At 44.2% G+C, this 56,342-nt stretch carries 66 protein-coding genes (2 of these 66 only partly in view); 50 read left to right on the top strand and 16 right to left on the bottom strand.

The window, feature by feature from the left end; translation table 11 throughout:
* The 3 genes from rpsG to rpsJ form a co-directional block, all read left to right on the top strand.
* On the top strand, positions 1–236 hold the 3' portion of the coding sequence (rpsG, locus tag IM792_RS10005) for a 30S ribosomal protein S7 (RefSeq protein ID WP_194101706.1). 232 nt of this gene lie to the left of the window's left edge; 236 of the gene's 468 nt are visible here — the last part of the coding sequence; its start codon lies off the left edge, out of view; it ends in the stop codon at positions 234–236.
* 95 nt (positions 237–331) lie between these two features.
* A complete protein-coding gene (gene fusA / locus IM792_RS10000; protein WP_194101705.1) occupies positions 332–2,443 on the top strand; it encodes an elongation factor G in 2,112 nt (703 codons plus the stop codon).
* 161 nt (positions 2,444–2,604) lie between these two features.
* Positions 2,605–2,910 (top strand): 30S ribosomal protein S10, encoded by a 306-nt coding sequence (rpsJ, locus tag IM792_RS09995; protein ID WP_022830652.1) that lies wholly within the window; start codon positions 2,605–2,607, stop codon positions 2,908–2,910.
* 78 nt (positions 2,911–2,988) lie between these two features.
* Here the strand turns inward: rpsJ and IM792_RS09990 are convergent, their stop codons facing one another.
* Positions 2,989–3,186 carry a hypothetical protein gene (locus tag IM792_RS09990; RefSeq protein WP_194101704.1) on the bottom strand — a complete coding sequence of 66 codons (198 nt, stop codon included), beginning with the start codon at positions 3,184–3,186 and terminating at the stop codon, positions 2,989–2,991.
* A gap of 164 nt (positions 3,187–3,350) precedes the next feature.
* Between IM792_RS09990 and IM792_RS09985 the strand changes: the two genes are divergently transcribed.
* Positions 3,351–3,527 carry a hypothetical protein gene (locus IM792_RS09985; RefSeq protein ID WP_194101703.1) on the top strand — a complete coding sequence of 59 codons (177 nt, stop codon included), beginning with the start codon at positions 3,351–3,353 and terminating at the stop codon, positions 3,525–3,527.
* 6 nt (positions 3,528–3,533) lie between these two features.
* Here the strand turns inward: IM792_RS09985 and IM792_RS09980 are convergent, their stop codons facing one another.
* Complete coding sequence (locus IM792_RS09980) at positions 3,534–3,794, bottom strand: hypothetical protein (RefSeq protein ID WP_194101702.1); 261 nt, start codon at positions 3,792–3,794, stop codon at positions 3,534–3,536.
* A gap of 148 nt (positions 3,795–3,942) precedes the next feature.
* On the opposite strand from IM792_RS09980, the gene IM792_RS09975 reads away from it, so the two are divergent.
* Positions 3,943–4,821 (top strand): glycoside hydrolase family 43 protein, encoded by an 879-nt coding sequence (locus tag IM792_RS09975; protein WP_194101701.1) that lies wholly within the window; start codon positions 3,943–3,945, stop codon positions 4,819–4,821.
* Here the strand turns inward: IM792_RS09975 and IM792_RS09970 are convergent.
* Both IM792_RS09970 and IM792_RS09965 read right to left on the bottom strand, forming a co-directional pair.
* Positions 4,818–5,972 carry a family 20 glycosylhydrolase gene (locus tag IM792_RS09970; RefSeq protein ID WP_228085012.1) on the bottom strand — a complete coding sequence of 385 codons (1,155 nt, stop codon included), beginning with the start codon at positions 5,970–5,972 and terminating at the stop codon, positions 4,818–4,820. The two genes, IM792_RS09975 and IM792_RS09970, sit on opposite strands and share 4 nt — an antisense overlap.
* Before the next feature lie 92 nt (positions 5,973–6,064).
* Positions 6,065–6,703 (bottom strand): hypothetical protein, encoded by a 639-nt coding sequence (locus IM792_RS09965; protein WP_194101700.1) that lies wholly within the window; start codon positions 6,701–6,703, stop codon positions 6,065–6,067.
* Between the two features lie 135 nt (positions 6,704–6,838).
* Between IM792_RS09965 and IM792_RS09960 the strand changes: the two genes are divergently transcribed.
* Positions 6,839–8,098: a prephenate dehydrogenase gene (locus IM792_RS09960; protein ID WP_194101699.1), complete on the top strand. Its 1,260-nt coding sequence runs from the start codon at positions 6,839–6,841 to the stop codon at positions 8,096–8,098.
* A 31-nt stretch (positions 8,099–8,129) separates the two neighbouring features.
* Positions 8,130–9,989 carry a rhomboid family intramembrane serine protease gene (locus IM792_RS09955; protein ID WP_194101698.1) on the top strand — a complete coding sequence of 620 codons (1,860 nt, stop codon included), beginning with the start codon at positions 8,130–8,132 and terminating at the stop codon, positions 9,987–9,989.
* Positions 9,990–10,108: 119 nt separating this feature from the next.
* On the opposite strand, the gene IM792_RS09950 is transcribed toward IM792_RS09955, so the two are convergent.
* Complete coding sequence (locus tag IM792_RS09950) at positions 10,109–10,654, bottom strand: energy transducer TonB (protein ID WP_194101697.1); 546 nt, start codon at positions 10,652–10,654, stop codon at positions 10,109–10,111.
* 236 nt (positions 10,655–10,890) lie between these two features.
* Between IM792_RS09950 and rplC the strand changes: the two genes are divergently transcribed.
* From rplC to IM792_RS09775, 35 genes are all read left to right on the top strand, one after another.
* Positions 10,891–11,508 (top strand): 50S ribosomal protein L3, encoded by a 618-nt coding sequence (gene rplC, locus IM792_RS09945; protein ID WP_194101696.1) that lies wholly within the window; start codon positions 10,891–10,893, stop codon positions 11,506–11,508.
* Position 11,509: 1 nt separating this feature from the next.
* Positions 11,510–12,139 carry a 50S ribosomal protein L4 gene (gene rplD / locus IM792_RS09940; protein ID WP_194101695.1) on the top strand — a complete coding sequence of 210 codons (630 nt, stop codon included), beginning with the start codon at positions 11,510–11,512 and terminating at the stop codon, positions 12,137–12,139.
* Between the two features lie 2 nt (positions 12,140–12,141).
* Complete coding sequence (gene rplW, locus IM792_RS09935; RefSeq protein ID WP_194101694.1) at positions 12,142–12,432, top strand: 50S ribosomal protein L23; 291 nt, start codon at positions 12,142–12,144, stop codon at positions 12,430–12,432.
* A gap of 8 nt (positions 12,433–12,440) precedes the next feature.
* Positions 12,441–13,265, top strand: coding sequence for a 50S ribosomal protein L2 (gene rplB / locus IM792_RS09930; protein ID WP_194101693.1), 825 nt, complete (start codon positions 12,441–12,443; stop codon positions 13,263–13,265).
* Entirely contained in the window at positions 13,265–13,531 is a 267-nt protein-coding gene (gene rpsS, locus IM792_RS09925; RefSeq protein ID WP_166586580.1) for a 30S ribosomal protein S19, read from the top strand. Before rplB ends, rpsS begins: the two co-directional genes overlap by 1 nt.
* Before the next feature lie 6 nt (positions 13,532–13,537).
* Positions 13,538–13,966, top strand: coding sequence for a 50S ribosomal protein L22 (gene rplV / locus IM792_RS09920; RefSeq protein WP_194101692.1), 429 nt, complete (start codon positions 13,538–13,540; stop codon positions 13,964–13,966).
* 6 nt (positions 13,967–13,972) lie between these two features.
* Positions 13,973–14,851: a 30S ribosomal protein S3 gene (rpsC, locus tag IM792_RS09915; protein ID WP_194101691.1), complete on the top strand. Its 879-nt coding sequence runs from the start codon at positions 13,973–13,975 to the stop codon at positions 14,849–14,851.
* A gap of 50 nt (positions 14,852–14,901) precedes the next feature.
* Entirely contained in the window at positions 14,902–15,324 is a 423-nt protein-coding gene (gene rplP / locus IM792_RS09910; protein WP_127704048.1) for a 50S ribosomal protein L16, read from the top strand.
* 130 nt (positions 15,325–15,454) lie between these two features.
* Complete coding sequence (gene rpmC, locus IM792_RS09905; RefSeq protein ID WP_194101690.1) at positions 15,455–15,667, top strand: 50S ribosomal protein L29; 213 nt, start codon at positions 15,455–15,457, stop codon at positions 15,665–15,667.
* 19 nt (positions 15,668–15,686) lie between these two features.
* Positions 15,687–15,941 carry a 30S ribosomal protein S17 gene (gene rpsQ, locus IM792_RS09900; protein WP_127704050.1) on the top strand — a complete coding sequence of 85 codons (255 nt, stop codon included), beginning with the start codon at positions 15,687–15,689 and terminating at the stop codon, positions 15,939–15,941.
* A 1-nt stretch (position 15,942) separates the two neighbouring features.
* Positions 15,943–16,311, top strand: coding sequence for a 50S ribosomal protein L14 (gene rplN, locus IM792_RS09895; RefSeq protein WP_067059744.1), 369 nt, complete (start codon positions 15,943–15,945; stop codon positions 16,309–16,311).
* Position 16,312: 1 nt separating this feature from the next.
* The gene (gene rplX / locus IM792_RS09890) at positions 16,313–16,660 is read left to right on the top strand and encodes a 50S ribosomal protein L24 (protein ID WP_228085011.1); all 348 of its coding nucleotides are present in this window, start codon (positions 16,313–16,315) and stop codon (positions 16,658–16,660) included.
* A complete protein-coding gene (rplE, locus tag IM792_RS09885) occupies positions 16,660–17,220 on the top strand; it encodes a 50S ribosomal protein L5 (RefSeq protein WP_194101689.1) in 561 nt (186 codons plus the stop codon). The genes rplX and rplE overlap by 1 nt, the downstream gene beginning before the upstream one ends.
* Positions 17,213–17,482 carry a 30S ribosomal protein S14 gene (gene rpsN / locus IM792_RS09880; RefSeq protein ID WP_127704053.1) on the top strand — a complete coding sequence of 90 codons (270 nt, stop codon included), beginning with the start codon at positions 17,213–17,215 and terminating at the stop codon, positions 17,480–17,482. The genes rplE and rpsN overlap by 8 nt, the downstream gene beginning before the upstream one ends.
* A 146-nt stretch (positions 17,483–17,628) precedes the next feature.
* Positions 17,629–18,027 carry a 30S ribosomal protein S8 gene (gene rpsH / locus IM792_RS09875; RefSeq protein ID WP_194101688.1) on the top strand — a complete coding sequence of 133 codons (399 nt, stop codon included), beginning with the start codon at positions 17,629–17,631 and terminating at the stop codon, positions 18,025–18,027.
* 17 nt (positions 18,028–18,044) lie between these two features.
* Complete coding sequence (rplF, locus tag IM792_RS09870; RefSeq protein ID WP_194101687.1) at positions 18,045–18,602, top strand: 50S ribosomal protein L6; 558 nt, start codon at positions 18,045–18,047, stop codon at positions 18,600–18,602.
* A gap of 5 nt (positions 18,603–18,607) precedes the next feature.
* Positions 18,608–18,958, top strand: a complete 351-nt coding sequence (rplR, locus tag IM792_RS09865; RefSeq protein ID WP_194101686.1) for a 50S ribosomal protein L18 — start codon at positions 18,608–18,610, stop codon at positions 18,956–18,958.
* 12 nt (positions 18,959–18,970) lie between these two features.
* Complete coding sequence (gene rpsE / locus IM792_RS09860; RefSeq protein ID WP_194101685.1) at positions 18,971–19,489, top strand: 30S ribosomal protein S5; 519 nt, start codon at positions 18,971–18,973, stop codon at positions 19,487–19,489.
* Positions 19,490–19,494: 5 nt separating this feature from the next.
* Positions 19,495–19,674: a 50S ribosomal protein L30 gene (rpmD, locus tag IM792_RS09855; protein ID WP_194101684.1), complete on the top strand. Its 180-nt coding sequence runs from the start codon at positions 19,495–19,497 to the stop codon at positions 19,672–19,674.
* Positions 19,675–19,678: 4 nt separating this feature from the next.
* Positions 19,679–20,125 carry a 50S ribosomal protein L15 gene (gene rplO / locus IM792_RS09850; RefSeq protein ID WP_194101683.1) on the top strand — a complete coding sequence of 149 codons (447 nt, stop codon included), beginning with the start codon at positions 19,679–19,681 and terminating at the stop codon, positions 20,123–20,125.
* Positions 20,126–20,131: 6 nt separating this feature from the next.
* Entirely contained in the window at positions 20,132–21,475 is a 1,344-nt protein-coding gene (gene secY / locus IM792_RS09845; protein WP_194101682.1) for a preprotein translocase subunit SecY, read from the top strand.
* Positions 21,476–21,481: 6 nt separating this feature from the next.
* Positions 21,482–22,273, top strand: coding sequence for a type I methionyl aminopeptidase (gene map, locus IM792_RS09840; RefSeq protein WP_194101681.1), 792 nt, complete (start codon positions 21,482–21,484; stop codon positions 22,271–22,273).
* 63 nt (positions 22,274–22,336) lie between these two features.
* A complete protein-coding gene (gene infA, locus IM792_RS09835) occupies positions 22,337–22,555 on the top strand; it encodes a translation initiation factor IF-1 (RefSeq protein ID WP_074487406.1) in 219 nt (72 codons plus the stop codon).
* A gap of 7 nt (positions 22,556–22,562) precedes the next feature.
* Positions 22,563–22,679: a type B 50S ribosomal protein L36 gene (gene ykgO, locus IM792_RS09830; RefSeq protein ID WP_022833269.1), complete on the top strand. Its 117-nt coding sequence runs from the start codon at positions 22,563–22,565 to the stop codon at positions 22,677–22,679.
* Between the two features lie 75 nt (positions 22,680–22,754).
* A complete protein-coding gene (rpsM, locus tag IM792_RS09825; RefSeq protein WP_194101680.1) occupies positions 22,755–23,132 on the top strand; it encodes a 30S ribosomal protein S13 in 378 nt (125 codons plus the stop codon).
* A 145-nt stretch (positions 23,133–23,277) separates the two neighbouring features.
* On the top strand, positions 23,278–23,667 hold the full coding sequence (gene rpsK / locus IM792_RS09820; protein ID WP_194101679.1) for a 30S ribosomal protein S11: 390 nt from the start codon (positions 23,278–23,280) through the stop codon (positions 23,665–23,667).
* A 66-nt stretch (positions 23,668–23,733) separates the two neighbouring features.
* On the top strand, positions 23,734–24,342 hold the full coding sequence (rpsD, locus tag IM792_RS09815; RefSeq protein WP_194101678.1) for a 30S ribosomal protein S4: 609 nt from the start codon (positions 23,734–23,736) through the stop codon (positions 24,340–24,342).
* Positions 24,343–24,458: 116 nt separating this feature from the next.
* Positions 24,459–25,451 carry a DNA-directed RNA polymerase subunit alpha gene (locus tag IM792_RS09810; protein ID WP_194101677.1) on the top strand — a complete coding sequence of 331 codons (993 nt, stop codon included), beginning with the start codon at positions 24,459–24,461 and terminating at the stop codon, positions 25,449–25,451.
* Between the two features lie 213 nt (positions 25,452–25,664).
* A complete protein-coding gene (gene rplQ / locus IM792_RS09805; RefSeq protein WP_194101676.1) occupies positions 25,665–26,228 on the top strand; it encodes a 50S ribosomal protein L17 in 564 nt (187 codons plus the stop codon).
* A 252-nt stretch (positions 26,229–26,480) separates the two neighbouring features.
* Positions 26,481–28,391, top strand: a complete 1,911-nt coding sequence (gene dnaK, locus IM792_RS09800; RefSeq protein WP_194101675.1) for a molecular chaperone DnaK — start codon at positions 26,481–26,483, stop codon at positions 28,389–28,391.
* Positions 28,392–28,529: 138 nt separating this feature from the next.
* Entirely contained in the window at positions 28,530–29,360 is an 831-nt protein-coding gene (gene purU, locus IM792_RS09795; protein ID WP_194101674.1) for a formyltetrahydrofolate deformylase, read from the top strand.
* A gap of 502 nt (positions 29,361–29,862) precedes the next feature.
* A complete protein-coding gene (locus IM792_RS09790; RefSeq protein WP_194101673.1) occupies positions 29,863–31,176 on the top strand; it encodes an amino acid permease in 1,314 nt (437 codons plus the stop codon).
* 130 nt (positions 31,177–31,306) lie between these two features.
* Positions 31,307–32,182, top strand: coding sequence for a cupin-like domain-containing protein (locus tag IM792_RS09785; RefSeq protein ID WP_194101672.1), 876 nt, complete (start codon positions 31,307–31,309; stop codon positions 32,180–32,182).
* Positions 32,183–32,241: 59 nt separating this feature from the next.
* Entirely contained in the window at positions 32,242–33,354 is a 1,113-nt protein-coding gene (locus IM792_RS09780) for an SPFH domain-containing protein (protein WP_194101671.1), read from the top strand.
* 12 nt (positions 33,355–33,366) lie between these two features.
* Complete coding sequence (locus IM792_RS09775) at positions 33,367–34,473, top strand: hypothetical protein (protein ID WP_194101670.1); 1,107 nt, start codon at positions 33,367–33,369, stop codon at positions 34,471–34,473.
* Between the two features lie 199 nt (positions 34,474–34,672).
* Here IM792_RS09775 and IM792_RS09770 read toward each other — a convergent pair whose 3' ends face one another.
* The 5 genes from IM792_RS09770 to IM792_RS09750 form a co-directional block, all read right to left on the bottom strand.
* Positions 34,673–35,248 carry a Crp/Fnr family transcriptional regulator gene (locus IM792_RS09770; protein WP_194101669.1) on the bottom strand — a complete coding sequence of 192 codons (576 nt, stop codon included), beginning with the start codon at positions 35,246–35,248 and terminating at the stop codon, positions 34,673–34,675.
* 113 nt (positions 35,249–35,361) lie between these two features.
* Positions 35,362–37,449 carry an LruC domain-containing protein gene (locus IM792_RS09765; protein WP_194101668.1) on the bottom strand — a complete coding sequence of 696 codons (2,088 nt, stop codon included), beginning with the start codon at positions 37,447–37,449 and terminating at the stop codon, positions 35,362–35,364.
* A 262-nt stretch (positions 37,450–37,711) separates the two neighbouring features.
* Positions 37,712–39,805 (bottom strand): LruC domain-containing protein, encoded by a 2,094-nt coding sequence (locus tag IM792_RS09760; RefSeq protein ID WP_194101667.1) that lies wholly within the window; start codon positions 39,803–39,805, stop codon positions 37,712–37,714.
* Positions 39,806–40,366: 561 nt separating this feature from the next.
* Positions 40,367–42,010 (bottom strand): ATP-dependent DNA ligase, encoded by a 1,644-nt coding sequence (locus IM792_RS09755; protein WP_194101666.1) that lies wholly within the window; start codon positions 42,008–42,010, stop codon positions 40,367–40,369.
* A complete protein-coding gene (locus tag IM792_RS09750) occupies positions 42,007–43,134 on the bottom strand; it encodes a ligase-associated DNA damage response exonuclease (RefSeq protein WP_194101665.1) in 1,128 nt (375 codons plus the stop codon). Before IM792_RS09750 ends, IM792_RS09755 begins: the two co-directional genes overlap by 4 nt.
* 152 nt (positions 43,135–43,286) lie before the next feature.
* Between IM792_RS09750 and IM792_RS09745 the strand changes: the two genes are divergently transcribed.
* The 4 genes from IM792_RS09745 to trpC all read left to right on the top strand — a co-directional run bounded on the left by IM792_RS09745 (position 43,287) and on the right by trpC (position 46,917).
* Complete coding sequence (locus IM792_RS09745; protein WP_194101664.1) at positions 43,287–43,733, top strand: cytochrome B; 447 nt, start codon at positions 43,287–43,289, stop codon at positions 43,731–43,733.
* Positions 43,734–43,941: 208 nt separating this feature from the next.
* Positions 43,942–45,351 (top strand): anthranilate synthase component I family protein, encoded by a 1,410-nt coding sequence (locus IM792_RS09740; protein WP_194101663.1) that lies wholly within the window; start codon positions 43,942–43,944, stop codon positions 45,349–45,351.
* Between the two features lie 62 nt (positions 45,352–45,413).
* A complete protein-coding gene (locus IM792_RS09735) occupies positions 45,414–46,091 on the top strand; it encodes an aminodeoxychorismate/anthranilate synthase component II (RefSeq protein WP_194101662.1) in 678 nt (225 codons plus the stop codon).
* Positions 46,092–46,134: 43 nt separating this feature from the next.
* The gene (gene trpC, locus IM792_RS09730) at positions 46,135–46,917 is read left to right on the top strand and encodes an indole-3-glycerol phosphate synthase TrpC (RefSeq protein ID WP_194101661.1); all 783 of its coding nucleotides are present in this window, start codon (positions 46,135–46,137) and stop codon (positions 46,915–46,917) included.
* Positions 46,918–47,285: 368 nt separating this feature from the next.
* On the opposite strand, the gene nhaA is transcribed toward trpC, so the two are convergent.
* Together nhaA and IM792_RS09720 are read right to left on the bottom strand one after the other, a co-directional pair.
* Positions 47,286–48,446, bottom strand: a complete 1,161-nt coding sequence (nhaA, locus tag IM792_RS09725; protein WP_194101660.1) for a Na+/H+ antiporter NhaA — start codon at positions 48,444–48,446, stop codon at positions 47,286–47,288.
* Between the two features lie 33 nt (positions 48,447–48,479).
* The gene (locus IM792_RS09720; RefSeq protein ID WP_194101659.1) at positions 48,480–48,860 is read right to left on the bottom strand and encodes a VOC family protein; all 381 of its coding nucleotides are present in this window, start codon (positions 48,858–48,860) and stop codon (positions 48,480–48,482) included.
* A gap of 200 nt (positions 48,861–49,060) precedes the next feature.
* Between IM792_RS09720 and IM792_RS09715 the strand changes: the two genes are divergently transcribed.
* The gene (locus IM792_RS09715) at positions 49,061–51,325 is read left to right on the top strand and encodes a glycoside hydrolase family 31 protein (protein WP_194101658.1); all 2,265 of its coding nucleotides are present in this window, start codon (positions 49,061–49,063) and stop codon (positions 51,323–51,325) included.
* A 5-nt stretch (positions 51,326–51,330) separates the two neighbouring features.
* Here IM792_RS09715 and crtD read toward each other — a convergent pair whose 3' ends face one another.
* A complete protein-coding gene (crtD, locus tag IM792_RS09710) occupies positions 51,331–52,809 on the bottom strand; it encodes a 1-hydroxycarotenoid 3,4-desaturase CrtD (protein ID WP_194101657.1) in 1,479 nt (492 codons plus the stop codon).
* Positions 52,810–52,884: 75 nt separating this feature from the next.
* Here crtD and IM792_RS09705 point away from each other — a divergent pair, with 75 nt between their 5' ends.
* Positions 52,885–53,502, top strand: a complete 618-nt coding sequence (locus tag IM792_RS09705; RefSeq protein ID WP_194101656.1) for a rhomboid family intramembrane serine protease — start codon at positions 52,885–52,887, stop codon at positions 53,500–53,502.
* On the opposite strand, the gene IM792_RS09700 is transcribed toward IM792_RS09705, so the two are convergent.
* Positions 53,499–54,488 carry a hypothetical protein gene (locus tag IM792_RS09700; protein ID WP_194101655.1) on the bottom strand — a complete coding sequence of 330 codons (990 nt, stop codon included), beginning with the start codon at positions 54,486–54,488 and terminating at the stop codon, positions 53,499–53,501. The two genes, IM792_RS09705 and IM792_RS09700, sit on opposite strands and share 4 nt — an antisense overlap.
* 54 nt (positions 54,489–54,542) lie before the next feature.
* Here IM792_RS09700 and IM792_RS09695 point away from each other — a divergent pair, with 54 nt between their 5' ends.
* Complete coding sequence (locus IM792_RS09695; RefSeq protein WP_194101654.1) at positions 54,543–55,550, top strand: dipeptide epimerase; 1,008 nt, start codon at positions 54,543–54,545, stop codon at positions 55,548–55,550.
* Between the two features lie 2 nt (positions 55,551–55,552).
* Here the strand turns inward: IM792_RS09695 and IM792_RS09690 are convergent, their stop codons facing one another.
* Positions 55,553–55,741 (bottom strand): DUF6358 family protein, encoded by a 189-nt coding sequence (locus tag IM792_RS09690; protein ID WP_194101653.1) that lies wholly within the window; start codon positions 55,739–55,741, stop codon positions 55,553–55,555.
* A 2-nt stretch (positions 55,742–55,743) separates the two neighbouring features.
* Positions 55,744–56,058, bottom strand: a complete 315-nt coding sequence (locus IM792_RS09685) for a rhodanese-like domain-containing protein (protein ID WP_194101652.1) — start codon at positions 56,056–56,058, stop codon at positions 55,744–55,746.
* A 257-nt stretch (positions 56,059–56,315) separates the two neighbouring features.
* Between IM792_RS09685 and IM792_RS09680 the strand changes: the two genes are divergently transcribed.
* Positions 56,316–56,342 carry the 5' portion of a DUF4407 domain-containing protein gene (locus tag IM792_RS09680; RefSeq protein ID WP_194101651.1) on the top strand. It continues 1,092 nt past the right edge of the window, so only the first 27 of its 1,119 coding nucleotides appear in the window; it begins with the start codon at positions 56,316–56,318; its stop codon lies beyond the right edge, outside the window.

Genomic DNA, 56,342 nt, shown 5'->3' with positions numbered 1-56,342 from the left:
GTGTAGGTGGTGCTAACTTCCAGGTTCCAACTGAGGTTCGTCCGGAGCGTAAAATCGCTTTAGGTATGAAATGGCTTATCAGCTATGCTCGTAAACGTGGTGAAAAAACCATGATGGAGAAATTAGCCGGTGAGATCATCTCAGCTTCAAAAGGTGAAGGTGCCGCGGTTAAAAAGAAGGAAGATACGCACAAAATGGCTGAAGCCAACAAAGCGTTCTCACACTTCAGGTTCTAAAATATTACTGATGGATTGAATTACTGAATTGTTGATTAAGTAACATACTATTAATCATTAAATCAGTAATTCAACAAATCAATAAATAACAAAAGATGTCAAGAGATCTTAAATATACAAGAAACATAGGTATTGCCGCTCACATTGATGCCGGTAAAACCACCACTACCGAGCGTATTCTTTATTATGCCGGTGTGAGCCACAAAATTGGTGAGGTGCACGAAGGTGCAGCTACGATGGACTGGATGGCGCAAGAGCAGGAGCGTGGTATCACCATCACTTCGGCAGCTACTACCGTGTTCTGGAACTACCGCAGCAACAAATACCAGGTAAACGTTATTGATACCCCGGGTCACGTGGATTTTACCGTAGAGGTAAACCGTTCATTACGTGTACTTGATGGTCTGGTATTCCTTTTCTCAGCAGTTGATGGTGTTGAGCCACAGTCAGAAACTAACTGGCGTTTGGCTAACAACTACAACGTACCACGTATCGGTTTCGTTAACAAAATGGACCGTTCAGGTGCTGACTTTTTGAAAGTTGTTAAGCAAGTAAGAGAGATGCTGGGCAGCCACGCTGTACCACTGCAAATCCCTATCGGTGCTGAAGATGGCTTTAAAGGTGTGGTTGATTTGATCAACTTCCGTGGTGTGGTTTGGAATGAGCACGATAAAGGTATGACTTTTACCGAAGTGCCGATTCCTGACGATCTGATTGACGAAGCTAACGAGTGGAGAGAAAAATTACTTGAAGCTGTTGCCGAGTTTGACGATACGCTGATGGAGAAATTCTTTGACGATCCTACCACTATCACTGAGCGTGAAGTTCTTGACGCTTTACGTCAGGCTACATTAGCCGGTAAGATCGTTCCGATGACTTGCGGTTCATCATTCAAAAACAAAGGTGTACAAACCATGCTTGATTATGTAATGGAGTTGTTGCCTTCGCCACTTGATGTTGACGCTATCACCGGTACTAACCCTGAAACAGGTGAGGAGATCACCCGTCAGCCGGATGTTAAAGAGCCATTCTCAGCCCTTGCATTTAAGATCGCTACCGACCCATTCGTAGGTCGTTTGTGCTTCATCCGTGTTTATTCAGGTAACCTGGATGCCGGTTCATATGTATACAACATGCGTTCAGAGAACAAAGAGCGTATCTCTCGTATATTCCAAATGCATGCTAACAAGCAAAACCCTATCCCTAACGTAGGTGCAGGTGATATTGCCGCGGTAGTAGGCTTTAAGGATATTAAAACAGGTGATACCCTTTGCGACGAAAAACACCCTATCGTGTTAGAGTCAATGCAGTTCCCTGAGCCGGTTATCGGTTTGGCTATTGAGCCTAAAACTCAGGCCGACGTTGATAAATTAGGTATCGCTCTTGGTAAATTAGCTGAGGAAGATCCAACCTTCCGCGTACAAACAGATCAGGATACAGGTCAAACTGTAATCTCAGGTATGGGTGAGCTTCACCTTGATATCATCATGGATCGTTTGAAACGTGAGTTTAAGGTTGAGGTTAACCAGGGTGCGCCACAGGTAGCTTACAAAGAGGCTATCACCGGTACTACCCAACACCGCGAAACTTACAAGAAACAAACCGGTGGTCGTGGTAAATTCGCTGATATTCAAGTTATCATCTCTCCTGCTGATGACGAGAAAGAAGGCTTACAATTTATTAACGAGATAGTGGGTGGTTCAATCCCTCGCGAGTTTATCCCATCTGTTGAAAAAGGCTTCAAATCAGCAATGGATAACGGTGTACTTGCAGGCTTCCCGCTTACAAGCTTAAAAGTTCGTTTGATAGATGGTTCATTCCACGCTGTCGATTCGGATGCGTTATCTTTCGAGATCGCCGGTCGTTCAGCTTACCGTGAGGCATTGCCAAAATGTAAACCGGTATTGCTTGAACCGATCATGAAGATCGAGATCTTAACCCCTGAAGAAAACATGGGTGACGTTATCGGTGACATGAACCGTCGTCGTGGCCAGCTGCAAGGTATGGATACCCGTAACGGTTCACAAGTGATCAAGGCTATGGTGCCACTTTCTGAGATGTTCGGTTACGTAACTCAATTACGTACCATCACTTCAGGTCGTGCAACTTCAACCATGGAGTTTGACCACTATGAAGAAGCTCCTCGTAACGTACAGGAAGAGGTTGTGGCTAAAAACAAAGGCCGCAAAAAAGGCGAAGAAGATTAATATCTTACATGATTGCACTGATTCGTTTGTGTTTTCACGAATGAATTAGTGCAATTATCAATAAACAGATCATTGCCTAATAAATAGCTCTTAGGTGCTGATCAATCAATAAATCAGTGAGATCACAAATCAATCGGTGAAATCACAAAAAGTAAATTAAAATGAGCCAAAGAATCAGGATCAAATTGAAATCGTACGATTACAACTTGGTTGACAAGTCAGCCGAGAAGATCGTAAAAACAGTAAAGCCAACTGGCGCTGTAGTTAGCGGACCACTTCCGTTACCAACTGAAAAGAAAATTTTCACTGTATTACGTTCACCACACGTAAACAAAAAAGCTCGTGAGCAATTCCAACTTTGCTCATACAAGCGTTTGTTGGATATCTACAGTTCAAATTCAAAAACTGTTGATGCTTTAATGAAGCTTGAATTGCCAAGCGGTGTTGAAGTAGAGATCAAAGTGTGATAGTACTGGAAGATCCGAAAATAGAAACAGCCATTTGCCCAAAAGCAAATGGCTGTTTTGTTTTAAGGCTGTTCTTACCTATCTGATGCAATGATCATGATCCTGCCAGTAGATCAAGTCGAGGTATAGCTGATTGTTTATCGCCAGTTCCGTTTTCTTTTTAGCGAGCTGTTGCTCCAGTTTAAAACCTGTGATTGACGCGGGTAGCGATATGTACGAAATTACATTACCTGTTTGCAGGTTAATGAATTCATAATGCTTTAGTTCCTGTTCCATAACATTATAATTTAAGTTTAACCAGGAAGTTTAGGCCGGGTACCAATAATGGTACGGGGATATAAATATAACTAATTTATATCTCAGATAGTTTCTTTTTGATTAATTTATTTTCTTTTAAACAATCGGCCGAAAGGAGAGGTTAGTTATATAAATACCACACCATGGCAAAGCAACATCAAACCGATAGTGATAAAAAAGAGGAACTCCATACAGAGCATCCCATCAGTGAAAAAGACGAGGTTAAGGAAGCGGAAGAACGCACCGCCAAGCAACAACCCAAAACCAAAAAAACGGATAACAGCGTCGCTGCCGACCTGAAGAACAGAGAACACGAGTAACCCGCGCTACTGATCGGTATTGCTATCTGTAGAGTCGATCTGTTCGCTAAGCTCATTACCCTCAAGCGCGAGGCCAATGTTCACCAGAAACTCCGGCTCAATATGATGGCTGTCGCCTGATCGCCATGTGCCCGCGCTGTGGCTGATAAAAAAGCTCGAGCCATTTTCATGCTGTATGCGATAGCCTTGCGCGCCGTTAAGCTTTTCGGGCTTGGCATCTAAATTCAATAACGCCCCTGTTGAGGGTTCTTTCACGGTGATTTTCATAAGCCTGATAGTTTAATGGTTCAAAATACTGATGCGATGCTTAAAATCATCAATAATGATACCATAAACGCATAATTGTGTCAACCTTTTTGGCGTTGGGCAGTTTACTAAACAGTTGATGTTATAATTGTTATTAGATGCCGATGCCATGAGTAACCCAATCATTAAACATAAATTTACTGCCGATCCGACGGTGCTGGTGCACCAACAAAGTGTTTACCTCTATACCGGTCATGATGACCCGCCCGAAGGTATTGACGATTATGTGATGAATGATTGGTGCTGCTTTTCATCAACCGATATGGTTAACTGGCACGAACACCCCACGCCATTACGCGCCACTGATTTTACCTGGGCAAGCGGCGATGCTTATGCCTCAAAGGTGATTGAACGTAATGGTAAATTCTATTGGTATGCCGCCGTAACCCATGCTGCCATTACAGGCAAAGCCATAGCGGTGGCCGTGTCTGATAATCCGGAAGGGCCGTTTACTGATGCGCGGGGTTCGGCATTGATAGATCTGGATATGCTGCCGGGTGTTAATGATGAAATGACTAACCTTGATCCATCGGTACTAATTGATGATGACGGGCAGGCCTATATTTTTTGGGGTAAGGGCACCTGCTATTTCGCGCGACTTAGCCATGATATGATCAGCATTGATAGCGACATTTATAAACTCAACCTGCCATACTTTAGCGAGGGAGCGCACATACATAAGCGCAATGGCACCTATTACCTGTGCTACGGCTTTGGCGAGCCCGAAAAGGTGGCGTACGCCATCAGCAGAAATATTAACGGCCTGTGGCAATTTAAAGGCATACTGAATGAGGTTGCCGGTAATTGCGAAACCAATCGCCCGGCTATAGTTACCTTTAAGGAAGCAGACTACTTTTTTTACCATAATGGTGCATTGCCCGGCGGAGGCAGCCATCGCCGGGCGGTATGTGTTGACAGGTTATTTTACAATGATGATGGCACTATCAGGCGTATCATCATGACGAGCGAAGGTGTTTCCGCCGTTTAAAGGCTGTTTACCTTAGTAAATAACTGCCTGAAGGTTTCCGCTTGCGATAACCCCTCACTTTTGCCCTGTTTAAACTCATCCAAAAACTGATCATTGCGCGACCATATCGTCAATATCATTCCCTTAAAATGATCCTTCATCTCAGGGGTAGAGTTTTTACGGAAACGCATCATGTCCTCCGTTTGTTGTACCGCTATCTGCGGACTGCGCCAGGTGCAGGTGGCTACATCCAAGCCTTTAAGGGCGAATAGCACGGCAGTTTGGTCGGGGCGGTCATAATGCCAGTCGCAGATGAATACATCCTTAGGTATCATATCAATAGCGCGGTCGGTATTGTTCATGCTGGCTTCCCAAATACCCAGCCCGGTTAGGCGGGCATCCAGCAGGCGATCGCCCCATATCCATAACGAGCGGCCTTTTTCGGCCAGGTGATCGCGGATCTTTTTCACCTCACCCGCATACAAGGCGGCCTTGTCCTTACCTCCACAACGCGGGCATTGCTGATGGCCTATGTAAAACACCTCATCCATTCCGGCGTGAAAGGCTTTGGTTTCAAAGGCGTCGCATATCTCATCAACCACATCAAACACCACCTTGTGTACATCTGGGTGCAACGGGCAGTAGCTTTTGCAGTACAGGCTATCGGCATTAGGCCATTTATAATTTGCCGGGGGGATGATGTTGGGCGTTTCATCAAACTGCGGGTAGGCTTTTAACAGCTTACCCACCTTGTTAGCCCATGATTGATGACCAAGCAGGTTGATCTGGCAAACTATTGCTATCTTATTATCTCGGCAAGCCTTAACAATGCGTTTAACCTCGTTTTTTGATAGGGCGAAGCTATCCACCAATTCCGGGTGCGATTTAAATTGATAGGCATAATCTATCCGTAATATCAGCGTATTTACATGGCGGGGGCCAAGCTCCTGATTGATGAATTTGATAAAATCATCCAGTCCCTTTGGGCGTGGCGCGCCGATGGCAAAGCCGCGTACAGACATTACCGTATCTAACCTTTGCACCTTGCGGGTGGTATCAGTAAATGATGTTGCTGCATAGGCACTGTTAAAGCACAGCCCCGAAACTATCAGTACTAACAGCAATAAATAACAAAGGTGATTCCTTTTGGATGACGGCATGGCATTGATCATTAGGTTGATAAAGCCTAAATATATCTGTTCGTTTATAATTAAGCAAGCTGCCGCCTGTCTTTTTAAAAAATTATAAAAGTGGATAGTACGTATTATCTGCCCATCAGCTCATCAAGCTTATTGCGCTCTGTTTGCAGTTCGCGGGCAAGCTTCTTCTCTTTCTCGTTAGCCTTGGTTTTATAGGCCTGAAATTCCTCCGACAGTTCATTAAAAAGCTTAATGCGGTATTTAGCCTCGTGCCTAAAGCGGGTGGTGGTAATAATAACAATAGCCAACGCAATGCCAAAGCCCAACACCAATCCCCACATCAAGGTATTGTAAGCCGCTTTGGTAAAGCCAATGCCCAACAAATTTATCTGATCCATTTTAGCGTTTGATGCCGATATCATTTCATCCTTAACGGTAACATCAACATTCAACTTTTTAATGGTTGCAGCCTGGCTGTTAACCGTAGCCTGCGCCTTGCGTAATGCCGAGCGCTCGGTTTTAATGGTATCCATTACGTTGCGGTAAAACGCGCCGATAACGGGTTGCTGGTAATTGTATGTTTTGGTAAGCAGGTAACGGTATTGGCCGTTAAGGCTGCGATCGGTATTTTGCGGTGCAGGGGCAGCAGCCTGGGTTTGGGCGCGTGTTTGCGGGCCAGCTACCTTCTTAGTAGTGTCCTGCGACTGTGCGGTTGTAAAAAACGCTATAAAAATAATTATCGGGGTAAAAAATAATTTCTTCATAGGTGTAGTTTTAGATAGTTTCAGAATAAAAATAGCTTGCACAGCGGCTATATTAACATAAACCGCATCAGCATGCGCAATAAACGAAAATAATGTTTCATTCCAAAATATGCCAACCGTAGTTATATTAGCAGCATGTTAATAGGCATTATTGGTTTGGGCGATATGGGGCGTTTATACGCCAAGGCATTTGCAAAGGCAGGTTACGAGGTGTACGGATGCGATATGCCCGATAACCGCGAGAAGCTGGAAGCCGATCTTGCTCCGCATAACGTAAAAATATTAGACAGCGGTAAGGATATAGCTCACCGTTGCGACCTCATTATATACTCGGTAGAGGCCGAAAAGATAGATCAGGTAGTAGCCGAGTACGGCCCTATCACCAAATATGGCGCCATAGTAGCCGGGCAAACCTCGGTAAAACATCCCGAGATAACAGCCTTTGAAAAACATTTGCCTGCCGATACCAACATCATTACCTTCCATGCCATGCACGGCCCCGGCTTTGCACCCGAAGGGCAAAAGCTGATACTGATTAACCATCGTGCTAATGCCGATGCTTACAAGCGCATGCTCGATCTGTTCACGGCCATAGGTTCGGATGTGGTGGAGTTAAAGGACTACCACGAGCACGACCGCATTGTGGCCGATACACAGGCCGTAACCCACGTGGGTTTTGAAAGCATGGGCACCGCCTGGAGCAATGCCGGTTTCTTCCCCTGGGATAATGGATCGTACCATGGCGGTATTGATAATGTTAAGATACTTACTACCCTGCGCATATTCAGCTACAAGGCGCACGTATATGCCGGTTTGGCTATCATGAACCCGTATGCGCGGCAGCAGGTAAAACGCTATGCACAATCGGAGTCAGAACTGTTTAAGCTGATGATCATGGAGGAGGGCCAAAAGTTTCGCGACAGGCTGTACCGCGCCCGCGATTTTGTATTTCACGAAAGCCGCAAACCCATCATGTTTAATGATGCCGTAATGAAGGAGTTCTCGTTAGCCGATGGCCCCGCCCAGCGTAAGCCCAACTCGCACTTAAGTATATTGAGTATGGTTGATGCCTGGTACCATTTGGGCGTTAGCCCGTACGATAACCTGATAGCGCAAACCCCGCCGTTCCGTTTACGGTTGGGTATTGCCGAATACCTGTTCAAGAACGAAGAACTGCTGGAAGAATCAATAGAAACCGCCCTGTACGACAAAACCATCCGTGGCGACGATCTGGAATTTCACTCAGCCGTGCGCGAGTGGTCGTCAATTATAGGCTACGGCGATATGGAGGGCTATAAGAACCACTTTAACCACGTACAAGCCTTTTTTAAGGACAGGCTGGACGAAGGCAACAAGCAAAGCGCAGAACTAATCAGGCGGTTAACAATGGAGTAATAAACAAATAATCAAACCTTATCACAATACAATGAATCAATTTTTAGCAAAGCTGAGGCACGTGTTTCTGCCTTACTTATTTATCTCTGTAACTACTATACTCGCTTACTCCTTACTGCATTGGCTAATATTTGTCAGGTTTGAGTTGATCGAACTTGATGATATGTGGCAAAATTTTATCATTCCGGGGGCGGTGGTAGTGCTGGTTTCTTTAATATTTACCCGCTTAATAATAAAGCGTTTAAATTTTAACTCAAGTAAAAGCCGTGATCCGTTAGGTGGTATTATAGTTGTTATAATCCTTTCGTCAGGAGCCGCTTTATGTATAGCCCTAAATTATATCGAAACATCAACAGGTAAACTTACCCGGCTTGAATACATCAGTGCGATAAAAAAGCAGCCCCTAACCAAATACTATGAGCTGAAACAGTATTATCTCGATAAACAGGCTGTTCGTTCACATTCCGCATTTAAAACTTCTGGTAAGTACGATCAGAATTTTGATATGACAATTTATTGTGCTGTGCCGATACACAATGCAAAGGTAGACGATACAGTTGCCGATCGCTCTGTGGATAGCCTATTATTATCACTGCAAAACAAGGACAATTTGAACCTTAAAAAAGCTTTATTGATAGTGAATGGGCGCGAAGCTTCTAAGGCAGAGATAAGCAGAATACCTCGCAACAGAATTGCATCTATGGAAACCATAGATATTCAAAGGTCAACTTTAATGTATGGCGAAAAAGGTAAATATGGTGTTATACATTTTGAGGTAAAAACAGGTAGTGATAATCAAGGGCGATCATTAATTATTGAACAGCCCGATGCCTGGCTTGCTGTTACATACAAGAAAACCATCTCGAATGATCTGTCGCCCGAAGATAAGGAGAAAGAGTATAACAGGTTTGCTGAGGCATCACAAACGGAGTTTGACCAGGTAGACCAGGGTACATTTATTTATCTTGAAAAGGTACCTAAAAGCGACAATCTAAGTAATTTCCGTACAGCAATTATTCAAACAGATACAACCCAATCGGCTGATGACGCGATATTATTGAAACCGGTTTACGAGCCCTTTGAGGCGCGCGCAGGTGCAAGCTTTGGCTGGATATTTGGCTCGTTTGGTATAGGTGCATTCATCTTTTTGATAGTCATTCAGTTTTTCCCGCTTCGCAATGATCATCAGCGCAAGCTAAACTCCAAAAAATCCAATTCTGGATGGCTTAATGATGTCAAAGGTATTTTATGGCCAAGGCCGGGTTATAGTATATCACCGGTTGTTATGTTGCTGAACATATCGATATTTTTTGCCATGGTAATAGCCGGTTTGGGTTTTCTGTCATTCCGCTCATCTGACCTGCTTACTTGGGGTGCCGATTACCGACCTGCCGTTATTGATGGCGATTACTGGCGCTTGTTTACTGCCATGTTTTTGCATGGGGGTATTATGCACCTGGTGTTAAATATGTATGGCTTAATGTTAATCGGCTTACTGCTTGAGCCGGTTATTGGCTCGAAAAAATTCGCTATAGCTTATACAGTTGCAGGCCTTGCAGGTAGCGCGGCAAGCTTGTGGTGGCACCCGGCAACGGTTGGCGTCGGCGCTTCGGGTGCTATATTTGGTATGTACGGTGTTTATGTAGCTTTGTTAACCACCAAAATGTACACAGCAGCTCAACGCAAGGCTCTGCTTACAAACATGGCCTTTTTTATTGGCATTAACCTGCTGATGGGTATCAAAGGCTCGGTTGATAATGCCGCGCACATTGGAGGACTGGTAGCCGGTATAATTAGCGGTTATGCTATATATCCGTTTGTAAAAAGGAATACCGATGCTAATGAGCAGGAAACAGAGATAATGCAAGCCACAGAAGATAGTGCTGTTTGATGGATTAACCATCTATCTTCAATAAATAAGTAGCTTTTTTTACCGGCAATTTTGCGCTGTTCGTTATGCTGTTCTTCGGCAATAATTATACTGTTTGATAGGAATGATTTGCCAAGCACCTATTCGGCCTGATCCATGTTGTATACCTTGTCTTTTATCAGGAACAGAAAACCGTAGTTGGATCTACGGAGTTCCTTCATCGTGAGCATTGTCTTGTGTGTAGTAAAATCAATCGGTATGATGTATTGCACTATTACAGGCTTTAGTCTTTGAGTACCCGGAATCCACTTAGGCGAATTAGTTAAAACCCTTACGGCCTCTGCCTCGCAACCGGCACCTATGCAGGTTAAGGGTGTTGCATCAACAATGCTTCCGTCTTTATCAATTACAAATTGCACTTTCAACTTGCCGTTAATGCCTATAAGTTGCGCTACTTCAGGGTATTTTAAATTGTTTACGATGTATTTGCCAAATGCTTTAATGCCGCCTTTAAATTGAGGTCGTGTTTCGTTATCATCAGGTATTAGCAGCTCAGTTGTATCAGAAATTTGAAGACTTTTTGAGTCAATTATTCTTAATGTTGAATCTGTCGTGCCCGAATTTTGCTGTCCGTATGCGGCAATAGAACTTATTGTAATAAGAATTAAGGTGAAAATTGGTTTCATGCAGCTTAGGTTAGGTAAACTAATTTATTCAATTATCAACTTGTGGCCAAGCACAATAATGAGATTTATTGAGGCTGATGACGTAACTGCGTGACACCTAAATAAATATTTTAAAAATAACTTCGTAACTATTTGACAATTAAAGTAAAATTTCTAACTTTGCCGTCCCTTAAAAGGGAATAATATGCCTTGAACGAAGCCCTACTGCTTCGATGGGCACAAACAAATTAAAAGAAATGTCAGGAATTATTGGTAAAAAAGTAGGAATGACCAGCATTTTCGACGAGTCAGGGAAAAATATCCCATGCACTGTGATCGAGGCTGGCCCTTGCGTGGTTACGCAAGTGAAGTCTGTTGAAACAGACGGGTATGCTGCTGTACAGTTGGCATACGGCGAAAAAAAGGAAAAAAACACTACTGCTCCTTTAAAAGGCCATTTCCAAAAAGCCGGTACTGCTCCAAGGAGCAAACTGGTTGAGTTCAAATCATTCGAAGATCAAAAAACATTAGGCGACACCGTTACTGTCGGCATTTTTGAGATCGGCGATTTTGTGGACGTGGTTGGTACTTCAAAAGGTAAAGGTTTTCAGGGTGTTGTAAAACGTCATGGTTTTGGCGGTGTGGGTATGCAAACTCACGGCCAGCACAACCGTTTACGTGCTCCTGGTTCATTAGGTGCCTCATCATGGCCTTCACGCGTATTTAAAGGTATGCGCATGGCTGGTCAAATGGGTAACGTTCGCGTTAAGGTACAGAACCTTGAAGTAGTAAAGGTATTTGCTGAGCAAAACCTATTAGTTGTTAAAGGTTCCGTTCCGGGAGCTAAGGGTTCATTCGTAATAGTGGATAAATAAGATGGAAGTTAATGTATTGAACATCTCAGGTAAAGAAACAGGTGCCAAGGTGCAGCTTCCTGAGTCCGTATTCGGAATTGAGCCAAACGACCATGCTATCTATCTTGACGTTAAGCTTTATTTAGCTAACCAACGCCAAGGTACACACAAAGCAAAACAGCGTAATGAAATTGCAGGTTCAACCCGCAAGCTATACAAACAAAAAGGTACAGGTGGTGCCCGTGCGGGTAGCATCAAATCGCCATTGTTTAACGGTGGTGGCCGTGTATTCGGTCCGCAACCGCGCGATTACAGCTTTAAGCTGAACAAAAAGCTTAAATCATTAGCTCGTAAATCAGCACTGTCATACAAAGCTAAAGATAACAACATCGTTGTGTTGGAAGACTTTACTTTTGACAGCATCAAAACCAAGAACTACATTAAATTGGTTGCCGATCTTAACGTTACTGACGTTAAAACATTGCTGGTATTGCCTGCTGCAAATAACAATGTATACTTATCAAGCAGAAACCTGAAGAAAACAAAGGTGATCACTGCCGACCAGTTAAACACTTATGATGTGCTTAACGCAGGCAAACTTTTGTTAACTGCCGGTACTGTTAAAACTTTGGAGGAAGCGTTAGCTAAGTAATTATGGAAATTTTAAAGAAGCCTTTACTTACTGAAAAAGTAGCTCAATTAACTGAGAAGCTTAACCGTTATGCTTTCAAAGTTGATCACAGAGCTAATAAGATTCAGATCAAGGCAGCAATTGAGCAAATGTATGGTGTTAACGTTACAGCAGTAAACACCATGAAATACGTTGGAAAACTGAAAACCCGCAACACTAAGGCTGGTGCCGTACAAGGCCGCTCAGCTACTTACAAAAAAGCGGTTATCACGTTGAAAGACGGTGAAGTAATAGATTTTTATAGCACAATATAAAAACAGAGATGGCAGTAAAAAGATTTAAACCGGTTACTCCGGGTACCCGCTTCAGAGTAGGTGCCGATTACTCTGACGTTACTACTAACGTGCCTGAAAAGTCACTTGTAGTATCACACAAGAAATCAGGTGGACGTAACAGTTCCGGTAAAATGACCATGCGTTATATCGGTGGGGGACATAAGAAATCATACCGATTGATCGACTTTAAACGTAACAAATTTGACATCCCTGCAAAAGTTGCGACTATTGAGTACGATCCAAACCGTTCAGCACGTATCGCTTTATTAGTATACGCTGATGGTGAAAAGAGATACATTATCGCGCCGGAAGGCTTAACAGTTGGTTTAACTGTACTTTCAGGCGAGAGCGTAGCTCCTGAAGTTGGTAACACGTTACCATTAAAAAGCATCCCACTGGGTTCAATCATTCATAACATTGAATTAAACCCGGGTCAGGGTGGTACCATAGCTCGTTCAGCAGGTACTTATGCTCAGCTTTCAGCACGTGATGGTAAATATGCTATCATTAAATTACCTTCAGGCGAAACCCGTATGATCCTGGCTACCTGCCTTGCTACTATCGGTACCGTTTCAAACTCTGAAAAGGCTAACGAAGTGTTAGGTAAAGCCGGCCGCAAGCGCTGGTTAGGTCGCAGGCCACGCGTTCGTGGTGTTGCCATGAACCCTGTCGATCACCCTATGGGTGGTGGTGAAGGCCGTTCATCAGGTGGTCACCCACGTTCACGCAAAGGTTTGTTAGCTAAAGGCTACAAAACTCGCGACAAAAAGAAAACATCGGATCGCTACATCATTGAAAGAAGGAAGAAATAATGGCACGTTCAATTAAAAAAGGACCTTATATTGATTTTAACCTGGAAAGAAAAGTTCTTGTCCTGAATGAATCAAATAAAAAATCAGTGGTTAAAACATGGTCACGCCGTTCCATGATCTCTCCTGATTTCGTTGGTCACACATTTGCAGTACACAACGGCAACAAGTTTATACCGGTGTACGTAACAGAAAACATGGTTGGTCACAAGCTGGGAGAGTTTGCTCCAACACGCACATTCCGTGGTCACGCAGAAAAGAAAAAATAACAGGCAATGGAAGCAACAACAAAAATTAAAAGGTCTGTACTAATCAGGCAACAAAAAGAAGCTGCGAAAGCTCAACAAGGAGGTGCTTCTGTTGCTAAGTTACAAGACTGCCCAACTTCACCTCGCAAAATGCGTTTGGTAGTTGACTTAGTACGCGGTAAAAACGTATTCGAAGCTTTAAACATCTTAAAGTTCACTAATAAAGAAGCGGCTATTCGTGTTGAGAAATTACTGGTATCAGCAATTACCAACTGGGAAGCTAAAAACGAAGGCAAAAAGGCTGAGGAAGCCGGCTTGTTTGTTAAAGAGATCTCAGTAGGTGGCGGTCGCCAGCTTAAAAGATTGCGCCCTGCACCGCAAGGTAGAGGTTACCGCATCCGCAAGCGCTCAAACCACGTAACCCTTATTGTGGATAGTAAAAACGAAAACAATTAATTTGAAATGGGACAGAAAGCACATCCAATAGGTAACAGATTAGGAATCATCAGAGGCTGGGATTCTAACTGGTTCGGTGGCAACAACTACTCCGACAAATTAGTTGAGGACGAAAAAATCCGCAAGTATCTTTCAGCACGTATCAACAAAGGTGGCGTATCAAAAGTAGTTATTGAACGTACTTTAAAACGCATCACCGTTACTATACACACTGCCCGTCCGGGTATCGTTATCGGTAAAGGTGGTCAGGAAGTTGACAAGATCAAAGAAGAGTTGAAAAAACTTACTAAAAAAGAAGTTCAGATCAACATTTTCGAGATCAAACGTCCTGAGCTTGACGCGCAATTAGTAGCTGAAGGCATAGCAAAACAATTAGAAGCACGTATATCTTTCCGTCGTGCCATGAAAACCACCATCGCGTCAACCATGAGAATGGGTGCCGAAGGTATCAAGGTAATGACGTCAGGCCGTTTAGGCGGTGCTGAGATGGCACGTTCTGAGCAATACAAAGAGGGAAGAATTCCTCTGCACACATTCCGTGCTGATATTGACTACGCTTTAGGCGAAGCTTTAACTACTTATGGTAAAATAGGTGTTAAAGTATGGATCTGCAAAGGCGAAGTTTACGGTAAACGCGATCTATCTCCAAACATTGGCAGCAACAGCGGCCCAAGTGGTAAAGGTGGTCGTCCGGAAGGTGGCTCACAATTTGGTGACCGTAACCAAAGAGGCGGCGAGCGCGGTGGCGAACGTCGTGACAATCGTGGTGGCGGTAACCGTGGTCCGGGTGGTAACAATCGTGGTGGTAACAACCGCGGTGGCCAAGGCGGTAACAACCGCGGCGGCGGTAATCGCCCGGGCGGACAAGGTCAAGGTAGAAGATAATTATTAACAAAGTCGAGACAGACATCGTTTAGATATAAAAGCTTAAAAAAATGCTACAGCCAAAAAGAACGAAGTTCAGAAAGATGCAAAAAGGCAGGATGAAAGGTTTAGCCACCCGTGGTGCTGAGCTTTCATTCGGATCTTTCGGTATAAAATCACTCGAGCCGGCCTGGATAACCAGCCGCCAGATCGAGGCAGCCCGTATCGCTGTAACACGTTTCATGAAACGTGAAGGCCAGGTATGGATCAGGATTTTCCCTGACAAGCCTGTAACTAAAAAGCCAGCAGAGGTACGTATGGGTAAAGGTAAAGGTGCCCCTGAATACTGGGTAGCGGTAGTACGCCCCGGCAGGATCATCTTTGAAGCAGAAGGTGTGCCTTTAGAAGTTGCTAAAGAAGCATTACGCCTTGCTGCACAGAAATTACCTGTACAAACAAAATTCATAGTGCGTAGAGATTACGCCGAAGCATAAACGTGGTAGCTACAGGTGGTAAACAACATTTATTGAATACCTGTAGTGTGGGATAAACATTGTAAGTTGAAAAGTTGTGAGTTACATATTGCTTGCAACTCACAACTTACAGCATACAACAAAATATAAAATGAAGAACTCAGAAATTTTAGAGCTTTCGACCGAGGATTTGGTTGCGAAGATCGGTGAGGAAAAAAACAACCTTACCAAACTGAAATTTGCGCACGCGGTATCGGCTATTGAAAATCCAAGCCGTATAACAAAGGTACGTAAGGACATCGCTCGTTTGAATACCGAATTAACAAAACGTAAAGCAGCGGCGTCAGCTTCTGAAACGAATTAATTTTTAACGTCGGGAAAAAATGGAAAGAAATTTAAGAAAAACACGTACCGGTTTGGTAGTTAGCAATAAAATGGAGAAATCTATTGTAGTTGCCGTGGAGCGTAAAGTAAAGCACCCAATCTATGGTAAGTTCGTGAAAAAAACTACCAAGTTTATGGCTCATGATGAAACGAATACCTGTGGTATTGGCGATACCGTATTAATTATGGAAACCCGCCCCCTGAGCAAAAATAAGAACTGGAGATTAGTTGAAATTTTAGAAAGGGCTAAATAACATGGTACAACAGGAATCAAGATTAAACGTAGCCGATAATAGCGGCGCTAAAGAAGTTTTAGTGATCCGCGTATTAGGTGGTACCGGTAAAAGATATGCCTCAATTGGTGACAAGATCGTTGTTACCGTTAAAAGCGCAATTCCTTCAGGAAACGTAAAAAAAGGCACCGTATCAAAAGCCGTAGTAGTAAGAACTAAAAAAGAGATCCGTCGTAAAGATGGTTCATATATCCGTTTCGACGATAACGCAGCTGTTTTGTTAAATAACCAGGACGAGCCAAGAGGTACCCGTATCTTTGGCCCGGTTGCAAGAGAACTGCGTGAGAAACAATTTATGAAAATTGTATCATTAGCACCGGAGGTATTGTAACATGGCATATAATAAAGTAAAAGCACAAACCGGCAAAATAAAGCTCCGCAAGGGCGACCTGGTAAAGGTTATAGCCGGTGATTCAAAAGGATCACAAGGTAAAATTGTTGAAGTGATTACAGCAAAAAACAGGGCTGTGGTTGAAGGTGCCAATATGGTGTCAAAACACACAAAACCTAACGCTGCAAATCCAAACGGCGGTATCGTTAAACAAGAAGCTGCAATTCATATCTCAAACCTGGCGCTGGTTGACCCTAAAACAGGTAACACCACCCGCGTAGGCCGTAAGCTTAATGACGCAGGTAAACTGGTTAGAGTAGCAAAAAAATCAGGGGAGGAAATTAAGTAATGACTTACACACCGAGATTAAAATCGAAATATAAAGAGGAGATCCGTACCGCGCTGAAAGATAAATTTCAGTACAAAAGCGTTATGCAGGTTCCGAAGCTGCAAAAAATTGCTATTAACCAGGGTGTTGGTGGTGCTACTACCGATAAAAAACTTATCGAGAACACTATCACTGAGTTAACTACCATTACCGGCCAGCAGGCAGTATCTTCAAAATCAAAAAAGGATATCTCAAACTTTAAGTTACGTAAAGGTATGCCTGTAGGTGTACGTGTTACTTTACGTGATAACACCATGTACGAATTCCTTGATCGTTTAATTGCTGTTGCTTTACCGCGTATCCGCGATTTCAAAGGCATCAACGATAAAGGTTTTGACGGTAAAGGCAACTATACTTTAGGTATTACTGAGCAAATTATCTTCCCTGAGATCAATATTGACAAAATCAATAAAATCCAAGGTATGGATATTACCTTTGTAACCTCAGCTACCAACGATGTTGAAGCTCTGGAGTTGCTGAAACAATTTGGATTACCATTTAAAAATCAAAATAATGGCTAAAGAAGGTGTAAAAGCGCGTGAAGTTAAACGTGCTAAATTAGTAGCTAAATACGCTGAAAAAAGGGCTGCTTTGAAAGAAGCAGGTGATTGGATCGCTTTAGATAAATTACCTAAAGCATCATCACCGGTAAAACTGCACAACCGTTGCAAGTTAACCGGCCGTCCTCGTGGTTATATGCGCCAGTTTGGCATTTCGCGTGTTACATTCCGCGAAATGGCATTAGCAGGCCAGATACCGGGTGTTAAAAAAGCAAGCTGGTAATATTTGTGAGCAGTAAATGGTGAGTTGTGAGTGATATACTTTGCAACTCACCATTTACTGCTCACTACTCATAATGAATAAAGACTAACCGATGGAAGGTCGGCAGCCGCGGTGGCTGTAGGAAACCACCATCATAACAAACAAAAATGAATACAGATCCAATCGCAGATTATCTTACAAGAGTAAGGAATGCTATTAAAGCCAACCATAGGGTTGTTGAAATTCCTGCATCAAATCTGAAAAAGGAAATCACGAAAGTGCTTTTCGACAAAGGTTACATCGCTAATTACAAGTTTGAGGAAGTAGGTCCTCAAGGCACTATCAAAGTGGCTTTGAAATACCACCCGATAACTAAAATTTCTGCTATCCGCAGCATTCAGCGTATCAGTAAACCAGGTTTGAGAAAATACGCAGGTACTTCAAGTATGCCACGTGTATTAAATGGTTTAGGTATCGCTATCCTGTCAACATCAAAAGGTGTGATGACGGATAAGGAAGCCCGTCAGCACAATGTTGGTGGCGAAGTTTTATGCTACGTTTATTAATAGGAGGAAATTAAGCAATGTCAAGAGTAGGAAAAGCACCTATAGCAATAGCCTCAGGCGTAACTGTAACCGTATCGGCAGATAACGTTGTTACTGTAAAAGGCCCTAAAGGTGAATTGCAGCAGGCAGTTGATAAAGATATCACTGTTGAGCAGGAAGACGGACAGTTACTGGTTAAACGCCCGTCTGACCAAAAACGTCACAAAGCGTTACACGGTTTATACCGCGCGCTTTTAAATAACATGGTTGTTGGTGTAACCACTGGTTACAAAGTTGAGCAGGAATTAGTGGGTGTGGGTTACCGTGCCACCAACACAGGTAATACTTTAGATTTAGTTTTGGGTTATTCTCACCACTACATTTTTGAGTTACCACAAGAAATTAAGGTTACAACCACCGCTGAAAAGGGTAAAAACCCTACCATCATCCTTGAATCGATCGATAAACAATTGATCGGCCAGGTTGCGGCTAAAATACGTTCGTTACGTGCACCAGAGCCATACAAAGGTAAAGGTATCAAGTTTGTAGGCGAAGTATTACGCAGAAAAGCAGGTAAATCAGCATCTAAAAAATAATCGTCATGGCAGGTAAATTATCAAGAAGAGACAGAATAAAAAGAGGAATCAGAAAACGCATTTCAGGTTCTTCAGCGCGTCCGCGCTTGTCAGTGTACAGAAGCAATAAAGGTATTTACGCTCAGATCATTGACGATGTAACCGGTAAAACACTTGTATCAGCATCATCTTTATCAAAAGATTTTTCAGCTAACGGTACAAAATCAGATCAATCAGCCGCTGTAGGTAAATTAGTTGCCGAGAAAGCAGTTGCCGCTGGTATTAAAGATGTGGTGTTTGACAGGAATGGTTATTTGTACCACGGCCGTGTTAAATCACTGGCTGACGGTGCACGTGAAGGTGGTTTAAACTTTTAATACAAACGAGAGATGTCAACAATCAACATAAAAAGAGTAAAAACCAGCGAGATCGAATTAAAAGATCGCCTGGTAAGCATACAACGTGTGGCTAAAGTAACCAAAGGTGGCCGTACTTTCAGCTTCAGTGCCATTGTGGTAGTGGGCGATGAGAACGGTGTTGTAGGTTACGGCTTAGGTAAAGCAAAAGAGGTTACCGAAGCTATCGCTAAAGGCATTGATGATGCGAAAAAGAACCTGGTAAAAGTGCCTATCATTAACGGTACTGTACCTCACGAGCAAATAGGTAAATTCTCTGGCGGTTTTGTTTTCATAAAACCTGCTGCTAACGGTACCGGTGTTATTGCCGGTGGTGCGATGCGTGCGGTATTAGAAAGCGCTGGCGTACATAACGTATTGGCAAAATCAAAAGGTTCATCAAACCCGCACAACGTGGTTAAAGCAACCGTATCAGCATTAGCGCAACTGCGTGATGCTTATACCGTGGCTCAGCACCGTGGTGTTAATTTAGGCAAAGTATTTAACGGATAATCATCATGGCAAAAATCAAAATAACTCAGATTAAGAGCGTGATCGATAGAAGTGAGCGCCAAAAAAGGACCATTGAAGCATTGGGCTTAAAGAAAATTAACCATAGCGTTGAGGTTGAAGCTACTCCGGCTATTATCGGTATGGTTCGAAAAGTTAATCATTTGGTAGCAATAGAAAGCATTTAATATCATGAATTTAAGTAATCTTAAACCTGCTGCTGGTTCTACCAAAAGCAGAAAGAGAATAGGCAGGGGTACTGGTTCAGGCCGTGGTGGTACCTCAACTCGCGGGCACAAAGGTGCCGGCTCACGTTCAGGAACCAGCACTAAAATTGGTTTTGAAGGTGGCCAGATGCCATTACAGCGCCGTGTACCAAAGGTAGGTTTTAAAAACCCTAACCGTGTTGAGTACGTAAGCGTTAACCTTGATGCATTACAAGGTTTAGTTGATCAATATTCAATTGCAACAATTGATTTTGATACACTGAAAGAGCATGGTTTAGTTTCAAAAAATGACCTGGTTAAGATCCTTGGTCGTGGCGAACTTAAAGCCAAAGTAGAAGTTAAAGCGCATGCATTTTCTGCCTCTGCCCAAAAAGCTATTGAAGCAGCAGGCGGTACAATCGTTAAGTTGTAAATTTCAATGAAGAAATTATTCACCACACTTTCCAATATCTGGAAAATAGAAGATCTAAGAGTGCGTATTATAAACACGCTCTTATTTCTTTTGATATACCGTGTAGGTTCTTTTATCATCCTTCCGGGTGTTGACGCTGCTGCTATCAGCAACGAAACCGCTAAAGAAGGTTTGTTAGGCTTATTGAATATGTTTGCGGGAGGCTCGTTCTCCCGCTCTTCTATTTTTGCACTGGGTGTGATGCCGTACATTTCGGCCTCTATCGTGGTGCAATTGTTGGGTATAGCGGTACCGTATTTTGCCAAAATGCAAAAAGAAGGCGAAAGCGGCCGCAACAAGATCAACCAGTGGACCCGTTACCTGACCATCGCTATTACAGCGTTGCAGGCTATCGGTTACGTAAAATCGCAGATCAACCAGGAAGCAAAGCTTTTAGATGAGCCTTACTTCACGCTGATCAGCGTATTCGTATTAACCGCAGGTACCTTGTTTGTGATGTGGCTTGGTGAAAAAATTACCGATAAAGGTATTGGTAATGGTATATCATTGATCATCATGGTGGGTATTATCGCTCAATTGCCGGGTGCTTTTGGTACAGAGTTTAATTCTCGTACTACAGGTGCAGGTGGTTTGGTAACCTTCATTATCGAGATCGTTGCATTGATCCTGGTGGTGATGTTCACTATCCTGATCGTGCAGGGTACACGTAAAATTGCGGTACAGTACGCTAAACGTATTGTTGGTAATAAACAATATGGTGGCGTGCGCCAGTACATCCCGTTAAAGGTGAATGCTGCCGGTGTAATGCCTATCATCTTCGCTCAGGCGTTGATGTTCATACCTGCAACCATCCCGCAGTTTTTCCCGAGCACAGCAACTAATGGCGTTTTAATGTCATTAGCTAACTACAACTCATGGTCGCACAATATATTGTTCGCGGTACTGATCATCCTGTTCACTTACTTCTACACGGCTATCACGGTTAATCCTAACCAGATGGCTGATGATATGAAGAAGAACGGAGGCTTTGTACCGGGTGTTAAACCTGGTAAAACCACGGCCGATTATATTGATGATGTAATTTCAAAGATCACCCTTCCGGGTTCGGTATTCCTGGCTATTATAGCTATTATACCGGCGCTGGCAAGCAGTGTAGGTGTGAACAGCTTGTTCGCCCGTTTCTTTGGCGGTACATCGCTTATCATCTTAGTAGGTGTTGTGTTAGATACCCTGCAACAAGTAGAAAGCCATTTACTAATGCGCCATTACGATGGCCTGATGAAAACAGGACGTATAAAAGGCCGTTCGGCAGTACCTGCCGCACCGGGCACTGTACCTCCGGCTATTTAATTACTGATGCCTAAGATCCACTACAAATCTGCCGAGGAGATAGAGCTTATTCGCGCCAGTGCACAAATGGTTTCAAAAACCCTTGCCGAAGTGGCAAAGGTGATTGGGCCCGGTGTTACAACGCTTGAGCTTAACAACCTCGCTGAAACTTATATCAGAGATAACGGCGGTATCCCCGCCTTTCTTAACTTTCACGGTTTCCCTTATTCGCTTTGCATTTCACTGAACGATCAGGTTGTGCATGGCTTTCCGAGTAAGCATGTGTTGGTTGAGGGCGATCTGGTATCGGTTGATTGTGGTGTGATCCTGAATAAATACTATGGCGACTCGGCCTTTACCTTCGCTATAGGTGAGGTTGATGAAACCACTAAAACACTAATGCGTGTAACGCGTGAGTGTTTAGACAGAGGTATTGAAAAAGCCGTTACCGGTATGCGTATTGGTGATATTGCCTATGCTGTACAGGAGCATGCCGAAAACCACAAGTTTGGCGTAGTAAAGGAATTGGTAGGGCATGGTGTTGGCCTTGAGCTGCACGAAAAGCCTGAAGTGCCTAACTATGGTAAACGAGGCTCAGGCATCAAACTGGAAGAAGGTATGGTGATAGCTATTGAACCCATGATAAACGCCGGCCGTGCAGGTATCAAGTTTTGGGATGATGGCTGGACGGTATCAACAGTAGATGGTAAAGCATCAGCACATTACGAGCATACGGTGGCTGTAAAGAAGGGCAAAGCCGATGTACTTTCAACATTTTCATATATTGATAATGTTTTGAAAGAAAAAAATAATAATTAAAAAAAATTTATTAATTTTGCGTCCCGCTTTTAGGGCGGGTAATTAAGTAGAAATCAATAAAGTATGGCTAAACAATCGTCGATCGAGCAGGACGGCACAATAAAAGAAGCATTGTCAAACGCGATGTTCAGGGTTGAATTGGAGAACGGTCACGAGATTATAGCGCATATATCAGGCAAAATGCGTATGCACTACATCAAGATTCTTCCTGGCGACAGGGTGAAGCTGGAGATGAGCCCATACGATTTGACAAAAGGTAGGATCACTTACAGATATAAATAATAAAGCGATGAAGGTTAGAGCATCAATTAAAAAGCGTAGTGCTGATTGCAAAATCATCCGCCGCAACGGTAAACTTTACGTTATCAACAAAAAGAACCCTAAGTTCAAACAACGTCAAGGTTAATAAAAAAAGAAATTGGCAACAATTGCACATCGGTAGCCGCCGGTCGGTTGTTGTGTAAAAAGGAAAACTACAAATATGGCAAGGATTTCAGGTATTGATTTACCAAAAAACAAAAGAGGCGTTATCGGTCTTACCTACATTTATGGTATCGGCCGTTCAACCGCTCAGGATATCTTGGATCAAGCAGGTATCGACGTAAACATTAAAGTACAGGATTGGACTGACGATCAGTTAGCCGCTATCCGTGGTATCATCAATGACCAGGTTAAGGTTGAAGGTGCGCTTCGTTCAGAAGTACAACTTAACATCAAACGTTTAATGGATATTGGTTGTTACCGTGGTACCCGTCACCGTAAAGGTTTACCTCTGCGTGGTCAGCGTACTAAAAACAACTCACGTACCCGTAAAGGTAAACGTAAGACAGTTGCTAACAAGAAAAAAGCTACTAAGTAATAAACAGAATTAAGATGTTAGATGTGAGGGATGTGAGTTTCTCACACATGCACATCTAATGGATTAAAGAATAGGGTAGGAATTATTTGAAATGAGGCAGTGAGCTTCACATCTCAAAGTTCATATCTAAAAACTTAAAAATAAAATGGCTAAAGGCAAAAAAGTAACCAAAAAGCGTATTGTAGTTGTTGAGCCGGTTGGCGAGGCGCATATCAATGCAACTTTCAACAACATTATCATCACCCTTACCAACAAAAATGGTCAGGCTGTATCATGGTCATCAGCTGGTAAAATGGGTTTCAAAGGTTCAAAAAAGAACACTCCATACGCTGCGTCACAAGCTGCTGCCGATTGCGGTAAAGTTGCTTACGACTTAGGTTTACGTAAGGTAGAAGTATTTGTAAAAGGCCCGGGTTCTGGTCGTGAATCAGCTATCCGTACCCTGCAAACTACAGGTATCGAAGTAACCACAATAAAAGATATTACCCCGCTTCCGCACAACGGTTGTCGTCCTTCAAAAAGAAGAAGAGTTTAATTAACACAATTTTTAAAGCTAAGATTCAGCAGCTTCAGGCTGCATGATACTTTAAAACAACACACAATGGCAAGGTACACAGGACCAAAATCCAAAATTGCACGCCGTTTCCGTGAGCCGATCTTCGGTCCGGATAAAGCGTTAGAAAGAAAGAACTATCCTCCAGGCATGCACGGTGCCTCAAAAAGAAGAGGAAAACAATCTGAGTATTCAACTCAGTTGCAAGAGAAACAAAAGGTAAAATACACTTACGGTGTATTAGAGCGTCAGTTCGAAAACCTTTTCCACCGCGCTTCAGCTAAAGATGGTATCACTGGTGAAAACCTGTTGAAATTCCTGGAAGCACGTTTAGATAACGCTGTATACCGTTTAGGTATCGCGCCTACACGTTCAGCTGCACGCCAGTTAGTAGGCCACAAACACATTACTGTTAACGGTGAAGTTGTGAACATCGCTTCATACTCATTAAAAGCAGGTGATATTGTTGCCGTACGTGAAAAATCAAAATCTCTTGAGGCGATCAGCAATTCAGTTGCCGGTCGCAAGATCAATAAATATAGCTGGTTAGAGTGGGATGCTAACGAATTAGTTGGTAAGTTCCTTAACTATCCAAACCGCGATGAAATTCCTGAGAACATCAAAGAGAATTTGATCGTCGAGTTATACTCTAAATAAGATATAGGATTTGAGATATATAGTATGAGATATGGGTTTTTAATTAATTACTCATATCTCATACTGTATATCTCACGTCTGTTTAAATACAATTAGAAACTAAAAAAAGGATATAAATGGCAATTTTAGCATTTCAGAAACCGGACAAGGTTATCATGCAAAAATCGACTGATTTTGAAGGTACGTTCGAATTCCGTCCCTTAGAACCAGGTTTCGGTGTAACCATAGGTAATGCTCTGCGTCGTATATTACTTTCATCGTTAGAAGGTTTTGCTATCACTTCTGTTCGTTTTTCAGGAGTTACGCATGAATTTTCAACCATAAAAGGAGTTGTTGAAGATGTAACCGAGATCATCCTTAACCTGAAACAAGTAAGGTTCAAGAAAACCGGCGAATCTGGCGACAGCGAAAAAATATTTGTGATCATAAACGGTCAGGATAGCTTTAAGGCTGGCGATATCACTAAATTCTCAAACAACTTTACCGTACTTAATCCTGACCTGGTTTTAGCCAATATGGATTCATCAGTAACACTTGAAGTGGAACTGACCGTAGGTAAAGGCCGTGGTTACATACCAAGCGAAGAGAACAAAAACCCGGATGCTAACGTAGGTGTTATCGCTATCGATTCAATCTACACTCCGATAAAAAACGTTAAGTACACTATTGAGAACTACCGTGTTGAGCAAAAAACCGACTACGAGAAACTGGTTCTTGACATTGCTACTGACGGTTCTATACACCCGGAAGACGCGCTTAAAGAAGCTGCTAAGATATTAATCCAACACTTCATGCTATTCTCTGACGAGAACATGATGCTGGAGGCTCAGGCTAAAGAAGAAACCAAAGAGGTTGACGAGGAAATTCTGCACATGCGCAAGATCCTTAAAACCGAGCTGGTTGATCTTGACCTGTCAGTACGTGCCTTGAACTGCTTAAAAGCTGCTGACATCCGCAGCCTGGCTGATCTGGTATCATACGATGTGGCTGATATGCTTAAGTTCCGTAACTTCGGTAAAAAATCATTAACTGAAATTCAGGACCTGGTTAAATCAAAAGGTCTTTCTTTCGGCATGAACCTGGCTAAATACAAGCTGGACGAAGAATAAAATTCAGATAAGAGATGTTAGATATGAGATGTGAGATTTTTCTCGGTTTTTATATCTAACATTTTAATAATTAACAACGGGCTGTTGGATTGTAGCGGCGAGTTTATCTCAAATCTCACATCTAATATCTCAAATCAAACAATAGGCATAATTCCGAGGGCTTGACGATAACACGCCGCCCAACGGTATGCACGTGCCACAACAAACAACAAAATGAGACACGGTAAAAAAGTTAATCACTTAGGCCGCACCGACAGTCATCGCAAAGCGATGATGAGCAACATGGCCTCGTCGCTTATCCTGCATAAGCGCATCACAACTACATTGGCTAAAGCAAAAGCACTGCGTATTTACGTTGAGCCTTTGATCACCAAATCAAAAAGCGATACTACGCACTCACGTCGTACAGTTTTCGCTTACCTTAAAAGCAAAGACGCGGTTACTGAATTGTTCCGTGATGTAGCTTCAAAAGTAGCTGACCGTCCGGGTGGTTACACTCGTATCATCAAAATGGAAAACCGTTTAGGTGATAACGCTGAGGTAGCAATTATCGAGCTGGTTGATTACAACACAGTTTACGGTGCTGCTGCTGCTCCTGCCGCTAAAAAATCAACACGTCGTCGTGGTGGTTCAGGCAAAGCAAAAACTGCCGCTGTAGCTGAAGAAGCTGTAGTAGTTGAAGAAACTCCAAAAGCTGAAGTTACTGTTGAGGAAACTCCGGCCACTGAAGCACCTGCAACTCCTGAGAAAGAAGAAAACGCTGAAAAAGGCGAATAATTCATAACAGAATTTAAAAGGTAAAAACGCCCGGCTGATTTTTCAGTCGGGCGTTTTTGGTTTGTATAAAATGTCGTTTCATAGTGGCATCAATTCTGCCATCCTGTCACCAATTTGTCTTCTTTTGCTGACGAAATATATCCATCAAATACTACTGAACTGACGCTTTACTGCCATTTGCCATTTGGCACACGCATTGATAAATAGCTGTGGGTAATTAATATTAACAAACAGAAATAACAATCATACAATATGTCTAAAATTATCGGAATCGACTTAGGGACAACAAACTCATGCGTGGCTGTAATGGAGGGTAACGAGCCTGTGGTTATTGCCAACAGCGAGGGTAAGCGCACTACGCCATCGGTAGTTGCTTTTGTTGACAACGGCGAACGTAAAGTGGGTGACCCGGCAAAGCGCCAGGCGATCACCAATCCCCGCAAAACAATCTATTCTATAAAGCGCTTTATGGGTAACCAATTTGCTGAAGTAAGCAAAGAGAAAGAGCGCGTTCCATATAACGTGGTTAGCGAAGGTAACACCCCGCGTGTTGCTATTGACGACCGCAACTATACTCCGCAGGAAATTTCGGCCATGATACTTCAAAAAATGAAGAAAACCGCCGAAGATTTCTTAGGTACTGAAGTGAGCGAAGCGGTTATTACCGTACCTGCTTACTTTAACGATGCACAACGCCAGGCTACTAAAGAGGCCGGTGAAATTGCAGGCTTAAAAGTACGCCGTATCATTAACGAGCCTACTGCTGCTGCCCTTGCTTACGGTTTGGACAAAGCACACAAGGATATGAAGATCGTGGTATTTGACTGCGGTGGCGGTACGCATGACGTATCAGTACTTGAATTGGGTGACGGTGTATTCGAAGTAAAATCAACCGATGGTGATACTCACCTTGGTGGTGATGACTTTGACCAGGCTATTATTGACTGGTTGGCCGACGAATTCAAGAGCGACGAAGGCATTGACCTGCGTAAAGACCCTATGGCCTTACAACGCTTAAAAGAAGCTGCTGAGAAAGCTAAAATTGAGCTTTCAAGCACTACTCAAACCGAGATCAACCTGCCATACATTACCGCTGTTGACGGTATGCCTAAGCACCTGGTTAAAACATTAAGCCGTGCTAAATTTGAGCAATTGGTTGATAGCCTGGTAAAACGTACTATTGAGCCTTGCCGTACAGCATTAAAAAATGCCGGTTACAGCACATCAGATATCGACGAGATCATCCTGGTAGGTGGTTCAACCCGTATCCCTGCTATTCAGGAAGCGGTACAATCATTCTTTGGCAAAGCCCCTTCAAAAGGTGTAAATCCTGATGAGGTGGTAGCTATCGGCGCTGCTATTCAAGGTGGTGTATTAACCGGTGAGGTTAAGGATGTATTACTGCTTGACGTTACTCCGCTTTCATTGGGTATTGAAACCATGGGGGGTGTAATGACCAAACTGATCGAAGCTAATACTACTATCCCAAGCAAAAAATCAGAAACCTTCTCAACTGCGTCTGATAGCCAGCCATCGGTAGAGATACACATTTTGCAAGGTGAGCGCCCAATGGCCGCGCAAAACCGCACTATCGGCCGTTTCCACCTGGATGGTATTCCACCAGCACCTCGTGGCGTGCCTCAAATTGAAGTAACTTTTGATATTGACGCTAACGGTATATTACACGTATCGGCAAAAGATAAAGCTACCGGTAAAGAGCAAAAGATTCGTATCGAGGCTTCATCAGGCTTAACTGATGATGAGATCAAAAAGATGAAAGCGGAAGCTGAAGCTAATGCCGAATCAGATAAATTGGCTAAGGAAGAAGTTGAAAAACTGAACAGTGCCGATGCTTTGATCTTCTCGACCGAGAAACAGCTGAAAGAGTATGGCGATAAGATACCTGCTGATAAAAAAGCACCTATCGAAGAAGGCCTTACTAAACTGAAAGCCGCGCATGCTTCTAAAAACCTGGCCGACATTGAGGTTGCCCAAACAGAATTGAGCAACGCATGGAACGCCGCTTCAGAAGATATGTACAAAGCTACAGCCGAAGCCGGTCAGCAACCGGGTGCTGATGCTGGTGCTGCCGGTGCACAAGCCGACAACTCAGACACAGTAACTGATGTTGACTACGAAGAGGTAAAAGACGATAAAAAGTAATAATTCTTGATAATTTGAAAGGCCTTGTAACTATATATTGCAGGGCCTTTCGTTTTTTAGGGCGATATTTTATTTTAGGCAGACGCTAAACGGCGAATAGCTTTTATTAATGCTTGAAATATATACCTTTACCTCACTATGATTATTGTTATACAATGCCGCGACCGCGTGGGGTTGGTGGCTTCTATATCGGCCCTGATGGCCAAGCATCAATACAACATCATATCGTTAGGTGAGTATGTTGATGTTGCCGAAAACCTGTTTTTTATGCGCTTGGAGATAGATGGTAATACAAGCGATACCGAAGCACTGGAGCAGGAGCTATATGCCATTTTACCACCAGAGGCACTGGTCAAGATCAATCCGCAGCCCGAAAAAAAGATAGTGGTATTGGTTACCAAAGAGTACCATTGCCTGGCCGATATTTTGGTGCGTAATTACTTTGGCACATTAGGAGCTAAAGTACAATGCGTTATAGGTAATCACGATGTTTTAGCCGATGTATGCCGCAGGTTTGATATACCCTTTCATCACGTAAGCTACGAGAGCCAAACCAAGCAACAGGCCGAGCAGCAGATAACCGATTTGGTTCAGCAGAATGATCCTGATTACGTGGTACTGGCCAAATTCATGCGCATACTTTCGCCCGGGTTCAACAGTTTGTTACCGATGCGTATCATCAATATACACCACTCGTTTCTACCGGCATTTGTGGGTGCTAATCCCTACAAAAAGGCATTTGAGCGAGGCGTTAAACTGATAGGAGCCACAGCCCACTTTGTATCCAACGAACTGGATGAAGGCCCAATTATCGCTCAGCAGATCATCCCCGTTAACCACGGCTACACCGCCGCCGACATGGTAACCGCAGGTAAAGAAGTAGAAACATCGGTTTTAGCCAAAGCATTGAAACTGGTGTTTGATGATAGGGTGTTTGTGTATAATAATAAAACGGTGGTGATAGAGTAACCCCTCCTAAATCCTCCCCAGGGGGGAGGACTTTAATATAATTACGTTTTTCAAAAAAGAGCGTCGGCCTGGCAGAAAACCGGGCCAGGGAGTATGGCCTTGCGGGCGGAAGGTTTTTTCTGCCTTGATGTTTGGTTACTTTGCATCTAAGGTAAAGTAACTGGGCCCTGCGCCCAAGAGCAGACTAACGATAGTTAAAGCACAACCACCTAACAATAGCACTATCTTAAAATCGCTTCATTACCTATCCTCAACTTCTTTTGTGCAGACAAAAGAAGCAAAAACTCGCCGGCTACGCCCTGCCCGGTCAAAGTTTGTGCTTTGGCAGGCTTGTACTGCTCCGGGCATTTCTGATGCCGGTAATAAAGGTTATTTACGGATTGTGCATTTATTTTAAGGGGTAATATTAATTCCCTCCCTGGGGAGGGCAGGGAGGGGTTTATCAATACTCAATATCAAAAAATAAATACCTATTTTGCTTTAAAAACACCACTGCCAATTTATGCCCTCATCAGCTGCAAGCAAAAACAAATTAGGTTTATGGACGAGCACCTCCCTGGTGATAGGCAACATGATAGGCGCGGGGGTATTCCTGATGCCGTCGGCAATGGCATCATTCGGAAGTGTGAGTTTGTTAGGGTGGGTGTTCGCGGCCATTGGCGCTTATTTTTTGGCCAGGGTATTTGGTAACCTGAGCAAGCTGCTGCCGCAGATATCCGGCGGACCATACGTTTATACCCGTAGCGGCTTCGGCGATTTCGCGGGCTTCCTGGTGGCGTGGTGTTACTGGGTGGCCGTGTCATGCGCCAATGCGGCCATTACCATATCGCTGGTTAGCGCGCTGAGTACTTTTGTGCCGATGTTGGGCAACAGCGCCACGGCATCCATCATCACAGGCTTGGCTGCTATATGGCTGCTTACCTGGGTAAACACCGGCGGCATTGTGGTATCAGGCAAATTGCAGTTGGCTACTACTATCCTAAAGTTAGTCCCGCTGATTGTTGTGGCTATAGGCGGTTTGTTTTTTATCAGGTTTGATAACTTTTTGCCGTTCAACAGCAGCGGCACATCAATATCGGCGGCTATTAACGCTACAGCCACGCTGGCCATGTTTGCGTTTGTGGGTATTGAAAGCGCTGCCATACCCGCAGCCGATGTTGAAAATGCCGGTAAAACCGTATCGCGTGCTACGGTTTTAGGCTTAAGCATTGCTACGCTAATTTATTTGCTGGGCAGCATCAGCATTATGGGTGTTATCCCGGTGCAAAAACTGGCAGCATCGGCTACGCCTTATGCCGATGCCGCGGTGATCATGTTCGGTAGCTCAGCAAGGTATTGGGTGAGTGCCGGTATTGCCATAGCCGCTTTTGGCGCCCTTAACGGCTGGATACTCATACAAGGACAAATACCCCGATCCATAGCAAAAGATAACCTGTTCCCTACCATATTCGCCCGCGAAAATAAACGTGGTGTACCTTACGTGGGTATGGTGATCAATAGTATAATGGTATCAGCTTTTATGGCCATGAATTATACTAAGGGTTTGGTAGAGCAGTTCAGGTTTTTAATGCTGCTGTCGGTATTCGCGGTGTTTGTGCCTTACCTGTTCACCATGGCATCATACATTATTATCAGGCTAAAAAATAATATTAAACAGGGTATTACCGGTGCTATTGTGTTAGCGTTACTGGCATTCGCTTATTGCGCATGGGCTATTATAGGGGCGGGCGAACGTACCGTATTTTATGGTTTTATGCTGATGATTGCCGGTATACCTGTGCATGTTTGGGTTAAAGCCGTTAATAAGTCTGAATAGCAGGCGCGATATCTTTTAAATATTATTAAATATACATCATAAGGTAAAAATATTGGAGTTGCCCTGTTTTACCTTAAATTGCTCATGATTTGGGCTTTGCCAATTAGCCCGTATTTGTAAATTTGATACCATGTTGCTAAAACCAATTGCCCGGGTTGACGATATAGACCGGGCTGATTTTCAAAAACTTCATTTACAAACCAAAACTCCGGTTGTATTTAAAAGCTTAGTTAAAGATAGCCCCGCGCTGCAAAAGTGGAGCTATGAGTATTTTAAGGAGATAGCCGGAGATTATAAGGTTAACCTTTACGGTCGTGAAAACGAGTTTAATGATCGTGCCACGAGTGCGCCTATCATGAAGGCTACCTTTGGCGAATACCTGGATATGATAGAGCAAGGCCCGGCCGAATTACGCCTGTTTCTGTTCAACTTATTACAACATAACCCTGAGCTTAAAAAGGATTTGGTGTATAACGACCCTACCGGCGGCCGCATAGTATCATGGTTACCTTATATGTTTTTTGGTGGCGAGGGATCGAGCGTACGTTATCATTACGATATTGATATGTCGCATATATTTTTAACCCAATTTAAGGGCGTTAAAAAGGTGCTGCTTTTCTCGCTGGAGCAATCGCCGTTGCTATACAAACTGCCTTTTAACTTTCATGGCATAGCCAACCTGAACGAGCCTGATTTGGAACGCTACCCTGCGCTGCAATACCTGCAAGGCTGGGAGTGCGATCTGCAACCCGGCGAAACATTGTACATACCGTCAGGCTACTGGCATTACATAAAATATGTTACCGAGGGCTACTCGGTTAGCCTGCGTATGCTTAACGAGCGCCCGGTTGAACGCCTGCGCGGCTTTAATAATATATTTTTGGTACGTAGGTTTGATAATACCATGCGCCGATTGTTCAAGGATAAATGGATGGACTATAAGATCAGAAAAGCCGATCAGAATGCCACACGCGCAATCGAAAAATTGCGGGCTCAAAACACCTGATATGTAACAAATACCGCGTTTTTTAATCTTATCACTACATTTAAACAAAAAACTACCTTATGGGACTTTTCAGCAGATTGCTTAACGAACTTATCGATATTATTGAATGGGTTGACAATACCCACGATACCTTGATATGGAAGTATCCGCGTAACGATAATGCCATTAAGATGGGCGCCAAGCTTACGGTGCGCGAATCGCAGGTGGCCATATTTGTTAACGAGGGCAAGATAGCCGACGTTTTTCAACCCGGCATGTACGAGCTTACTACCCAAAACATGCCCATACTAACCACTATACAAGGTTGGAAGTATGGCTTTCAAAGTCCGTTTAAGGTTGATGTTTATTTTGTGAGCACCCGCATGTTCACCAATCAAAAATGGGGTACCAAAAATCCGGTTATGCTGCGCGATGCCGAGTTTGGCCCGGTAAGGTTGCGTGCCTTTGGTTCGTATGCTTTCAGGGTGAGCGATGCCGCTACGTTTTTTAAGCAGATAGCCGGTACAGGTGCCGATTTTAATGTAGATAATATTAACGAGCAGTTGCGCAACATCATAGTATCGCGAGGTATGGATACCGTTGCAGCCTCAAAAATACCGGTGCTTGATCTGGCCGCTAATTATGATGAAGTAGGCGTGATCATCAAGAACAATATTGCTCCTGATCTTACCGAGATTGGCTTGATACTTACATCGTTATTGGTTGAAAATATATCGTTACCACCCGAAGTGGAAAGCGCGCTCGATAAACGTACCCAAATGGGTATAATCGGCAACCTGGGGGCTTATGCGCAGTTTCAGGCAGCTAACGCTATCGAAAAATCGGCCGAGAACAGCATTGGCGGCAATCTGGGTGCTGCCGGTATGGGCCTGGGTGTAGGTGCTGCCATGATGGGGCAGGTAGGTAATATTTTTAAGGATAACCAGGTAAATAACACACCTCCGGCAAATGATGGCCCTCCGCCAATAAAAGTCGAAACACAATATTATATCGCTATTGATGGAAAATCGGAAGGGCCGGCTACGCTGGATCAACTGAAAAACATCATCAACCAAAAGCAATTAACCGGCGATACCAAGGTTTGGAAAAAAGGCATGACCGACTGGGCCGCGGCCGAATCGGTTGATGAACTGGCCGACCTGTTTGGTAACACGCCGCCACCGCTTGTATAATTAATTTTATAAATGAGTACCGAACCTTATCTATCCGAAGTTAGTGGCTTGCTTAAATGCAAAAGCTGCGGCGCTTCAACACATTTTTTACCCGGCACTAATAAGCTGCGCTGCGACCATTGCGGGGCCGATGAAGATATATTAACATCAGCCGTGCCTATTATTGCGCTCGACTACGAGCAGTATATAACCGAGAATAAAAAGCTGTACAGCACAGTGTTATTGCATGCTGTAAAGTGTAGCGGTTGCGGCTCTGAAACTAAGCTCGACGACGGAACAACGGCTGATAAATGTCCTTTCTGCGCATCTCCGCTGGTGGTGTCTGAGTCGGCTGATGTGATGATCAGGCCGCATTACATACTACCATTTAAGGTTGATACTAAAACAGCAGTAGCATATTTTAACAAGTGGCTTAAAGGATTATGGTTCGCGCCATCAAACCTATCAAAAAGTATCAATGCCAATGTATCGGCACTCAAGGGTGTATACATGCCCTTTTGGAGTTATGATACCGATACCCTGACCCGCTACAAAGGCGAGCGCGGCGACCACTATTATGTCACCGAAACCTACACCACTATGGTTGATGGTAAGCGCCAAACCCAAACCCGGCAGGTACGTAAAACCCGCTGGAGCTATGCATCAGGCACGGTTGAAGGCAATTATAATGATGTATTGGTACCGTCAAGCGAATCGTTGCCCGAGGCAACCCTAACCGAGCTTGCCCCCTGGGATCTGAACCAACTGAATCATTTTGATGAGCGTTATCTGAGTGGTTTCAGGTGCGAGAATTTTCAGTACACTCCCGAAACCGGCTTGGTTATGGCCAAGCATATGATTGATCCCTACATTCGCGAAGCTATTTGCCGTGACATTGGCGGCGACGAACAACGTATTGATAGCAGCACCACTGCTTATGACAACATCGGCATAAAGTATATTTTGCTGCCTGTATGGGTTAGCGCCTACAACTACAACAACAAGGTATACCAGTTCACCGTAAATGCCCGCACCGGCGAGGTCATAGGCAAACGCCCCTACAGCGCCGTTAAGATCACCCTTTTTATATTGATGATACTGGCGATCATTGCTGTGCTGATCATTTGTTTTAGTAATTAAGTTACTTAAAAAAAACGCGTCATTGCAATGACGTGTTTTTTAGTGCCTAATGCTTATGTCATTTCGAGCGATAGCGAGAAATCTGCACGCATTCATTACAAAGCGACAGATTTCTCCTCGTACCTCGTTCGAAATGACAAGAATTTTAAAGCGATATTAAAAGTCTTCCCCCTTGGGGATCATTTAGGAGGGGCTTCTACTAAATCTTCTTCTTCCCCCTTATTTTACTCAAAAACTCCGGCGTAACACCAAGGTATGAGGCCAGCATGTATTGTGGTACGCGCTGTACAAAGCCGGGGAAACGGTCGACAAACAGGTTGTACTGCTCCTCGCCCGACATGTCGAACAAGTAACATATCCGCATTTGGAAAGCGCCGAAGCCTTTTTGCATCACACGCATAAAGTAGTGTTCAAGCTTGGGTACGCGTTCCAACAATCGCTGCTGATTGGTGCTGCTGAGCCTTAATATTTGAGATCTCTCTACGGCTTGTATAAAAAATGAGGATGGCTTTTTGGTGTCGATACTCATATAATCGCCAAGCCACCAGTTATCAATGCCGAATTGTACAATGTGTTCGGCACCGTTTTGTTTGATGAAGTACATGCGCAGGCAGCCATTCACTACAAAGTACTGCTCGTTACATACCTCACCTTCTGATAGCAGGTAATGCTTTTTGCCAACTTCTTCATATTTAAAATATTCGGTAAGTATTTGCTGTTCATCGGCAGTTAAGGTTACGTATTTGCTGATGTGCTGAATAAGGGTGCTGAACATAGGCGGCGCGGTTAATTATCACGCTCTAATATAAATTATAAAATAGCTATAAAACGAAAAATGCATCGACCCGAAGGACGATGCATTTCTCACAAATCACTAATCTCTCTATATTATTTTGTGTAGATCAAGGCAGTGTTTCTGAAGCCACTTGTTAAAGTGCTGTACCAGTCGTTGAATAACAAACCACCTGATGCAGCCCACTCGCCAAAGTGAAGGTAAGCTTTAGTTATGTTAGCTTCTTCAATTGGGTAAGGGATAGCAGTGTTGTAGCTGATAGCCCATGGCCAGTTTTCAGTTGATAAGTAGTATTTACCGCTTGCTGGTTTTGAAGCATCATCGTTAGTACCGAACAGCTTAGTGTCAGCTTTGTCGGTTGGAGCGTAACCTGGAAGGTGAATCTCGTAACCGCGGCGCTGGTTGCTGATCAGGAATGGATTGAATGCTGATGGTAATAAGTTAGCCTGATCAATTGGCGAAGTAAAGTTAACAGTTACAACTATCGGGGTAACAGTACCTTTATCTTTAGCCATGATGGTGTTGATAAAGAATGAGTTATCAGCATTTTTAAGTGCGCTGCCTTGCTGATCGAAAGGAATGATAACCGCTTTAGTTTGACCAGATTCAGTACCGTTTGATGACATGGTTAAGTAATTACCAGTACGTTTTTGACCAGTTACTGATGATACTGCTGATGCGCTAACCGGTAGTTGTACACCGAAACCGTTAGTGAATGATGCACCTGATGCTACTGCATTATAAGTACCTTCCATGTTCACAACCTGATTTTTAGCGTTCAAAACAAATTTGTAACGGTAGTTTATAACAAGGTCATTCATGTCATAGTCACCTTTGTTTGGCCAGTTATCCTCAAATGCAACTTGTGAATAAGTAGTAGCTGATGGATAGTAGCTATCGTAAGCTTTAGTAGCATCGTTAGGGTAAGCGTCAAGCTCGTCAAGTACGCCGTCACCGTCAGTGTCACCACCGTTGTCGATGTCTTGAACACCATCATTTGATATACCACCTACAGGGTTTGAAGTAGCGTAGAATACTACGTCGTTAAAGTCGTTATCAGAGTCAGTATCACGTGGAAGATCCTCAAAACCAACCAGGAATAATTTGTGTGCATCGTCATATAACAATACTGAGTGTCTTCTTAAGCTTGCGCTGCTTTCAGGGTTAAGGGCATCGTTTGAGAAGTATTTAGTACCTGTCAATGATATACCTTTACCTGTCCATGCGTTTTGTAATAATACAAAGCCGATTGATGTACCTGCTGAGAAACGACCCAATTTTACTTTATCACCAGAGTTCAAACCACCGGCTGAACCTACTGCTGAAGCGTTAGGGAATACTACAACCGCATCGCTTATGTTAGCTTCAGTTGGAGTAGTACCTGTTTTGTAAGTGTAGTAAGCTAAAGTGTTAAGGAAACCTGCACCTTCTGATACGAAAGTTACCCATACATCTGAAGTAGCTGTTACCTTTAATATTGTAGTAGCGCTGCTTGTTAAATACTCAGGGTGAGATTTAGTAAGAGCAACGTTCTCAGGCAATGATGCGTTAACGTATTTTAATAATGAAGCGTCAATAACATCACCTGTTTCTTCCAGATATTTTGGACGACCAAGGCTGAAAGGATATTTTGTAGTGTTTACTACTGCCTCAGCTGAATTGCTGTAACCTGTAGGATAAACCAAAGTTACGTTAGTAGCAGCAGCAATTTTTAATGAGTTGCTGATTTTAGTTGAAGCTGCGGTTGATGCGTTGCCGATAACATCGCCACCGAAACCATCTTTACCACCAATGATAGCTGTAGTTGCTGAACCATTGATAGTTGCTGTAGCGTTGCGAATTAAACCTACGTACGCAGGGTCGATTATTAATTCAGTAGCTGAAGTTGGAACAGTTACTTTTGAACTGATTTTACCATTCTGATCTGTTACCGCTTTGAAGATAGCTGATTCAGTATTTGAGGGGTTGAATACACTAACTACTACACCGGCCAATGGCTGATCGTTGTTAGTACGTAATGTAACGTTAACTGTAACGTCTTTAGTAGTGTTGAAGTTGAAACCTTCTGGGGCGATTTTATCACCTGTGTTTGTAACCGGACTTGGTTCTGTAGAAGCATCTTTTTTACATGATGCCATGCCTGCTAATGTACCTAAAAGCAAAAAGGCGTAGATCTTTTTCATTATTATTTTAAATTAATTAGTGTTGATGCAATCCATTAGGCAATAAAAGTTCCAACTTTTAAAAAATGGTGCATTTACAGCTAAATATTCGAAATAGGTGTGCCAACGGATTTCAAAAATCAGGAAATATTTTCCCCATTGGGGAAAATAAGGGACAGAATAGCGTACCAATTGCTCACTTAATGGACAAAAAAATCCCGGCGCTGTTACCAGCGGCCGGGATTCCGTTCAACTTCTTGAACTTATCGGTCAGTTATAGTAATTACTTGGTATATATAAAGCTTGTGTTACGGAAACCCGCGGCAGTGCTACTGTACCAATCGGTATATGATGTACCGCCTGATGCTGCCCAGTCTGCAAAGTGCAGGTAAGCTTTAGTAATGTTAGCTTCCTCAATAGGGTAAAGTATAGCTGTTGTATAGCTGATAGCCCATGGCCAGTTCTCGGTAGAGATATAATATTTACCGCTTGCAGGTGCCGAAGCATCATCAGCCGTACCGAACAGTTTAGTGTTTACTTTATCAGTTGGTGCAAAGCCCGGCAGGTGGATCTCATAACCACGACGCTGATTGCTGATCAGGAACGGATTGAAAGCTGATACTGCAAGGTTAGCCTGATCAATAGCTGTAGTAAAGGTTACGTTAACAGTAACTGTTGTACCGGTAACTTTATCCTTTGTATTCATGGTATTGATAAAAAATGAGTTATCAGCGTTTTTGATCACCGCATCCTGGTTATCGAACGGAATAATAACCGCTTTGGCTTGACCAGCCTCGGTACCGTTTGATGACATTTGCAGGTAAGTACCTGTAATTTTGTGGCCTGTTACTGATGATACTGACGAAGCGGCTACCGGTAATTGTACACCGAAACCATTTTTGAATGATGCACCGGCAGCTACTGGTACAAACTCGCCTTTCATGCTCACAACCTGGTTTTTAGCGTTGCTTACAAATGAGTAGCGATAGTTAACCACAAGGTCATTCAGATCATAATCGCCTTTAGTTGGCCAGTTATCTTCAAATGCAACTTGTGCATAAGTGCTTGCTGATGGATAGTAGCTGTTGTATGCTTTAGTAGCATCATTAGGGTAAGCATCCAATTCATCAATTACGCCGTCGCCATCAGTATCGCCACCGTTATCAATAGTAGCAACACCTGTGTTTGATATAGCAGTTATAGGGTTAGCGGTAGCATAAACAACCAAATCGTTAAAGTCGTTATCTGAACCACCTGTTTGCCTGTTCTGATCTTCAAAACCTAAAACATATACTTTGTGCACATCGTCATAAAGCATTACACTGTGTCTTTTTAATGAAGTAGTAGTTTCAGGATTGAATTTATCCATAGTGTAGAATTTGGTATTACCGGTGTTAACGCCCGAGCCGGTCCATGCATCTTGTATCAACACAAAACCAATAGATGTACCGGCATCAAAGTTACCCAGTTTTACCTTGTCGCCACTTACCAGGCCACCGCCCGAACCTGATGCCGAAGCATTAGGGAATATGTAAGTGATCTTATCAATACCACCCAACAAAGTACCACCGCTGGCAGCAGTTGGAGGGGTGCTTGTTTTGTAAGTATAATAGGCCAATGTGTTACGGTAGCCCGCGCCTTCTGACACGAAAGTTACCCATACATCAGACTTGGTAGTTACGTTGATTGTTTGAACAGCAGTTGAAGCCAGATACTCAGGGTGAGAAATTGTTAGGGGAGTACCTTCAGGCAACGACGCGTTAACGTATGATAATAATGAAGGATCAATAACATCTGAAGTTGTTTCCAAGTAAACCGGCTCACCAAGGTTAGTTGGGGTGGTGAATGCGTTTGCGGCAGTGTAAGTACCGGGGTAAACAAAATCAGTTGATATTAAACCGTTTGTACCAAGGCTGTTGTTGCGGATGGCGTTCTCAACACTTTCAGGAACGATATCGCCTGAATAACCATCCTTGCCGCCAATTACAACAGTAGTGGCATTGCCTTTAATGCTGGCAGTAGCATAGCGCATTAAACCTACGTAAGCAGGGTCAATTGATAATTGAGTTAAGTACGATGGTACGTTAACTTTACCGGTAAGTTTACCGTTATCATCAGTAACACCTCTGAAAATGGCAGCATCAATAGCTGTGTTTGATGGATCGTAAATGCTTACTACCACGCCAGAGATAGGCTGATTTGAGTTAGTATGCAATGTGATATTCACGTTAACATCTTTGCTGGTTTTAAAATCAAAACCATCAGGGGCAATTTTGTCTACAGGAACTTCAGGCGTCGGCTCATTCGAACTGTCTTTTCTACATGACGCCAAACCTGCAACACCCAGTATTAACAGGCAAGTAAATAATTTTTTCATATTGATTAATTAGTATTCGTTATACGAATAAAAACAATTTAAGTTCCAAATTATTTAACCCTTGATTTAAACATGCAAATCGTTTTAGCTAAAACTTAATTAAATTTAACGTGGAGTTTCATTCCCAAAAAGTGTAGAAATATTGGGAATATTCTCCCAGGTTGTGAGATAAATTTCTCAAACGGGGCAACTGCCTGGATAGGTGCCAAAAAGAGAGGGGATGCGGAATTAACTCACAACTTTCGTTACCGTTAATTTTCGCTATAAGCACAATTGATTTAACCTGATCAGATGACGGAGATATAACAGAATTTATAAATGTTGTAAAATGGCTGTTATTTAATGATTTGTTGTAACCGGGAAAAGATTGCTAAAGTATTCTATGACGACCAACAAATCCATAGAACGAAAAGATTTCGCTTAAGTTAAGCTAAATGATATATTCTAAGAGGGTAATTTAGTGTGTATATTAATACACAACATTGGGGCAGCCCATGTGTCAAACAATAAGAAACGAGTGAAGATTCAGGCAGTATAATGAACGCAATGGAACATGATTTACTACACCTCTCCGTCGGAAGGTGTAGTAACGGGATCGAGTAATGCCTTTAAAGTTTCGAGCGTATCGGCCTCCTCTTTTTTCTTATCGTGTCGCCAGCGCAATATGCGTGGAAAGCGCAACGCAATGCCCGATTTATGCCGGGTTGATTTATTGATACCCTCAAAGCCTATCTCAAACACCAGCTCAGGCTTCACGGTACGTACAGGACCAAATTTTTCGAGCGTGTTGCGTTTCACAAAGTAGTCAACCTTGTTTATTTCCTGATCGGTAAGGCCGGAGTAGGCTTTGGCAAAGGGCACCAGCTTATCGCCATCCCAAACGGCAAAGGTATAGTCGGTATACAGGTCGGCACGGCGGCCATGACCTTTTTGCGCATAGATCATCACCGCGTCAATGGATAGCGGATCTATTTTCCACTTCCACCAGTCGCCACGGCGACGACCAACCTGGTAAGTAGCATTTTTACGTTTGAGCATAATACCCTCGGCCATCATAGCGCGCGATTGTTCACGTACCGTTTCCAGCGTTGTCCAGCTATCAAATTTTATTAATGTTGATATGCGGAATATATCAGGGCATTCAGTATCAGCTTGCAGTTGCTCCAGTATCACCCGCCGTTCAGCCTGTGTTTTAGCACGGATGTCTTCACCTTCGTATTCCAGGCAATCATAGGTAATTACTGCCACCGGGCTTTCCTGCAATATTTTTTTGCTCAGGTTCTTCCGGCCAATGCGGGTTTGCAGCACATTAAAAGGCATAGGCAGGCCATTGCTAAAGCTGAGTATCTCGCCATCCAAAACGGTACCATCCGGCAGGGCCTTTAAAAATGGATGTAGCTCCGGGAATTTATCAGTAGCCAGATCCTCGCCCCGGCTCCAGATGAATATTTTACCATCCCGCTTGATCATTTGGGCACGTATGCCATCCCACTTCCACTCGGCCTGCCACTCCTGCGGCTCGCCAAGCGCATCCTCCACCTCATCAGCCGATTTCCGTTTCTCAGATGTTTCCTGTATCGGGTACGCCAAAAAGAAAGGGTACGGGCGCGATATATCGTCGGCTGCACCCTGTGCCTGTATCAATTGCTCGTAGCTATAAGTTTCGGGCATCCAGCTGCCCATTATGCGGTGGGTAAGCGTGGGCGCTTCAATACCCGTTACTTCGGCCAAAGCCTTTATCACCAGGTTTTGTGATACACCCACCCTAAAGCTGCCGGTAAGTATCTTATTGAAAACAAAACGCTCCTGCTTATCCAGCATGGCCCAGGCCTCGGTAAGCCAAAGCTTGCGTTCCTCCTCGCCGCGGGTACCTATCTCATTGATCTCGGCCACCCATTCGGCCAGGCTTTTGTTACTGCCCGATGTATTCTCGGGCATCAGCAGCGACATGGTTTCGGCCAGATCGCCCACCACATGGTAACTCTCCTCAAACAACCACGCCGGAATGTTTGATACCTCAACCGCCCATGTACGCACCAATGTTGAATTGATAGGCCGCTTTGGTCGCCTGCCGGTAAAAAGCGCAAGCATGTGCATCTTATCCGCATCAGGCACACTGTTAAAATAATCTTTCAGGACGCGTACCTTCTCGTTGGTCTTGTTGGTTTCATCAAGTGAGAGAAAAAGTTGGGCAAAGGCTTTCATATATTACCTCCCACCCCTCCTAAATCCTCCCCGAGGGGGAGGACTTGTTTATTGTCAATGTCATTAACCTCATTCAAAGTCTCCCCCTTTGGGGGAGATTTAGAGGGGGTATCTTCGGTGTTACTGTCAGGGGTGTACTCCTCATCCCCATAAAGCGTATGCACCTCCTGCGCGTCAAAACCTATCTCATTTAAATACCGGGTGAATGATGCCGTATAGCCGTGAGTTAAGTAAACCTTTTCGCAGCCGGTGGCGTCAATGGCGCTCATTAGGCCATCCCAGTCGGCATGATCTGATAGTATGAAACCCCTGTCGGCAGCACGGCGACGCTTGGCGCCACGTAAAGCCATCCATCCCGAACAATAACCAAAACTATATGGCCCGAACTTGCGCATCCACGGCGTGCCAATAGCCGATGGCGGCGCTATGATGATGCCTTTACGTATCTCATCCTTTGGCGTATCGGCGGTAATGCGGGTAGTTGGGTTAAGCACCACGCCATTGCGGCGCAAGGCCTCGTTAGTATTTTCGATAACGCCGTGGGTGTATACCGGACCAATATTGAGATCAAGGTTTTGCAATATGCGCTGCGCCTTACCCAGCGAGTAACCGGCAATAACGGTCAATAAGCCGTTTTGCTGGTTATTACACCACCATGTGTTGATATCGTTAAATATATCGGCCTGCTCTTTCCATTGATAAACCGGCATACCGAAAGTACACTCAGATATAAAATGCTGACAAGGCACCGGTTCAAACGGGGTTGATATGCCATCCTCCTGCGTTTTATAATCGCCGGATACTACCCACACCTCGCCCTTGTAACTTATCCTGATCTGCGCCGAGCCGATAACATGCCCGGCGGGGAACAGGCATATCTCAACGCCGTTCTTCATCACCGTTTCACCATACTCTACCGTTTGCAGGTTGATCTCACCGAGGCGATAATACAATACCTCTTTTGACAGGTGATGCGCCAGATAATTTTTATGCCCCCAGTAAGCATGGTCGGCATGGGCATGGGTTATCACGGCATCATCAACAGGTTTCCAGGGGTCAATATAAAATTTGCCCTTGCTGCAATAAATGCCTCTATCAGTAAACTCAAGTAACGGCTTGGCCATAGGGTAGTATAACCGCCACAGGCTAAATTGGTTTGTTATGCTGATGTCGCTCTATTTACAATCATTCTAAATTGCAGTCAACAAATTCAGTTTAAAGGCCATTGCACTCAATGTTACCTATCTTCGTACAAAAAATATTTATTACTCCATATATGGAACTTTACAGCATCATTAAACATCTTCATTCGGGTTTCAGGTACATTGTGTTATTACTGGTTGTGGTAGCCGTTATAAATGCCTTTTTAGGTTGGTTTGGCAATAAGCCTTATACCGAGGGCAACCGCAAGCTTAACCTGTTCGCGCTGATATCGGCACATACTCAATTCTTGATTGGCTTGATATTGTACTTTTTGAGTCCGTTTGTGCAGTTTACCAGCCAAACCATGAAGAATGCCGAAACCCGTTACTGGACCATGGAGCACGTTGTAATGATGCTTTTTGCGATAGTATTAATTACTATAGGCAACAGTAAATCAAAAAAGATCGCCTTGCCGCAAGGGAAACACAGGGCTATAGCAATATTTTTCGGGTTGGCTATTTTGGTTATTGTAGTGGCTATAATTCAGAGCAAAAGAGGATTTTTTGGCTTTACCTCCTAAAAATTCTACAAAAAGTTTGTCAAATCAAATTTCTTTCTAAATTTGCCTCGCATTATGATCAAAATCACACTTTTAAACAACTGGTGGCACCATTTAATTTTGGCAGCCGGATAGTGTATTGATCAACTACTAACCAATTGTAAACCTAATGGAACCCGGCGAATTACACTCATTCGACGGGTTTTTTTGTTTTCAGGTATTTTAACGTATGAAGAATTTTAAAATTGTTACCACACATAAAAAACTGTTAGCCGACACCACCACGCCGGTTAGCATTTACCTGCGCCTGCGCGATGTGTATCCTAACTCGCTGCTGCTTGAAAGCTCTGACTACCATAGCCGCGAAAACAGCATGAGCTACGTTTGTTGTGAGCCGATAGGCGGGCTTTCGCTTACCCAGGGCGAGCTGAAACTGCAATATCCGGATGATAGCAAGCAAACGTTTGCCCCCGGCGAGTTTGAGCTGATAGAACAGATAAACAATTTTTTACAATGCTTTAAAACCGAAGGCAACTTTGGCAAGATCACCTCAAACGGCCTGTTCGGCTACTTTACCCACGAGGCCGTTGAACATTTTGAAACCATCAAACTAAAGCAGGTTGAGGATGATATACGCCGCATACCGGAGATGCAGTATAACATATACCGCTACATTATCGCTATTGATCATTTTAAGAATGAGCTCTACATATTTCATAACGAGGTGGAGGGTACAACTGATAATGGTGGTATCGAGAAGATGGAATACCTGATCAAGAACAAAAACTTCCCTGAATATAGCTTTAAGAGCAAAGCCGACGAGCGATCAAACCTGACCAATGAGCAATTCATCGCCATTGTGGAGAAGATGAAGCAGCATATTTATCGTGGTGATGTTTTTCAGATCGTGCCATCAAGGGCCTTTTCAAAGGAGTTTACCGGTGATGAATTTAACGTGTACCGCGCGTTGCGTTCCATCAACCCATCACCATATTTGTTTTATTTTGATTTTGGCGATTTCCGCATCTTCGGCTCATCGCCCGAGGCACAGATCACCATCAAGAACCGTGTGGCCAGCATTTACCCTATTGCCGGCACCTTTAAACGCAGCGGCGATGATATAAAGGATGCTGAACTGGCCCTGAACCTAAAGAACGACCCCAAGGAATCGGCCGAGCACGTGATGCTGGTTGACCTTGCCCGTAACGACTTGAGCAGGCATTGCGAGCAGGTAGAGGTTAAGGCCTTTAAAGAGGTACAATACTATTCGCACCTGATACATCTGGTATCGCACGTGAGCGGTAAGCTGCACGCGGGTGCATCGGCATTTAAAATTGTGGCCGATACCTTCCCGGCAGGCACATTGAGCGGCGCGCCTAAATACCGCGCTTTGGAAATTATTGACGAGAACGAGAACATAAAACGCAGCTTTTACAGCGGCGCTATTGGTTACCTGGGCTTTAACGGCGATTTTAACCATGCCATCATGATCCGTTCTTTCCTGAGTAAGAACAATACCTTACACTACCAGGCGGGCGCGGGCATTGTAGCCGGATCAGTACCGGAGAGTGAGTTGAACGAGGTTAATAACAAGATAGCCGCCCTGCGCAAGGCTATTGAACTGGCGGAGGAACTGTAGCAGCCCCTCCCGGCCTCCCCTGAAGGGGAGGTGATGGAAGTACAGCTTTTTAATAGATAGTTATGAGTACAGAAAATACAGCAATCCATACAAACGCCCCCTTTAGGGGGGCGGGGGGCAACATCCTGATAATAGATAATTACGATTCGTTCACCTATAACCTGGTGCATTTGGTTAACGAGATAGGTTTGCAATGCGAGGTATGGCGTAACGACCAGTTCAAGCTGGAAGATGTTGACGCGTTCGATCATATCATCCTGTCGCCGGGACCGGGCATACCATCCGAGGCGGGTTTGCTGTTGCAGGTAATTGAGCGCTATGCGCCTACCAAAAGTATTTTTGGTGTATGCCTTGGTCAGCAAGCTATTGCCGAGGTGTTTGGCGGCTCGCTGTATAACCTGAAACAGCCCATGCATGGTATAGCCACGCCGATAACCGTTACCGATGTGCAGGAGCCATTATTTATTGGTTTGCCGCAAAGCTTTAACGTTGGGCGCTACCACTCGTGGGTAGTTAATGGTGACGACTTGCCTGATGTACTTGCCGTTACCGCTATTGACGAAAAGGATAATTCGGTAATGGCATTGAGCCATAAACAATACAACGTTCGCGGGGTACAGTTTCATCCGGAATCGATACTGACGGAGTACGGTAAAGAAATGCTGAAAAACTGGCTGACAGCCCCCCAGTCCCCTAAAGGGGGAGCTGCTGCGGAGGCGGAGAATACTGATAATAAATAGATAAACTTTTAAAATCACTCCCTCTTTAGGGGATCGGGGGCTTATGACCATACTTGATAAAATTGTTGCCAATAAACGTAAGGAAGTAGCAAATGCTAAAACCCGCGTTTCGTACACCAAGCTGGAAGAAGCAGAACATTTTAGTCGCGAAACATATTCGTTCCGTGAGTTTTTATTGGCGCCCGACCGTACCGGCATCATAGCTGAATTTAAGCGTCGTTCACCATCAAAAGGCATTATAAACGACAAGGTTACCGTAAAGCAGGTTACCACCGCTTATGCGGCAGCGGGTGCATCGGCATTATCTGTATTAACGGATAAGCAATTCTTTATGGGGCAAAAGGTTGACGTTAAGAAAGCCCGTGCCTATAACAATATCCCTATCCTGCGTAAGGATTTTATGATAGATGAGTATCAGGTAATTGAAGCAAAGGCCATGGGTGCCGATGTGATATTACTTATAGCCGCTATACTAACCCCTGCCGAAATTGACAAACTGGCAACTTTAGCCAAAAGCCTCGGCCTGAATGTGCTGTTAGAAGTGCATAATCTGGAGGAACTGGAACGCAGCATTCACCCCCAGCTGGATGCCATCGGCGTAAACAACCGTAACCTGGCTGATTTTACTGTATCGGTTGACACCTCGTTCCAGTTAGCCAAGCATATACCTGATGAATTCTTAAAGGTATCTGAAAGCGCTATCAGCAATACAGAGGTGATCAAAGAGTTAAAACAAGCCGGTTTCAGCGGTTTCCTGATAGGCGAGAACTTTATGAAAGAAGAAGATCCGGGAGCGGCGATAAGGGAGTTTGTGAAGGGGTTGTAAAACCGATTTACTTATACTTGTGCTAACCCCTCCCTAACCCTCCCGTGGGAAGGGAATAAAACAATCACAATCTTTGTCATTTCGAACGAGGAACGAGGAGAAATCTGTCGCTTGGCAATGAACGTGTGCAGATTTCTCCTCCGTCGAAATGACATTGTGGATAACACATAAAAAACGGTCATTGCGAGGTACGAAGCAATCTCTTTAGGATATTCCAAAAAGGTAAATCGCTCGGGGATTGCTTCGTACCTCAATGACGCGAATGTAAAAGTCCTCCCCCCTCGGGGAGGATTTAGGTGGGGTTGCATGAGAGGGAACCATAATCCCAAATAGATCTCCCAATTATCATCCGAGATAACAATAACCCATCACCCTACCCTTTTCGAATACCCCATCAACCCCACAAACCCAACCACCGCAGCAATAACCGACGCGGTGAGGATAGCGAACTTGGCGCTACTTTGTAATTCGGGTTGACTGAATGATAGCAGCGATATAAATATCGACATGGTGAAACCTATCCCCGCTAAAGTGCCGGCTCCGGCTATGTGTACCCAGTTAATGCCTTCGGGCAGTTTACTGAGTTTGGCTTTAACCGCGGCAAATGACATTAAGAATATCCCTAATGGTTTGCCAAATATCAAGCCCAATATGATACCCAAACCCATTGGTGTAAGTAAACCGGAAAGCATCCCCGGCTCATAAGTAATATTGGTATTCGCCAGCGCAAACAGGGGCAGAATTAAAAAGTTTACCGGAAGCGATAATCTGTGTTCCAGCTCGCACAAAGGAGAGTATCCTGATTTGGTTCGTACCGGTATAGTAAAAGCGGTGAGCACCCCTGCCACGGTAGCATGTATGCCCGAGTGATGAATAAAGTACCACATAAAAATGCCCGGCACCAGGTAAAACCAGACGTTTTTCAGTTCCAAATAATTAAACATTAACGCCAGTGCAAAAAAGCCAAGCGCGTACAGCAGGTAATTAACCTCTAAACCCTGCGTATAAAACAGAGCAATAACGATGATCGCCCCCAAATCATCCACAATGGCTAACGCCGTTAAAAATACTTTGGCTCCGGCAGGTACAAATTTTCGTAAGGCGTTTAGTATGGCCACGGCAAAGGCAATGTCGGTAGCCATGGGTATGCCCCATCCGGCTGAGGTATCGGCATTATGGTTAATAGCAAAATAGATCAGCGCAGGCACAGCCATTCCACCAATGGCGCTCATTACGGGTAGTACGGCCTTTTTAACTTCAGAGAGTTCGCCCTCTACCATTTCACGTTTTATTTCGAGGCCGGCCATCAGGAAAAATATGGCCATCAGCGCATCATTAATAAAAGCGGTTAGCGTAAATCCTTCACCCAATGCATTACCTACGGGTGATGCCTCAAGCAAATGTGCGAAAGCTGCTTTTAGCGGCGAGTTAGCCAAAACAAGCGAAAGAACCACACAAGCCAACAGCAATATGCCACCAGATGATGGGTGCTCAATAAATTCCATTGCCTTTCGCCTTAGCTTTGCCATTGGGCGAATATAAGCAATCGGCGTTTACGGGGTTTAGTCTTCCTGAATCAGCGATAAAATATTCCCGGCCGGATCTGTAAACCAGGCAATGGTTGGGCCATTGCCCCGCATAATATCGTCATCGTCGGTTTTAAGTTCGGGCATGTTGTAGCTTTCAAATTTTACGCCCCTTTCTTTTAGGTCTTTAACGGCATCCTCAATGTTGCTCACTACAAAGTTTAGTACCGTAAATGTAGCTGCCTGGTGGTTGGGCTTTGGGTAGATAATGGTCGAACCGCCGCCGGGCAGTTTGATGTCCAGCACACCCATTTCGCCCAGGTTTACATCAAGGCCTAAAGTGGTGCCGTAAAATGTTTTGGCTTCGTCAATGTCGCTGACGGAGAAGCCCGAAAATGCACTATTTGGTTTAAACATGGTATTGGTTTTTTAGCATATATACAACAAACAGTTTGCCATTAAGCAGTTTACAAAGGGTGCGAACAGGACAGATGAGAGCGTGTATCTGCCTAAATTTTTCCATTTATCGCCACAAAACAACAATAAGGCCGTTTATAGTTTAATAAGCCACTAATGAAGTGTAAATTGGAGGCCATCAATCAGCAAAAACCAACAGTATGCAAACCCAAGTTTTAGGCAACGCACAACAGGTAAATCAACACAACGATCATATTACTATACAAACCACCCAGGCAACGGCTAAAATATGGGTGTATGCCCCGGCTATCATCCGGGTAAACCTTACGCAAACACCTGATAAACCCGACACCTCATTCGCAGTGATACAGCAGCCGGAATCAGGTATTCAATTTTCGGAGGATGACAGCGAAATAGTGATCACAACCGATGCTTTAACGCTGCGTGTTAGCAAAGCGCCATTACGCTTCAGTTTCTATACTCCCGACGGGCAAGCGTTAAGTGAGGATGATGCCCGCTTTGGTGTTAACTGGCAAAACGAGCGTGTGGTTAATTACCGTAAGCTTTATGCCGATGAAAAATTTATTGGTCTGGGCGAAAAAACGGGCGATCTGAATCGTCGCGGCACGCACTATGTGAACTGGAATACCGATGCATCAAAACATACCATCCATACCGATCCGCTGTATAAAACATTCCCGTTCTTTATCGGGCTGCACAGCGGCTTAACCTATGGGTTGTTCTTTGATAATACTAACAAAAGCTATTTCGACTTCGGCGCTACTACTGATGATGAAATGAGCTGGTTTGGTGCCGATGGCGGTGATATGAATTATTATTTCTTGGGCGCGCAGGGTGTAGCCAACATTATTAAGGATTACACCTGGCTTACCGGGCGCATGGAAATGCCGCCGCTGTGGAGCATTGGCTATCAGCAATGCCGCTACAGTTACATGAGTGCCGATGAGGTGCTGGGTATTGCCGAAAAATTCAGGGAGCATAACATCCCTGCCGATGTGATCTATTGCGATATAGATTACATGGACAACTACAAGATATTCACCTGGAATGACGAGGCCTTCCCCGATCCGAAAGGCCTGGTGGATAAATTAAAGGCGCTTGATTTCCGTACCGTTTGTATTGTTGACCCCGGCATTAAGGTTGAGGAAGGCTACAAACAGTATGACGAGGGTGTAGCCAAAAACTATTTTGCTACCTATACCAATGGCGATAATTATGTAGCCAATGTATGGCCGGGGCGTTGCCACTTCCCTAACTTTTTTGATGATGAGGTGAAGGAATGGTGGGGTGCCGCGTTTACCGCGCTTACCGAGCCCGGTGTTGAAGGTTTTTGGAACGACATGAACGAGCCTGCCGCCTGGGGACAAAACATTCCCTACCTGGTAAAATTTGGCGACCGCTACATGGCCGAAGTGCGTAATGCTTACGGTATGGAAATGACCAAAGCCACTTACAACGGTACCCGAAAGATATTAGGTAATAAACGACCATTTATGCTTACCCGCGCGGCCTATTGCGGCACGCAACGCTTTTCGGCAGTGTGGACGGGCGATAATACCGCCAGCGATGAGCACATGCTGTACGGTCAGCGTTTGGTGAATAGTCTGGGGTTGGTGGGCATGTCGTTCACCGGGGTTGATATTGGAGGCTATACCGGCAACCCAACGCCCGAACTGATGCTGCGCTGGAACTCACTGGGTGTTTACATACCCATGTACCGCAACCATGCCGAAATAGGCACCGCCATGCGCGAGCCGTGGGAATGGGGCGAAGAAAATATGGCCATCATCCGCAAGGATATTGAGCTGCGTTACCAGTTGCTGCCTTACATTTATTCCGGCTTTTATGAGTCATCACAAAACGGTTTGCCTTTAAGCCGTACACTGGCTATTGAGCATATTCAGGATGAAAATGTATTTGACGTTAGGTATCAAAACCAATTCATATTCGGTAATTCTATTTTAGTGGCACCGGTTGAAAGCACCAAACTTATAGCCGAAGTTTATTTGCCCGAGGGCGAGTGGTACCGCTTTGGCAGCGATAAGGCATACGAGGGTGGCATGGCGCATTCAGTACCGGCTCCGCTGAATGATCTGCCGGTGTTTGTAAAGGCAGGTGGCATAGTACCGATGCAAAGCGTGATACAAAGCACTAACGAAACCGGCGACGGCATCCTATACCTCCACATCTGGAAAGGCAGTGAAGATTCAACCTTTGTTTATTACGAGGATGATGGCGTAACGTATGATAACGAGCGCGGCGTATTCCATAAAAGAGAGATAAGCTACTATGCCGAAACCGGTAAGGTAACACTCGCCGTTGCCGAAGGTAGTTATACCTCAAAATTCAATACCTTAAAACTGATACCGCATGGCTTTGGTAAAGCTGTTAAGGAGAAAGAGGTGACTTATGGGATAGGTTTGATCGAGATCGATCTGAAGTAGTGGCATTAACGCTTACCAACCCAGTCACTCACAATTTTAGCCGACAGCAAGCACAGCGGGATGCCCCCGCCGGGGTGCACGCTGCCGCCACAAAAGTAGAGGTTATTTAATTTGGACGAACGATTGGCATGCCGCAAAAACGCGGCGAAGCGGTTGTTGGAGCTGGTGCCGTACAGTGAACCCTGGTATGATGAAGTGCGGCTTTCAATACTGCGTGGGTCAAGGATGCTTTCGCATTGTATCAGCGGGGCTATGTCCTCGCCTAACAAACGGCTTAGTTTTGCGATGATATTGGTGCGGGCCCGGGTTATCAGCGTATCCCAATCCTGCCCTTTGTTGGCCGGTACGTTGATCATTACAAACCAGTTTTCATGGTCTTCGGGCGCATCATCAGGCTTTAGTTTTGAGCTGATGTTGAGGTAAACGGTAGGATCGGCACCAATGGTTTGTTGTTTCCAGATGCTATTGAATTCGGCCTCATAATCGGCACTGAAAAATATATTATGCAGATCGAGCTGTGCGAATTGCTTGCTCACTCCCCAATAAAATATCAATGCTGAGCTGCTACATTCCTGCTGCAATATTTTTTTGGGGTGGATGCCGGGCAAATGGCTAAGCAACTTTTTATAGGTGAACCAAACATCCATGTTTGATACCACGATATCCGCATTGATAACTTCGCCATCAATCATCACGCCGCTCACCTTATCGCCCTCAACTACAATTTGCTCAACGGGACTATTGTAATGGAATACTACACCCAATTCCTCAGCCAGTTTAATAAGGCTGGATGTAATACAATACATTCCACCCTCGGGAAAGTATGCGCCAAAATGCTGCTCAAAATAGGGTATAATATTTAGCGTGGCAGGTGCCTGATAAGGGTTTGAGCCATTGTAGGTAGCATATCGGTCGTAAAACTGAACCAGTCGCTTATCTTTTAAAAACGATTGGTTAGCCGTGTGCATATTCCGCATGGAATCAATCCCCGGCAAGCGTAAAATGGATCTTACAGTATTCCAGCGCAGGTAAGTACTCAACCTATGCAGCGATCGCTCTAAAAAAACATGGTTGGTAATATCATATATCCGTTGGCTATTAATTGCGTGTTTGCGAATGTTGGCAGGTTGCTCGCCGGTTTTGGAGAATAACTCATTAACCAGCTTCTCACCATCAGCATAAGCAGATAAACGGGTGCCATCCTCGTAAAAATAGTTGCAAACGGTATCAAGCTTTTGATAGTTAAAATACCGGCGGGGATCTTTACCGGCCAGGGTGAAAAGTTCATCAACATATTGCGGCATGGTGAACAGGCTCGGTCCGGCATCAAAACGATAGCCCTGCTGTTCAAATTCAGATAGTTTGCCGCCCGGATAACTGTTGGCTTCATATACCTCAACTCTGTAACCTTTTATTGCCAAACGTATGGCAGTAGCAATACCGGCAATACCGGCACCTATAATTATGGCTTTTGGTTGGGGCATGTAGGCAAAAGTAGTATTAAAAACATATCTTCGTTCACGTGCCGATAACCCGCAATTTTTAATATTTGTTTTTAAATGAAGGAATATATTGAGATGGCCCCCGTGGCCAGTATGATATTTATAATTACGCTGATAACCTCGCTTTACGCGTTTTCAAACGAAACCGTTTACCGCAAATTTACCCTGCATCCGTACAGTGTTTCAAGAGGGCAGGAACTTTATACCCTTATCACCAGCGGACTAATACACAAGGATTGGGGACACCTGTTCTTCAACATGCTGTCGTTCTTCTTTTTCGCCTTTACGTTAGAAGCCAGAATTGGCCACTGGCAGTTCGGGCTGATCTATGTAGTAAGTCTTGTATTGAGTGATCTGCCAACGGTAGCTAAGCATCGCCATAATCAATGGTATTATAGTTTGGGCGCATCGGGCGCTATCAGCGCCGTGGTATTTGGCTTTATACTATTTTTCCCCAGAGTTGAGATGTATTTAATGTTTATACCTATTGGTATCCCGGCATACATTTTTGGCATACTTTACCTAATATATTGCACCTATTCATCGCGCTACGCACAGGATGGCATTAACCACGACGCGCACTTTTATGGCGCGTTGAGTGGCGTGTTGCTCACCATAATGGTTTATCCGCAGGTGATCAAGCTATTTTTAGGCGCGTTCGGTATAAGCCTTTAAGCCGGTAACTGTATGCTTTCGGCCGGTACAAAATTACCGTCGGCGTCAAACAAAAAGCTCATGGGTTCCTCCGGGTTCTTGATGATCTCGAACAGCAGGATGCCCCAGTTTTTCCAGAAGTTTTCCAATACTTGTCCGTAGGTTTTAACCACCCAATGGTCAAACAACGGCTTGCTGCTCATACCGCGCAGGGGCATGGCTTCCAGGTAAATGGTATCGTTAACGGGTAAAATATTATACTCAGGCAAACGGTTAAACAGGTAGGCCGAGTAAAAAAAGCGGGCGTTCAACTCCTCAAACTGGATAGGGTGCAAGGGCTGTCCGGCAATCTTTTCTAACACCTCGTTATGGTAGCGGGCGTTGGTGCCGTTATCCTGTAGGCAGATGATCAACCCAAAATCCTTTATACGCAGCGAAAAGGTCAGGGTATTGATCTCATCGCGATAGCCAAACACATCATCGGCATTGTTTACCCTGAACAACGCCAGGCTAAAAGGCTTAAATTCATCAAACTCCAGCGACAGGTTAATGCTTTGCAACATCATGTGCAGTTGGGTAAATTTATGGATAATAGCGTGCGACATGCTGAATTCCTCGCCCTGCGCATGCTGCTGCCTTATGCCTGCCTGTATCTCGTTAAAAATAATACCGTACAGCAACTTGCCCGCCCATTGAAAAAGCTTTACATCATTTAATTGGCTAACACCTTCGTAGCCTTGTTCAAAAGCGTTGGCAATTTCGCTTTCTAATGGTTCCAGGTAATTTTCGTTCACCACGGCCGAGCAGGGTAGTTTCAGATCCTTGTAGGTGGCCATGCTTTCGTCAAGCAATTTAAAGGGCTTGTCTTCCAGTTCAAAACGGCTCATTAGCCATTGCGGAAATACCTGTATCTTTTCTTCGGAAGTGCTTAGCGCCTCGCCGGTTAAAAAACAATTGCGGTTGCTGAAATTAAAATTGCTGAACGGATTGTAAAGTTGTTGCGGCATCGGGCAAAGATAAGCACGATTTTGATTGCAAAACTTTAGCTTTGATTTTATAACATGCAACTGACTTACCGCCCATATCAACTGCAATTAAAGCACCCGTTCACCATTGCCAAATTTACACGCACGGCCACGCCCGTAATGCTGGTTGAAATTGAGCATGAGGGTTATACAGGCCACGGCGAAGCATCAATGGTGCCCTACATGGGCGAGAGCCACGAAACAGCCACCGCTTTTTTAAATAAGGTTGATGCAAGCCGGTTCAGTTATCCGTTTGATTTTGGGGAGATAATCAATTACCTGGATGATATTGCACCCGGTAACCCGGCCATAAAGGCGGCTATTGATATTGCCCTGCACGATCTGGATGGTAAACTGCGCCAAACACCCTGCTGGCAACTGTTCGGCAGCGATCCTGCGTTGATGCCGCCCACAAGTTACACCATTGGTATTGACACGCCCGATGTTGTTCGCCAAAAAGTGCTTAGTGCACCCGATGTAAAAGTGTTAAAAGTAAAGTTGGGGCGGGAGAATGATAAGGAGCTGATCGAAGCCATCCGTTCGGTAAGTAATTTGCCTTTATATGCCGATGCCAACCAGGGCTGGACGGATAAACAACAGGCTTTGGACATGATACTTTGGCTGCACCAACAAGGCGTGCAATTGATAGAACAACCCATGAATAAGCTGGACGCGGATGGCAACGCCTGGCTAACCCAGCATAGCCCGATACCTATTATTGGTGATGAAGCTGTGCAACGCCTGCCCGATGTAGAAAGGGCTGCCGGGGTTTATCATGGCATCAATATAAAGCTAATGAAATCGGCAGGGATGTATGAGGGCCGGCAGATTATAAAAAAAGCCCGATCGCTCGGGCTAAAAGTTTTGATAGGCAGTATGAGCGAAACAAGCTGTGCCACATTGGCCGCTGCCGCCCTTGCCCCGCAATGTGACTGGGCCGACCTGGATGGGCCATTGCTTACAACCAATAACCCTTACGCTATGCCCGGCCTTAATAACGGCTGCTGGCAGTTAACCAGCCAGCCCGGCCTGGGGCTAACTTAAGCTTATGGCTTTTTGGTAAGCTGGCGTACCTCTTTTATAAGGCGTACCTTTAAAATGATAAGCATTACGGCAACAAATGCCGCGCCTAACAACCAGCTCCAGTGCTTTTGCAAAAAACCCTCGTAGGCTATAAAAAGGCATACTATTATGCCCACATTGTAAAGCGTATTAAGTGCTACCTTTTTGCCCATAATTAATATACCTCTATGGTTGGGTCAATTTCGGCCTGCCATGCCAGTATACCGCCTTGCAGGTTATACAGGTTGGTAAAGCCCTGCTGCTCAAGCTGCATAATGGCTGCCGCACTGCGTTTGCCGCTACGGCACATTACCACAACCGGTTTGTCTTTATATAATTTATCGGCCTCGACAAGGATGCCACCCAGCGGAATATGCTGCCCGCCGATGTTTGAAGTTTGATACTCAAAATCCTCCCTAACGTCTATCAGTTGGAAATCCTCGCCGCGGTCAAGTTTCTCTTTTAGCTCCTGTACGGTTATCTCGTTCATGGTATTTAAAATAATGTTTTCAAATGTATGATTTTTCTGTAAACGTAAACAGTTTGGCTTGGTTTGGGCGGCCAATTCTTTACAATATGCTGTCATTATAACTAATAACTTCGCTAAACTACTAACGGCTAAGTACATCATATAGTTCATAGCGCCGGGATGCAGCGCCTGCCATCTCAAAAATGTTTTGGTAAAAGCTGTAACAATAACACCCCCAGGGCGTTTTATATAATAGTTTACGTAGACAGTAATAATTGATGAAAAAAATTACACGCTTCTTTTGG

It is taken from the genome of Mucilaginibacter sp. JRF (genome assembly GCF_015223065.1).
Taxonomy (GTDB): domain Bacteria; phylum Bacteroidota; class Bacteroidia; order Sphingobacteriales; family Sphingobacteriaceae; genus Mucilaginibacter.
The sequence above is the reverse complement of the archived record's forward strand: the minus strand, read 5'-3'. Positions and strand labels throughout refer to the sequence as shown.

Bases quoted from the DNA above. Each gene is read 5' to 3' on its own strand.
- rplV (WP_194101692.1), top strand. From the start codon at position 13,538: ATGGAAGCAACAACAAAAATTAAAAGGTCTGTACTAATCAGGCAACAA.
- IM792_RS09765 (WP_194101668.1), bottom strand. From the start codon at position 37,449: ATGAAAAAGATCTACGCCTTTTTGCTTTTAGGTACATTAGCAGGCATG.
- IM792_RS09720 (WP_194101659.1), bottom strand. From the start codon at position 48,860: ATGTTTAAACCAAATAGTGCATTTTCGGGCTTCTCCGTCAGCGACATT.
- IM792_RS09785 (WP_194101672.1), top strand. From the start codon at position 31,307: ATGTTGCTAAAACCAATTGCCCGGGTTGACGATATAGACCGGGCTGAT.
- IM792_RS09975 (WP_194101701.1), top strand. From the start codon at position 3,943: ATGAGTAACCCAATCATTAAACATAAATTTACTGCCGATCCGACGGTG.
- IM792_RS09780 (WP_194101671.1), top strand. From the start codon at position 32,242: ATGGGACTTTTCAGCAGATTGCTTAACGAACTTATCGATATTATTGAA.
- rplQ (WP_194101676.1), top strand. From the start codon at position 25,665: ATGAGACACGGTAAAAAAGTTAATCACTTAGGCCGCACCGACAGTCAT.
- rpsM (WP_194101680.1), top strand. From the start codon at position 22,755: ATGGCAAGGATTTCAGGTATTGATTTACCAAAAAACAAAAGAGGCGTT.
- rpsQ (WP_127704050.1), top strand. From the start codon at position 15,687: ATGGAAAGAAATTTAAGAAAAACACGTACCGGTTTGGTAGTTAGCAAT.
- rpsH (WP_194101688.1), top strand. From the start codon at position 17,629: ATGAATACAGATCCAATCGCAGATTATCTTACAAGAGTAAGGAATGCT.
- IM792_RS09985 (WP_194101703.1), top strand. From the start codon at position 3,351: ATGGCAAAGCAACATCAAACCGATAGTGATAAAAAAGAGGAACTCCAT.
- IM792_RS09690 (WP_194101653.1), bottom strand. From the start codon at position 55,741: ATGGGCAAAAAGGTAGCACTTAATACGCTTTACAATGTGGGCATAATA.
- secY (WP_194101682.1), top strand. From the start codon at position 20,132: ATGAAGAAATTATTCACCACACTTTCCAATATCTGGAAAATAGAAGAT.
- IM792_RS09760 (WP_194101667.1), bottom strand. From the start codon at position 39,805: ATGAAAAAATTATTTACTTGCCTGTTAATACTGGGTGTTGCAGGTTTG.
- IM792_RS09700 (WP_194101655.1), bottom strand. From the start codon at position 54,488: ATGCCGCAACAACTTTACAATCCGTTCAGCAATTTTAATTTCAGCAAC.
- purU (WP_194101674.1), top strand. From the start codon at position 28,530: ATGATTATTGTTATACAATGCCGCGACCGCGTGGGGTTGGTGGCTTCT.
- IM792_RS09980 (WP_194101702.1), bottom strand. From the start codon at position 3,794: ATGAAAATCACCGTGAAAGAACCCTCAACAGGGGCGTTATTGAATTTA.
- trpC (WP_194101661.1), top strand. From the start codon at position 46,135: ATGACCATACTTGATAAAATTGTTGCCAATAAACGTAAGGAAGTAGCA.
- fusA (WP_194101705.1), top strand. From the start codon at position 332: ATGTCAAGAGATCTTAAATATACAAGAAACATAGGTATTGCCGCTCAC.
- rpsS (WP_166586580.1), top strand. From the start codon at position 13,265: ATGGCACGTTCAATTAAAAAAGGACCTTATATTGATTTTAACCTGGAA.
- rpsE (WP_194101685.1), top strand. From the start codon at position 18,971: ATGTCAACAATCAACATAAAAAGAGTAAAAACCAGCGAGATCGAATTA.
- infA (WP_074487406.1), top strand. From the start codon at position 22,337: ATGGCTAAACAATCGTCGATCGAGCAGGACGGCACAATAAAAGAAGCA.
- rplB (WP_194101693.1), top strand. From the start codon at position 12,441: ATGGCAGTAAAAAGATTTAAACCGGTTACTCCGGGTACCCGCTTCAGA.
- IM792_RS09685 (WP_194101652.1), bottom strand. From the start codon at position 56,058: ATGAACGAGATAACCGTACAGGAGCTAAAAGAGAAACTTGACCGCGGC.
- IM792_RS09955 (WP_194101698.1), top strand. From the start codon at position 8,130: ATGAATCAATTTTTAGCAAAGCTGAGGCACGTGTTTCTGCCTTACTTA.
- IM792_RS09775 (WP_194101670.1), top strand. From the start codon at position 33,367: ATGAGTACCGAACCTTATCTATCCGAAGTTAGTGGCTTGCTTAAATGC.
- IM792_RS09755 (WP_194101666.1), bottom strand. From the start codon at position 42,010: ATGAAAGCCTTTGCCCAACTTTTTCTCTCACTTGATGAAACCAACAAG.
- IM792_RS09950 (WP_194101697.1), bottom strand. From the start codon at position 10,654: ATGAAACCAATTTTCACCTTAATTCTTATTACAATAAGTTCTATTGCC.
- IM792_RS09740 (WP_194101663.1), top strand. From the start codon at position 43,942: ATGAAGAATTTTAAAATTGTTACCACACATAAAAAACTGTTAGCCGAC.
- rplO (WP_194101683.1), top strand. From the start codon at position 19,679: ATGAATTTAAGTAATCTTAAACCTGCTGCTGGTTCTACCAAAAGCAGA.
- IM792_RS09715 (WP_194101658.1), top strand. From the start codon at position 49,061: ATGCAAACCCAAGTTTTAGGCAACGCACAACAGGTAAATCAACACAAC.
- rpmC (WP_194101690.1), top strand. From the start codon at position 15,455: ATGAAGAACTCAGAAATTTTAGAGCTTTCGACCGAGGATTTGGTTGCG.
- IM792_RS09790 (WP_194101673.1), top strand. From the start codon at position 29,863: ATGCCCTCATCAGCTGCAAGCAAAAACAAATTAGGTTTATGGACGAGC.
- ykgO (WP_022833269.1), top strand. From the start codon at position 22,563: ATGAAGGTTAGAGCATCAATTAAAAAGCGTAGTGCTGATTGCAAAATC.
- rplN (WP_067059744.1), top strand. From the start codon at position 15,943: ATGGTACAACAGGAATCAAGATTAAACGTAGCCGATAATAGCGGCGCT.
- nhaA (WP_194101660.1), bottom strand. From the start codon at position 48,446: ATGGCAAAGCTAAGGCGAAAGGCAATGGAATTTATTGAGCACCCATCA.
- rplC (WP_194101696.1), top strand. From the start codon at position 10,891: ATGTCAGGAATTATTGGTAAAAAAGTAGGAATGACCAGCATTTTCGAC.
- rpmD (WP_194101684.1), top strand. From the start codon at position 19,495: ATGGCAAAAATCAAAATAACTCAGATTAAGAGCGTGATCGATAGAAGT.
- IM792_RS09970 (WP_228085012.1), bottom strand. From the start codon at position 5,972: ATGATCAATGCCATGCCGTCATCCAAAAGGAATCACCTTTGTTATTTA.
- rplP (WP_127704048.1), top strand. From the start codon at position 14,902: ATGCTACAGCCAAAAAGAACGAAGTTCAGAAAGATGCAAAAAGGCAGG.
- rpsN (WP_127704053.1), top strand. From the start codon at position 17,213: ATGGCTAAAGAAGGTGTAAAAGCGCGTGAAGTTAAACGTGCTAAATTA.
- IM792_RS09990 (WP_194101704.1), bottom strand. From the start codon at position 3,186: ATGGAACAGGAACTAAAGCATTATGAATTCATTAACCTGCAAACAGGT.
- rpsK (WP_194101679.1), top strand. From the start codon at position 23,278: ATGGCTAAAGGCAAAAAAGTAACCAAAAAGCGTATTGTAGTTGTTGAG.
- dnaK (WP_194101675.1), top strand. From the start codon at position 26,481: ATGTCTAAAATTATCGGAATCGACTTAGGGACAACAAACTCATGCGTG.
- rpsD (WP_194101678.1), top strand. From the start codon at position 23,734: ATGGCAAGGTACACAGGACCAAAATCCAAAATTGCACGCCGTTTCCGT.
- rplW (WP_194101694.1), top strand. From the start codon at position 12,142: ATGGAAATTTTAAAGAAGCCTTTACTTACTGAAAAAGTAGCTCAATTA.
- IM792_RS09745 (WP_194101664.1), top strand. From the start codon at position 43,287: ATGGAACTTTACAGCATCATTAAACATCTTCATTCGGGTTTCAGGTAC.
- rpsC (WP_194101691.1), top strand. From the start codon at position 13,973: ATGGGACAGAAAGCACATCCAATAGGTAACAGATTAGGAATCATCAGA.
- map (WP_194101681.1), top strand. From the start codon at position 21,482: ATGCCTAAGATCCACTACAAATCTGCCGAGGAGATAGAGCTTATTCGC.
- IM792_RS09695 (WP_194101654.1), top strand. From the start codon at position 54,543: ATGCAACTGACTTACCGCCCATATCAACTGCAATTAAAGCACCCGTTC.
- IM792_RS09965 (WP_194101700.1), bottom strand. From the start codon at position 6,703: ATGAAGAAATTATTTTTTACCCCGATAATTATTTTTATAGCGTTTTTT.
- IM792_RS09960 (WP_194101699.1), top strand. From the start codon at position 6,839: ATGTTAATAGGCATTATTGGTTTGGGCGATATGGGGCGTTTATACGCC.
- rplE (WP_194101689.1), top strand. From the start codon at position 16,660: ATGACTTACACACCGAGATTAAAATCGAAATATAAAGAGGAGATCCGT.
- rplR (WP_194101686.1), top strand. From the start codon at position 18,608: ATGGCAGGTAAATTATCAAGAAGAGACAGAATAAAAAGAGGAATCAGA.
- rplX (WP_228085011.1), top strand. From the start codon at position 16,313: ATGGCATATAATAAAGTAAAAGCACAAACCGGCAAAATAAAGCTCCGC.
- rpsJ (WP_022830652.1), top strand. From the start codon at position 2,605: ATGAGCCAAAGAATCAGGATCAAATTGAAATCGTACGATTACAACTTG.
- IM792_RS09735 (WP_194101662.1), top strand. From the start codon at position 45,414: ATGAGTACAGAAAATACAGCAATCCATACAAACGCCCCCTTTAGGGGG.
- IM792_RS09810 (WP_194101677.1), top strand. From the start codon at position 24,459: ATGGCAATTTTAGCATTTCAGAAACCGGACAAGGTTATCATGCAAAAA.
- IM792_RS09705 (WP_194101656.1), top strand. From the start codon at position 52,885: ATGAAGGAATATATTGAGATGGCCCCCGTGGCCAGTATGATATTTATA.
- IM792_RS09750 (WP_194101665.1), bottom strand. From the start codon at position 43,134: ATGGCCAAGCCGTTACTTGAGTTTACTGATAGAGGCATTTATTGCAGC.
- rplF (WP_194101687.1), top strand. From the start codon at position 18,045: ATGTCAAGAGTAGGAAAAGCACCTATAGCAATAGCCTCAGGCGTAACT.
- rplD (WP_194101695.1), top strand. From the start codon at position 11,510: ATGGAAGTTAATGTATTGAACATCTCAGGTAAAGAAACAGGTGCCAAG.
- crtD (WP_194101657.1), bottom strand. From the start codon at position 52,809: ATGCCCCAACCAAAAGCCATAATTATAGGTGCCGGTATTGCCGGTATT.
- IM792_RS09770 (WP_194101669.1), bottom strand. From the start codon at position 35,248: ATGTTCAGCACCCTTATTCAGCACATCAGCAAATACGTAACCTTAACT.